This is a genomic window from Microbacterium endophyticum, assembly GCF_011047135.1.
Lineage (GTDB): Bacteria > Actinomycetota > Actinomycetes > Actinomycetales > Microbacteriaceae > Microbacterium > Microbacterium endophyticum.
This window is the reverse complement of record NZ_CP049255.1, coordinates 2,531,100-2,588,335: the sequence shown is the minus strand read 5'-3', so window position 1 is coordinate 2,588,335 and position 57,236 is coordinate 2,531,100. Positions and strand designations below refer to the sequence as shown.

Sequence of the window (57,236 nt, the reverse complement as noted above, 5' to 3'; positions counted from 1 at the left end):
TCTGAGAGAGCGGCACCTGCTCGTTGTCGTGATGTGCGAGGTGCGGGTCACCCGGACCGTAGTTGACGGCAGGCACACCGAGAGCTGAAAAACGTGCGACATCGGTCCAGCCATACTTGGGCCGCGGCTCACCTCCAACAGCTGCGATGAACTCCTTTGCGAGTGGCGCGTCGAGACCGGGCCGCGCCCCGTCAGCGACATCGATCACTTCGAGATCGAAACCTGCGAAGACATCGCGCATGTGGCTCTCTGCCTCGTCGGAATTCTTGTTGGGAGCAAAGCGATAGTTCACTTCGACTTCGCACGCGTCAGGAATGACGTTTCCTGCAATACCGCCGGCGATACGCACCGCATTGAGGCCTTCGCGATATTCGAGGCCGTCGACCGCGACGGTTTTCGGGCGGTACTCCGACAACCGCATCAGAATTGGCGCGACTTTGTGGATGGCGTTTTCCCCGATCCACGCGCGGGCGCTGTGTGCCCGAACGCCAGAGGTACGCACAATAGCGCGAATGTTGCCGTTGCAGCCGCCTTCAATGTCGCCGTTAGACGGCTCACCGAGGATTGCGAAATCTCCGGCGAAAAGGTCGGGACGAGTCTTCGCCAGACGGGTTAGCCCATTGAGGTGCGCAGCGACCTCTTCGTGGTCATACCACATCCAGGTGATGTCCACTCGGGGGTCGACGAGCTCAGCAGCGAGCTTCAGCTGCACAGCAACGCCCGCCTTCATGTCGACAGTGCCTCGACCCCAGAGCATGGGTTCACCGTCAACATCGATGACGCGCGTCGGCAGATTGTTGTTGATCGGCACTGTGTCGATGTGCCCCGCGATGACCACGCGCTGCGCCTTGCCAGTGTCTGTTCGCGCGACGATCGTGTCGCCGTCTCGATAAAGGTCAAGGTGAGCGAGGCTGCTGATCGCGTCAGTGATCGCGTCAGCAAGAGTGCGCTCGTCGTCAGAAACACTCGGAATATCGCAGATGGCTCGAGTGAGCTCGATCGACGACGTGGACAGATCAAGCGAAGGCATGCGCCGATTCTACCGATGCTGATTCGATAGCCTGATGAGATGAGCAACGAACGATGGATCTGGGCGCAAGGCTTATCGACGACGGCAGAGAACGGGACTGTTCTCGATGCCTGGTTTCCTCACGTCCACGAGGGACAAGCCCCGTCCGCGTCGAACCTCCCGGAACTCCCGTCCGAGCTTTCAGCGCTTGCCACTCCCGATCCTCGCAGGTCAGTGACCGTCGAGGTCGTCGTCGTCGAGATCGATTTGGATGCCGCGCCCGCGTCTACTCACGATGCGTACCTGCGCCTTCACGCCCTTTCGCACCGCATCGCGGCGCCGAACACCCTCAACCTCGATGGACTCTTCGGCGTGCTTCCGAACGTAGCGTGGACGACGGCCGGACCGGTACATCCCGACGACCTCACTCGCCTTCGCCCCGCGCTGATGCGCGCGGGAATCCAGGTCCAGAGCATTGACAAATTCCCGCGCCTGCTCGACTACGTCACGCCTGATGGCGTGCGCATCGCAGACGCATCGCGAGTGCGGTTGGGAGCTCATCTTGCTCCCGGCACAACCGTCATGCACGAGGGCTTTGTGAACTTCAACGCCGGGACTCTCGGCGCATCCATGGTTGAGGGCCGCATCTCACAGGGTGTCGTGGTCGGCGACGGCAGCGACATCGGCGGCGGTGCGTCAATCATGGGTACGCTCTCGGGCGGCGGAAACCACAGAGTCTCCATCGGAGCACGCACGCTGCTCGGCGCAAACGCTGGCATCGGCATTTCGCTCGGAGATGACTGCATCGTCGAGGCAGGGCTCTACGTCACAGCGGGCTCCAAAATTGTGCTCGCAGACGAACCTGTGCAAGCGGATGGCGCCCGCCCGGTCGTGAAAGGCGCAGCACTATCGGGGAGCAACGGCATCCTCATCCGGCGAAACTCGCTCACCGGCGCCATCGAAGCGGTCAAGCGCGGCGGTGTCGGGGTCACGCTGAATGCGGCACTCCACGCGTAGAGTTCTCTCACCTCGAGTGAAGGAGCCCTGATGCCTACGCGTGTGCCCAAGAAGCCGTACGAGCGGGAGCTGAAGAAGCTGCAGGCACAGCTCGTAGACATGCAAGCCTGGGTCCAAGAAACCGGCGCTCGAGTAGTCGTCATCTTCGAAGGCCGCGATGCCGCTGGCAAAGGCTCGACGATCAACCGAGTTTCCGCGTATCTCAATCCCCGCGTGACCCGAATAGTTGCACTTCCATCACCGACTCCGCGACAGAAGAGCGAGTGGTACTTCCAGCGCTACATCGCGCATCTACCCGCGGCCGGCGAGATCGTGCTGATGGACCGGTCTTGGTACAACCGCGCTGGCGTTGAGCGCGTCATGGGATATTGCACGCAAGAGGAATACACCAGGTTCTTGCGTCAAGCACCGATTTTTGAGCGGATGCTGGTAGAAGACGGCATCCTGCTCCTGAAGTACTGGTTCAGCGTGTCCGATGTGGAGCAGGAGCGCCGCTTTCGAGATCGCGCGGACGATCCGATGCGCCGTTGGAAGCTCAGCCCGAATGACGTGGCGTCCATCACCGAATGGGAAAGCTATTCGCTTGCCAAAGACGCGATGCTCATCCATACCGACATTCCCGAGGCTCCCTGGTTCGAAGTCGACAATGAAGACAAGCGACGTGGCCGCCTGAATATGATTTCGCATCTGCTCAATCAGGTGCCGTGGACCGTCATCGAGCGGGAAGTCGTCAAAATTCCGTCGCGCCCGCAGTCGCAAGGCTACGAGCGACCGCCGCGCGAGAACATCGTGACGGTCCCCGACTACGCGTCAGAAGTAATAGGGAAGAAAAAGAAAAAAGACTAGACGCCCGGATAGTCCCGCTGCGGCGATCCGGTGTAGAGCTGCTGGGGGCGACCGATCTTGGTCTGCGGATCTGTTTGCATCTCACGCCAGTGCGCGAGCCAGCCGGGAAGTCGACCGATCGCGAACAGCACTGTGAACATGCGGGTGGGAAAGCCCATCGCCTTGTAAATCACGCCGGTGTAGAAATCGACGTTGGGATAAAGCCGACGTTCCTTGAAGTAGTCGTCATTCAGCGCAATATCTTCTAGCTCTTTCGCGAGATCGAGCAGCGGATCCTTGACTCCCAGCTCGCGCAAAACCTCATCAGCGGATTCCTTCACGAGACGTGCGCGCGGATCATAATTCTTGTAGACGCGGTGACCGAAGCCCATCAGCTTTACGCCGTCTTCTTTGTTCTTCACCCGCTCGACAAAACGCTGCACCGATTCTCCCGAGTCTCGAATGCGTCCGAGCATGTCGAGTACAGCCTCGTTCGCACCACCGTGCAGCGGACCGTACAGCGCGTTGATGCCTGCAGAAATCGAGGAGAACTGGTTCGCGCCCGTCGATCCAACCAGACGCACCGTCGATGTCGACGCATTCTGCTCGTGGTCCTCGTGCAAGATAAGCAATCGCTCGAGCGCACGAGACATGACCGGGTTGATTTCATAGAGCTCGCTGAGAACTCCGAAGTTGAGCTTCAAAAAGTTGTCGACGAAGCTCATCGAGTTATCGGGGTACAAAAATGCCTGACCGACACTCTTCTTGTGGGCATACGCAGCAATGACGGGGAGCTTCGCGAGCATCCGAATCGTGTTGAGTTCAACGTGCTCAGGGTTCGATGGATCCGATTCGCCCTCGTAATACGTCGACAGCGCAGCGGTTGCGGCCGAAAGCACCGACATCGGGTGCGCCGTCGGTGGCAGCGAGGAGAAGAAACGCTTGAGATCCTCGTGCAAAAGAGTGTGGCGACGAATCTTGTTATCGAACTCGGCAAGCTCGCTCTCAGAAGGCAGCTCACCGTAAATCAACAACCATGCGACCTCGAGATAGCTGGAGTGGGTCGCGAGCTGCTCGATGGGGTAGCCCCGGTAGCGGAGGATGCCCTCATCACCATCGATGTAGGTGATGGCTGACTTCGTTGCGGACGTGTTGACGAATCCGTAGTCGAGAGCGGTATGGCCGGTTTGACGCGTGAAGGTCGAGATGTCGATGCTGGGGGCACCATCGGTGCCAAGTAAAACCGGGAACTCTGCAGAACGCTCCCCCACATTCAGTGTGGCCTTGTTCTGGTGCGTGTCCGCGTCGCTCACGGCGCCTCCTTGCGATTTCTGGTCGGCGAGGGTCGTTGGGTGAGTCACCGATTGATGACCCCCGGGAGTCTCGAACAGTCCGCCGTGACTTCCGTCCAATACAGCCTAGTGCGCGTCTGAGGCTATGCCGACAACGTCCAAAGGATGACGTAATCCGCGAGAGGTCTGCGACTAAAGACCCGCAAGACGTGTAGCAGCTGCCCTGATTCTTTCGTCTGTCGCCGTCAGCGAAAAACGCACGTGCTGCGAGAAGTCGCCGCCATAGAAGTGGCCTGGTCCGGCCAGGATGCCGAGACGTGAAAGCGTCGCGAGGCTGTCCCAGGCGTCTTTGCCCTCCGTCGCCCACAGATAAAGCCCTGCTTCACTTCTGTCGACGCGGAACCCGGCTGACTCGATCGCGGGCTTCAGCAGCGCGCGTCGCGCGCGATAACGCTCCTTTTGCAGAGCCACATGGTCATCGTCGCCAAGAGCAACAGTCATGGCGGCCTGCACAGGTGCGGGTGGCATCAAGCCGAGGTGTTTGCGTGCGGTTAAAAGCTTGGAGATGAGAACTTCATCCCCGGCGATGAACGCGGCCCGATAACCGGCCAGGTTCGATTGTTTGCTGAGCGAGTACACCGAAAGCAGCCCGGTGAAACTGCCCTGCGCGACTCGCGCATCAAGTACCGATGGGATGGGGTCGACATCCCAAGGAGCATCCCACCCCAACTCGGCATAGCATTCGTCGCTCGCGAGCACGGCGCCAAGAGACTCGGCACGTTCTTTCGCCCCACGAAGCGCAGTAGCATCCCAGACGTAACCGTCAGGATTTCCGGGCGAGTTGATCCAGACGAGTCGAGTAGCTTCCGGCCATTCGGCCGGATCATCCGAAGCGAGCGGTGTAGCTCCTACGAGCCGTGCACCCACCTCATATGTCGGGTAAGCGGCACGCGGATGGACGACGACGTCGCCGGGGCCCAGCCCAAGCAGCAAAGGAAGCAACGCGACGAGCTCTTTGGATCCGACCGTGGGCAGCACGTTATTCCGACTGAGCCCCTCGACAGCACGCCGGCGCGAATACCACTGGGTTATTGCATCGCGCAGATCCGCCGTTCCCATTGTCTGCGGGTACGCGTGCGCATCGGTCGCGGCGGCCAGCGACGTCGCGATGACCTCAGGTGTCGGATCGACCGGGGAACCGATCGACAAATCGACGATGCCGTCCGGGTGGGAGCGGGCTGTCGCTGCGTAGGGAGCGACAGCATCCCAGGGGTATTCCGCGAGGTCTGCAACGCCCATAATCGACGCTCGACTCAGTGCGCTTGGGGCGGGAGCGCGGCGATGAACGGGTGGTCGCTCGCGATCACACCGACCTTCGCGGCACCACCGGGAGAGCCGATGTCGTCGAAGAACTCGACGTTCGCTTTGTAGTAGTCCTGCCACTCGTCGGGAAGATCGTCTTCGTAGTAGATCGCTTCTACCGGACAGGCGGGTTCACACGCACCACAGTCGACGCATTCGTCGGGGTGAATGTATAGCGAACGCTCCCCCTCATAAATGCAGTCGACGGGGCACTCGTCGATGCAGGCACGATCCTTCACATCGACGCACGGAAGGGCGATCACATACGTCATGGTTCCAGTCTAAGCGTCCTCAGCCCTCGGGCTGCGAAGGTCGGGCCATGCGACAACTATCGCGACGATGAGAGGTACCGCGACTGTCCACACAACTCCGAGTGTGGATGCCTCGACAACTACAGAACCACCGGGCCCGCTCCCCGAGAGCACCAGTGTGATCACAACCATCCCCACGCCCGCAGCAAGCGTTGACCAGCGGTCTTCGGAAAGAAGGCGAATCGCGGCAAGAACCGCGGCGCACGCGATCATCGAGATAGCGAGTCCCAACGGAATACCCCACAGCATGTATGCCTGCGATATCGTCCCAGCCGCGCCATAAGCAGCTCCCACGATAAGGCTGATGACCCACGCGCTAATTCGTCCGACATTCACGATCTCATCGTACGGCGTGATGTTTTGAAGAAACCTATGCGGCGAGCCCGATCGCACGCAGCACGGCGGCAACCGATGCCGCAGCAATGACGACCACGACGAACGGTGCGCGCAGCCACAGCAGGATTCCCGCTGCGAAGAGTGCGGGGATCCTGGCATCTACAACCAGTTCTTGGCCCGAGGCAAACGTCTGTACCGCCACAAGGGCCCCGAGAAGGGCCACAGTCAGTAGTTCCGCGATTCGCGCCGGGCGCGGAGCTGAGAGCAACGACGGCGGCACGAGATAACCGAGTGTCTTCAGCAGCACACAGGCGATTGATGCCAGGAGCACCGCTGTCCACGCCGTCACGGGTTCGCCTCGCCTTCGACCGGCTCGGGCTGCTGTGGCTGCAGCCAGTTGAACCAGCCGACCACGATCGCTACGAGTGCTGCCACAATCACCGGAACCCCTGGCATCGATACCGGCGTCATTATGGTCGCAACGACAGCCGCCGCCGCCGCGACAGCGACTGTTTGGCGACTACGGAGCCTTGGCCACAGCAGCGCGAGAAATGCTGCAGCAGCAGCCGCGTCGAGCCCGTACTTGCTGACGTCACCGAGCACATCGCCCGCAAGTGCCCCCGCAAGGGTAGTGATGTTCCAACCCGCATAGATGGCGATGCCTGTCGCCCAGAAGCCGATCGTTCGCCCGCGTGGAGTCGACTGGGCGAGAGCCACGGCCGTTGATTCGTCGATAGTCAGTTGTGCGGCTGCAAGCCTTCGCCAAAAGCCGCCGCCGACGACCGGGGACATGCGGATGCCATATGCCACGTTTCGCACCCCGAGGAGCGCCGCCGAAGCGATCGCGGACGGCGCCGCAGCGAGGCCCCCGGCGCCAATCACGCCGATGAACGCGAACTGCGAACCGCCCGTGAACATCAAGAGGCTCAGCACGCAGGTTTGCCAGACGTCCAGCCCCGAGGCAACCGCGAGCGCACCGAATGAGACGCCGTACGCGCTCGAAGCGAGCGCGACCGACCACGCTTGGCGCCACGGGCGCTGCGACTCATTCGTCTCACTGCGGGTCACACGCACCACCTCGAACGTGAACCGTGGCCATCTTTCGTAACACCCGCATGATGACCATCTTGGGCATCGAGATCTCGGCTGTCAAACTGAACGATTGTTTGCCATACTGAACAGTATGAACAACCTCGGGCAGAAGATAGCGCGCGCCGTGAAGCGTGAGCGCGAGGCCGCTGGCCTTTCGGTCTCGGAACTTGCTCGCCGCTCGGGCGTATCGAAGGCAACCGTCTCGCAGCTGGAGAGTAGCGGCGGAAACCCCAGCGTGGAAACGCTTTGGGCACTCGCCACAGCGCTGGGACTACCGTTTGCCGCCCTGATAGAAGAGCACTCGTCAGCGCCAACTCTCGTTCGACGCGCTGCGTCGTCGGGAATCCACTCCTCGGAGGCTACGTACACAGCAACGCTACTGGCGGTCAGTCCCCCGCAGACACGACGAGATGTCTATGTGATCAATGCTGAGCCGGGCCCGGCACGCCGTTCCGAACCTCACCCGCGGGGCACGACCGAGCATGTCGTGATGATCGCGGGCGAGGCGCGCGTGGGCCCGATAGTCGCTCCATACACCCTTGCGACGGGAGATTACCTCTCCTACCCCGGCGACGAGCCGCACATCTTCGAAGCGCTCAGCCCCGGGACATCTGCGGTCTTGATCTCCGAGATGCGATGACACGAAAAGGATCTCTTCTAGGCTGGCGGCATGCGAACGCGACGTTTGATATTGGCAGCAATACTCACGGGGCTTGCCGTGCTCGTCACCGCCTGCAGCACCGGGCAGGCAAACAACGCACCTGATGCGTCGAGCGAGGAAGGTGTGAGAGAGGAGACTGCCAGCCGCTTCGCAGAGCTCCTCAACGAGAACGGTGTACCAGGAGGCGTGCTGGTCGTGCGCCAAGGTGGGACTGAGCAGGCCTATCCCGTCGGTGTGGCTAATGAATCCGGTGCGGCAGTCACCGATGACACACTCTTCGCATACCGCAGTGTGACCAAATCCTTCGTGGTCACCGCACTGCTGCAACTCGCTGACGAAGGAGTTGTCGATCTCGACGCACCCTCGACGTCGCAATTCGACGGCATGAATCCGGCTGTGACGCCGAGGCAGTTAGCCGTCATGCGTTCCGGAGTGCCGAACTACTCAGCGCAACCCGAGCTTCTCTCTCTCATACAAGAAAACCCCGAACGCCGTTGGGACGACAGCGAACTTCTGAGTCTCGTGGCGGGTGTACCAGAGAGCTTCGCGCCGGGTACTTCGTACCAGTACTCCAACACGAACACGGTTTTGATCGGTCAGATTATTGAGGCCGCAACCGGAAGCGCCTGGAGTCAGGTCGTCAAGGATCGCATTCTGACGCCTCTGGGACTCGACAGCGTCGTCTATCCCGACAACGACACGAGCATTACGAACATAGCCTCGCCCTACGCAGTTGACTCAGATGGCGCAGAGGCCCTGCCGGTCGTGCAAGCGAGTGCATTCAGCGCAGCGGGCGGACTGTACGGAACTGCATCCGATCTCGCGGCCTGGGCCGAGGCCCTCGGAACCGGAAGCGTCCTCAGCGCCGCTGTGCAGCAAGAACGTCTTGAATCTTTTTCATCCACGTCCGCAGACGAAGCCAGCCCGTACTACGAAGAGTACGGGCTGGGTATCGGCAAAATCGGTGACTGGGTGGGGCACACCGGCAACGGTCTCGGCTACCAGTCACTCGCGATGTACAACACCACAACAGGTATGTCGATTGCGATCTGCCTGAACGCGAGCGGTGAGGACGGCGACCTCCCAGCGCACATCCTCGAAGCCCTCGAGGATGACATCACTACGCAATAAGCGTCAGGCGTTTGCGTCCTGGCGCTTGAGACGGGAAGCCGAGCGCCCACGCTCAGTAGCGTCAAGCACTACTTTGCGAATACGCACCATCTCAGGGGTGACCTCGACGCACTCGTCTTCGCGAGCGAATTCGAGGCTCTCCTCGAGCGAAAGCTGGCGTGGTGGCGTCATCGACTCGAAGGTGTCGGAGCTCGCGGCACGCATGTTCGTGAGCTTCTTTTCTTTCGTGATGTTGACGTCCATGTCATCGCTACGCGAGTTCTCGCCGATGACCATGCCCTCATAAACCTCTTGAGTGGGCTGGACGAAGAAGCTCATACGCTCCTGCAGAGCGATGATGGCGAACGGCGTTACCACACCGGTGCGGTCGGCGACGATCGAGCCGTTCTGACGCGTCGAGATGTGACCAGCCCAGGGCTCATAGCCGTGCGAGATGGCGTTCGCGATTCCGGTGCCACGGGTTGTCGTCAGGAACTCGGTGCGGAAACCGATGAGACCGCGTGAAGGAACGATGAACTCCATACGAACCCAGCCGGTGCCGTGGTTCGTCATGTTATCCATGCGGCCCTTACGCACAGCGAGAAGCTGCGTGATGGCGCCCAAATATTCTTCGGGAGCATCGATCGTCAAGTGCTCGAAAGGTTCGTACGTTTTTCCGTCGACCTTCTTGGTCACAACCTGAGGCTTCCCGACAGTGAGCTCGAAGCCTTCGCGACGCATGTTCTCGACGAGGATAGCGAGAGCGAGTTCACCGCGACCCTGAACTTCCCAGGCATCCGGGCGTCCGATGTCGACGACCTTGAGTGAGACGTTACCGATGAGCTCGCGGTCGAGACGCTCCTTCACCATGCGCGCGGTCAGCTTGTGGCCACGGACCTTACCGACCAGCGGTGAAGTGTTGGTGCCGATCGTCATCGAGATCGCGGGGTCGTCAACCGTGATTGCCTTCAGCGGACGAACATCCTCGGGGTCAGCGATCGTTTCACCGATCGTGATTTCTTCAAAGCCTGCGATGGCAACGATGTCGCCGGGGCCCGCACTCTCGGCGGGGTAGCGCTCAAGCGCACGCGTCTTGAAAAGCTCGGTGATGCGTGCATTGCTCACGGTGCCGTCTGCGCGCACCCACGCGACTGTCTGGCCCTTTTTGAGCGTGCCGTTGAAAACGCGCAGAAGAGCAAGGCGGCCAAGGAACGGCGAAGAGTCGAGGTTCGTGACCCATGCCTGGAGCGGAGCCTCGTCGTCGTAGGCCGGCGCGGGAACGTGCTCGAGAATCGCTTCGAAGAGCGGCTCGAGATCTGCATTGTCGGGCAGTGAGCCGTCAGCGGGACGGTTGTGGGATGCAGCCCCCGCACGACCAGACGCGTAGACGACGGGAACGTCGAGAAGTGCGTCGACATCGAGATCGGGAACATCATCCTGAAGGTCAGAGGCAAGACCGAGCAGAAGGTCGTGGCTCTCTTCTTCGACCTCGGCGATACGCGCGTCGGGGCGGTCCGTCTTGTTCACGAGCAGGATGACGGGGAGCTTCGATTCAAGTGCCTTGCGCAGCACGAAGCGCGTCTGAGGCAGCGGGCCTTCAGATGCGTCGACGAGAAGCACAACGCCGTCAACCATCGACAGTCCACGCTCGACTTCGCCACCGAAATCAGCGTGACCGGGAGTGTCAATCACGTTGATCGTGACGGGGCCGTCGGTGGCATGGATGCCGGAGTACGTAATCGCAGTGTTCTTGGCGAGGATCGTGATGCCTTTTTCGCGCTCAAGGTCATTCGAGTCCATTGCGCGGTCATCGACGTGCGCGTGTTCACCGAACGACCCTGTCTGCCGAAGCATGGCATCGACGAGAGTCGTCTTGCCGTGGTCAACGTGCGCAACAATTGCGACGTTACGAAGGTCCGAACGGAGGGCGTGCGCCATGAAAGAAGTCCTTGAAAGCTGAGGTGGGCCGGGATTCCGGCATCTCTATCGTACCGCAGGGTTCCGCGGTGTTCTCAGGTGGGTGTTTTTCGGTTAAGCGGGTGAGCCAGCGACCAGGATTGCGATGGCGGCCCACACCAGAATTACCGCCAGCGCGACAATTGCCGGCACGTCCCAGGAGCGGGATTTTTGTGGAGCGTCAGCCAGGTCGTCGGCTCGGCGCCAGAATTCCCTAACGACCTCGGCGTCTCGCTCTCCGCGGCCACCGCCCCGCGTGCGTGCGATAGCGCCCACGGCGGGGCCACCCATACCCGTGATTTTCGACCCGTCGGTGAGAACGAACTCGAGCTGCCAGCGCAAGACGACGTCGGTCACGTCCCGCCACGGAATCCACGTCCGTCGCAGAAAGTTCTGCACACTCACCCCTGATGTATCCACCCGGATGTGGGATGCAAACGATGCAACGTATGCACCCCACACCATCAGCAGAAGCCATGGGGCAAGCAGCAGGAGATCAGCGATGCCGGCGCGCACTCCCGCATCGATCAGAAGGGCGGCCGCGATAAGCGCGACGACGGCAAGCATCACCGCGCTGGACGCCGGCCGGAGCACCCGTGATCCGCTCAGAGGTTCCCTCCGAGCGGGATCGTGGCACCCGGGATCGCATCGAGCAGCTTGCGAGTGTATTCCTCGGCGGGGTTCGAGAAGATCTCGTCGACGCTCCCCTGCTCGACGATGCGGCCGCGCTCCATAACACTCACGGTGTCGGCCGCCACACGCACAACGGCAAGGTCGTGTGTGATGAAGAGATACGACAGGCCCAGTTCTGATTGCAGCTCTGCGAGCAGTTGCAGAATCTGGTCCTGAACGAGCACGTCAAGGGCCGAAACTGCTTCATCGAGCACAACGATGTCGGGTTTCAACGCGAGCGCACGCGCAATTGCGACGCGCTGACGCTGTCCACCCGAGAGCTCGCTCGGATAACGAGTCGCCAGGTCTTGCGGAAGCGACACCTGGTCGAGCAATTCGCGCACTCGCTCCCGGTGGGACTTCTTGTCGCCGACCTTGTGGATCTCCAACGGCTCAGAAATCGTGTTGCCGATGTTCCGCTGCGGGTCCAACGAGCCGTAAGGATCCTGGAAAACCGGCTGGAGCCTGCGTCGGAGATCGAATACCTCGCGGTTCGGCATCGACGCAATATCGACGCCGTCGATCTCGATGGCACCGCTTGTCGGCTTCTCGAGTCGAAGCACCATCTTGGCAACAGTCGACTTTCCAGAACCGGACTCCCCTACCAGAGCAAGAGTCTTGCCCTTCGGGATTTCGAACGACACCTCGTCGACAGCGCGGAAAGATTCGGACTTGAACGAGCCCATCCGAATCTTGTATTCCTTGGTGAGATCCGAGACGCGGATCGCGGGTGCCGCATCGGTCGCCGCGGCCACTATGTGCTCGCGCGGAGTCGCGACGGCTGCCATCCGCTGAGATGCGATAGATGGCGCAGCGGCGACGAGCTTCTTCGTGTAGGGATGAATCGGGTTCTGCAAGATCTCCCGGCTCGGACCCGACTCCACGATCTCGCCGTGCTGCATCACGATGATCTTCTCGGCACGCTCTGCAGCAAGCCCGAGGTCGTGGGTGATCAGCAGCACCGACGTCGATTTCTCCCGTGTCAGGCTCGCCATATGGTCGAGGATCACGCGCTGCACGGTCACGTCAAGTGCCGAGGTGGGCTCATCCGCAATCAGCAACTTCGGGTCTGCGGCAAGCCCAATACCGATGAGCGCGCGCTGGCGCATACCGCCGGAGAACTGGTGCGGGAACTGATGCAGGCGTTTCGCGGCATCCGCGAGGCCCGCCTGCTGCAGGACTTCGATGGCGCGCGCCTCAACGTCTTTTCGGTTGGTGGCGATTCCGTTAGCCCGAATCGCTTCCTTCACCTGAAACCCGATGCTCCACACCGGGTTGAGGTTCGACATCGGGTCCTGCGGCACGTAGCCGATCTCGCGACCGCGGACATTCTCCATCTGACGCGGTGTCAGCGTGGTGAGTTCGCGACCCGCAAGAGTGATCGAGCCCGAAGTCACGTGGCCCGTTCCGGGGAGAAGTGAAATCACAGCGGATGCCGTTGTCGATTTGCCCGAGCCGGACTCGCCCACGATCGCGACGGTCTCGCCGGGGAAAACATCGAGACTCACGCTGTGGAGAACCTCGCGCGAACCCTCCTGCGTGTCGAATGCGACTCTGAGGTCACGGATGCTCAGCAGAGGTTCCGGCGTTACTTCGCTCATCGGAGGGCCCTCGCTCTCGGGTCGAGGGCGTCTCGTGTGAGCTCACCCAAAAGGATGAAGGCGAGGACCGTGACGGTCAACGCGATCGAAGGATAGATAAGTGCCATCGGAGCGACGCGGAGCGACGTCTGAGCCTGAGCAATGTCATTGCCCCACGACATCGTGCCACTGCCAAGACCGACGCCGAGGAACGAAAGCGTAGCCTCTGCAACGATCGCGGCCGCGAGCGACAGCGTCGAGATCACCAGGAGGGGGGCGATTGCGTTGGGGATGACGTGCGAGACCAAGGTCTGGAATCGGGTCTGACCCAGCGCGAGTGAAGCGGTGATGTAATCCGCCTGCCGCACCCGCAGCACCTCGGCCCGCACAACTCGCGCGGTTGACGCCCAGGCGAAGCCACCGATCGCAAACGCGAGAACAAACACGTTCTTGTAGTCAGCCAGAACACTCATCACGACGATTGCGGCGAGGATATAAGGAATCGAGAAGAAAATATCGCCGATGCGGGACAGCAGTGAATCGAGCCATCCACCGTAAAAACCAGCGAGTGCGCCCATGATCAGACCGATTGTCGAGCCAATCACGGTAGCGATGATGCCGACCGACAACGACGTCCGTGCGCCCCATACGATGCGCGCGTAGATATCGCATCCGAGGAAGGTAAACCCGAGCGGGTGTCCGTCCGTGGGCCCTCCGTTGGAGTTGGCCAGCTGGCAGTTGTCTGTGGGCGACGTTTGCGTGAAAAGCGTCGGCCATACCGACATCAAGAGCACGATCAAAACGATCAGCAGCGATAGCCAGAAGGTCGGGCGTTTTCGGAGATCTCGCCACGCATCGCGCCAAAGGCTGGAAGGCTTCTCATCGACACGAACAACGTCGACTGCAACGCTCTCGTCTTTGATGGGCGCGACGTAGTGCCCATTCAGGTTTTGATTACTTGACATAGCGAATCCTCGGGTCGAGCAGACCGTAGAGCAGGTCAATCACGAGATTGACGAGCACGTAGATGATGACGAAGACGGTAACGAACGAAACGATCGTGGGGCCTTCGTGACGGAGCGTCGCCTGGAAGAGCGTATTTCCGACTCCGGGAACGTTGAAGATGCCCTCCGTCACGGTCGCGCCGACGAGCAGCACTCCGAAGTTTGTCGCGGAGTTCGTGATGACCGGGATGAGCGAGTTGCGAAGCACGTGGGTCGGGATGACCTGACGACGCGACATTCCCTTGCTGTATGCGGTACGGACCCAATCCTGATTGAGCGTGTCGATAACCGACCCGCGCATGAGGCGCATGCTTGTCGCGTACAGGCTGAGACCGAGCACGATTGCGGGGAGCCAGAGATCACCCCAGTCGTTCTGGGCGCCTACCGTTGGGCTGAACCATCCCCATTGAATGGCCAAGAAGTACTGTGCAAGGAATGCCAACACGAAGATCGGCATCGCGACGAAAAGCAGAGAGACGACCAAGGCGGTGTTGTCGAAGATCTTGCCCTTACGCAGAGCCGAGACTGTTCCGATGATGATCGCGAGAACGAACTCGATACCGATCGCCATCACGGCCAGTCGACCGGTTACCGGCAGCGTTCTCGCAAGTACGTCGTTGACTGACTGTCCCGAGAACGTGTCGCCCAGATCTCCTCGGAAGATACCGGTGATGTAGTAGAAGTACTGGACGATGAATGGGTCGTTCAGGTGGTACTGATCTTGAAGCGAAGCCAGCAATGCCGCGTTCGGTGTTTTATCGCCGAAGAGGGCGAGAATCGGGTCGCCAGGCATGGCGAACACCAGGAAATAAATCAGCAGCGTGGACCCGAAAAATACGGGAATCAACTGCAGCACACGTCTGAGGATGTAGCCGAGCATGTGCGCTCCCTCCGGCTAAGGACTTTGGACCATCGCAACCGATCGGGTGCGATCCTCCGCCCGCTAAGGGCTAAACCCGACTGGTGTGGCGCCAGGTAAGCCCATGGAACAGACCGCGAGGCGGTGACGTTGTCGTCACCGCCTCGCGGGTGCGATCATCCGAGATTACTCGGACTTGGTGATCGCGTAGTACAGCGGAACAGAGTTCCAACCGAACTGAACGTTGTCGACAGCTTCGCTGTAGCCACCGTTGACGTTCGAGTACCAGAGCGGGATAGCCGGCAGGTCCTGGAGGAGAATCTCCTGTGCGGCCTGGAAGTTCTCGTTCTGAACCTCGACGTCTTCGCTCGAGATGCCCTCGGCGAGCAGCGCGTCGAACTCAGCGTTCGAGTAGTCACCGTCGTTTGAGCCAGCACCGGTTGCGTAGAGCGGTCCGAGGAAGTTGTACAGACCCGGGTAGTCGGCCTGCCATCCGGTGCGGAACGCTGTGGTGATCGTGCGCTGAGTTACCTCGGTGCGAAGCGACGCGAAGTCGACGTACGGTGCACCCGACGCGTCGATACCGAGCGTGTTCTTGATCGAGTTGGCGGTCGCGTCAACCCACGTTTGGTGCCCACCATCGGAGTTGTACGCAATCTGGAACGTGCCGTCCCAGGGCGAGATGGCGTCAGCCTCAGCCCAGAGCTTTACAGCTTCGTCCGGGTTGTAGTCGAGAACGTCAGCACCCTCAAGGGAGTCCGACCAGCCGGCGATAACCGGTGAGGTGAAGTCCTTGGCGGGGGTGCGAGTGCCCTCGAAGACGGTGTCGGTGATTTCTTCGCGGTTGATTGCCATCGAAAGTGCCGCACGGCGGAGCTGGCCCTCTTCGCCCGAGAAGTGCGCGAGGGTCTCAGGAATCGTGAACGACTGGAAGATGGCTGCGGGCTGGTTGACAGCACGCTCTCCGAGGTCGCTCTCGTAGGTGGCGAGAGACGACGTGGGGATGCCATCGATCACGTCGACGTTGCCGCCGAGAAGGTCGGCATATGCGGCTTCCTGGGTGGCGTAGAAGATGATGTCGAGTCCACCATTTTGGGGGGTACGGCCACCGGTGTAGTCCGGGTTGGTTACGAGGTCGATCTCCACATCGTGCTGCCACGCGTCATCACCGTCGAGCATGTACGGGCCGTTGCCGATGGGGTTCTCACCGAACGCGTCCATGTCGTCGAATGCTGCGTCAGGCAGCGGGTAGAAGGCGGAGTAGCCCAGGCGGAGTGCGAAGTCGGCCGCCGGCTTGTTCAGCGCGATCGTGAAGGTGTAGTCGTCCACCTGCTCGAGACCGGTGAGTTCCGAGTCCTCTTCGTAGCTGAAGCCCTCGATGTCCTCGAAGAAGTAGCTCGAAAGCTGCTCGTTCGAAGCAAGCGCTCCATAGTTCCACGCGTTGATGAAGTTATCGGCGGTCACTTCTTCGCCGTTGGTGAAGTACTGGCCTTCCTTGATCTTCACCGTGAGGTGCTGTGCGTCGTCGACCGTGATCGAATCAGCCACGTCGTTGACGGGGTCGCCATCAGCGTCGTAATAAACCAGACCCGCGAAGATCGAGTCGAGAATCTTTCCGCCACCAGTTTCGTTCGTGTTGGTGGGGATGAGTGGGTTCTGCGGCTCCGAGCCGTTGGTGCGAATGATCGACGACGACGATGAGTCGCCCGAGTCAGACGAACCGCTGCTCGAGCAGCCAGCGAGGGCAAGAGAGCCCGCCGCTGCGACTGCCAGAGAACCGAGAACGCGCTTGCGCCATGCCTTTTCAGACAATGTGTTCCTCCTGTGCAAAGGGATGAGTGCGGGCACGACGAAACTGAATGTTTCATCTGCCGCGGATAAGCAAAACATAAGCATGCGTTTACCCGATGGTCAAAATGCTGAGCGGAAAAGTTACATAGCTTTAACTGAAAAAGTTCCGCGTTGAGCATTATGACAAGTTCGAGGCGCGCGAGCGGCGCTTTTCTTGTCGGAATCGGAAGTTTCGAACCTATGAGAGAGCGATGAGCCGACGCCTTCTCGCCAGATACTTCTGACACGTTGCCGGCGATAGTGTGCGAGCCTTTTGACGTGCACGCAGAGCCGCCTCCGAGAACAGTCATCGAACCTCGCTCAGAGCCATCGAGAGGACGTCTCACCTGGGAGGTGTTACTTGTTCTCGCGGTCACCGTCGGACAATCGGCCCTCTACTCGGTGCTCTCCCTCGTGCGCTCGTATCTGCGTTCTCTCGAAGAACAATCGAGTATCGGATCTCAACAGACTCAGCTGAATCCGACTCGCGACTCCGAGGCACTGTGGGATGCGCTTTACCAACTGCTCGGGATCTTCTTCGCGCTCGCCCTGGTCGCACTCGTCGTCTATCTGATGTGGACGCCAGGGCAGAACGCCCTGCGCCGGATCGGACTCGACTTTCGGCATCCGTTCACAGATGCCGGGCGCGGCATCCTGCTGCTCGCAGTGATTGGAATTCCCGGTCTCGGCGTCTATGCCCTCGGTCGCACTCTCGGAATCACGCTGCAGGTCGACGCGTCTCCGCTCGACTCGGCGTGGTACACGATTCCGCTCCTCATTCTCGCAGCCGTCCGTGCCGGACTCACCGAAGAGATCATCTTCATCGGCTACCTCTTCGACCGGCTTCGGAGGCTCGGCTGGTCGTGGTGGGCGATCATTCTCTCGACTGCAGCGCTCCGTGGTGCCTACCACGCCTATCAGGGCATCGGTTCGATCATCGGAAACTTCGCGATGGGTGTGGTCTTCGGCTGGTGCTACCGCCGATGGGGGCGCGTGATGCCGCTCGTCATCGCGCACACCCTCATAGACATCATCGCGTTCGTGGGCTATCCGCTCGCGGTTTCGCTCTTTCCCGGGATCTTTGGACCGACACCGTGAGCTGTTAGGCGAAGGCCTCGATCGGCGGGCAGGCGCATACCAGGTTGCGGTCCCCGAATGCGTTATCGATTCGTCGCACAGGTGGCCAGTACTTGTTCCGCACAAGCGATCGCACCGGGTACACAGCGACTTCACGCGAATACGGATGCCGCCATTCGTCGTCGATCACGGCTTCGGCAGTGTGAGGCGCATTCACCAACGGGTTATCTTCCACCGGCCACTCGCCTGCGGCCACAGCATCAGCTTCGGCTTTGATGGCGATCATCGCGGCCACGAACCTATCGAGCTCGGCGAGATCTTCGGACTCGGTGGGCTCGACCATCAGTGTGCCCGCGACCGGGAACGACATCGTCGGAGCGTGAAAACCATAGTCGATGAGGCGCTTCGCGACATCGTCGACGGTGATGCCGGTCGCTTCGCGAAGCGGCCGGAGATCGAGGATGCACTCGTGAGCGACGAGTCCGTCCTCTCCCGTATACAGCACCGGGAAGTGCTCGCGAAGCCGTACTGCGATGTAGTTGGCCGCGAGGACCGCAGCAGCCGTGGCATCCTGCAGTCCTTCCGAGCCCATCATGCGCATGTAGGCCCATGAGATCGGCAAAATCGATGCCGATCCATAGGGAGCCGCTGACACCGGGCCGCCCTCGAAAACGAATCCTGAGGCATGGTCAGCGCGCTGAGCCAGCGGGTGCGATGGCAAAAACAGCGCGAGGTGAGCTTTTGCCGCAACCGGGCCAACGCCCGGGCCGCCGCCACCGTGCGGGATCGCGAACGTTTTGTGAAGGTTGAGGTGAGAGACATCGCCACCCAGATCGCCGAAGCGCGCGAAGCCCAGCAGCGCGTTGAGGTTCGCACCATCGACATACACCTGACCACCCGCGTCGTGAACCGCCTGCGTGATGTCGAGAACATCGTGTTCGTACACACCGTGGGTCGACGGGTAGGTGATCATGAGAGCGGCCAATGACTCCGCGTGTGCAGCGATTTTTGCCCGGAGGTCGTCGAGGTCGACGTTTCCGGCCACGTCACAGGCCACGACAACGACCTTCATGCCCGCGAGCACAGCGGATGCAGCATTCGTGCCGTGCGCCGACGAGGGGATCAGGCACACAGTGCGCTGATTGTCGCCGTTGGCCGCGTGATAGCCGCGGATCGCGAGAAGACCCGCGAGCTCCCCCTGCGAGCCGGCGTTCGGCTGCAACGACACGGCGTCGTACCCGGTTGCCTCAGCGAGCCAGGTTTCGAGCTGCTCGACGAGAGCCAGGTATCCGCGTACGTCGGCTTCGGGCGCAAACGGGTGCACGCGCGAGAACTCTGGCCACGAAACCGCTGCCATTTCGGTCGCGGCATTCAACTTCATGGTGCAGGAACCCAGCGGGATCATTCCGCGATCGAGCGCATAGTCGCGGTCAGCCAAGGTTTTGAGATACCGCATCATCGCCGTTTCGGAGTGATGAGCCGAAAACACCGGATGCTGCAGGTACGCCTCCGTACGGTGCAGGTGCTGTGGCACGCCAGCAAGCGCGGTGGCATCAGTGAGATCGAGCACAGGCTCAGCGTCTGACTCATTCGGAAGCCCGAATGCCCATACGACATCGGCGAGCTCAGCCGGTGTCGTGGTTTCGTCGACCGATATACCGACCGTGGCATCGTCGATGTCAGCGAGTTGGATGCCGCGGCTACGAGCGCGCTCAATCACACGCGCGGAAGGCCCGGGGGTGGTGACCCTGATCGTGTCGAAGAACGAGTCGGTCGCAAGCGAAAGTCCGTAGGAGCGGAGGCGTTCCGCGAGAGCATCTGTCTTCGTTGCGACGTCTGTTGCGATTGCCCGGAGACCCTCAGCACCGTGGTAGACCGCATACATCGATGCCATGACAGCCAGCAACACCTGTGCTGTGCAGATGTTCGACGTGGCCTTTTCGCGGCGAATGTGCTGTTCGCGAGTCTGCAGCGACAGCCGATAGGCGGGGTGGCCAACGGCATCCTGTGACACGCCGACGAGGCGACCGGGCAACTGGCGCTCAAGGCCCAGGCGCACGGCCATGTATCCGGCGTGGGGGCCACCGAAACCCATCGGTACGCCGAAACGCTGGGTCGTTCCCACGGCGACATCGGCGCCGAGCGTGCCAGGCGAGCGGAGCAGAGTGAGTGCCAAAAGGTCGGCAGCGACAACGGCGAGGCCGCCAGCGAGGTGAGTGGCTTCAATCACGCCGGATGGATCCCACACGCCTCCAGATGCGCCGGGGTACTGCACGAACGAACCGAACACATCGCCCGAGAGGGTCTGGCCCGCGGCAAAATCTACTTCGACGATGTCGATACCGACGGCTGCCGCACGGTGCTGCAAGAGCGCACGGGTCTGCGGCAGCGCATCAGTGTCGACAGCAAACACCGGTGACGCGCTCTTCGATGCGCGTCGTGCGAGCAGCATCCCCTCGACGACGGCCGTCGACTCGTCGAGCATCGAGGCGTTCGCGGTCGTCAGCCCCGTGAGATCGGTGACCATCGTCTGAAAGTTGATGAGAGCTTCGAGGCGACCCTGCGAAATTTCTGGCTGGTAGGGCGTGTACGCCGTGTACCAAGACGGGTTCTCGAAGACATTTCGTGCGATGACGGCGGGCGTGAAGGTGTCGTAGTACCCGAGCCCGATCATGCTGCGAGCGCCGCGGTTTTGCGATGCCAGCGCACGCAGTTCGGAAAGCGCCTCAGCTTCTGTTGCCGCAACTGGCAGTTCGGTCGTCGCTCGTGCCGTGACATGGATGGATGCCGGAACTGCCGCTGCCATCATCGCCTCGACGCTCTCGTAGCCGATGGCCGCCAGCATCTGCGCCTGGGCTGACCCGTCGATGCCGATGTGTCGTGCTGCGAACTCCCCGCTCACGCGTCAGCGCCGGTGAGTTCGACGTACGCGTCACGGTCGAGCAAGTCGGGGACCGGCTCGGCAATGCGCACAGTCACAAGCCACCCGCCCTCAAACGGCTCAGCGTTCACGACGGAGGGGTCATCGACGACGGCATCGTTGACTGCGACGACTTCGCCCGTGACAGGCGCGAAGAGCTCACCCACCGACTTCGTCGACTCGATCTCGCCGCAGACATCGCCAGCGACAATCGAACTGCCGACAGCAGGGAGTTCGACAAAGACCACGTCGCCCAGCTTGTCGGCGGCGAAGTCAGTCACACCGAAGCGGGCGAGATCCCCCTCGACCGAGACCCATTCGTGCTCGGGAGTGTACGAGAGTGCGGTGAGATCAGTCATTTCTTCCTCCGGTAAAAGGGCAGTGCGGTTACGGTGGCCGGGATGCGGGTGCCGCGCACATCGAGCGCGAGTTCAGTGCCGGGCGCTGCTACCGCCGGTGCGACGTACGCCATCGCGATGGGATGGCCAAGGGTCGGGCTCAACGCGCCGCTCGTGACCTCGCCGACGAGGTCGTCGCCTGAGTACACGGCATAGCCCGCGCGACCGGCGCGTCTTCCTGTCGAGGTGAGACCCACCAAGACCGGCGCTGCATCGTCGCTCGAAGCATCGTCGCTCGAAGCGGCGAGCGCCGTGCGCCCGACGAACTTCGGCTTATCGAGCACGACGACGCGGGCAAGTCCCGCCTGCGCCGGGCGAATATCGCGTGAAAGTTCATGTCCGTAAAGCGGCATTCCCGCCTCGAGCCGAAGCGTGTCACGTGCGGCGAGACCCGCCGGAACGATGCCGTGCTCGCTGCCCACGCTCAGCAGCGTGTGCCAGAGCGAAACAGCGGATGCCGCCGGCACGTAGATCTCGAAGCCATCTTCTCCGGTGTAGCCGGTGCGGGCGATCTGCACCGCCACTGGCGCGCCGCCCTCGGCGTGGAATTCCCCGTGTCCGAGCCGGTAGTACTTCAGCTGCTCAAGATCGCCGCTCGTCACGGTGAGCTGCGCGGTCGCTGCGAGAATCGCTTGTGAGGCGGGCCCCTGCACTGCGATGAGAGCTAGGTCGTCGGATGCATCGACCAGGCGCACGTCGAACCCGCCAACGCGCTCGTGGAGAGCCGTCGCGACCGCATCACGGTTACCGGCGTTTGCAACGACCATGATTTTCTCGGCGCTGAACCGGTACACGATGACGTCATCGACGATGCCACCGTTCTCGTCGAGCACGAGGCTGTACTTCGCCTGGTCATCAACGAGCGCTGAGATTCTTCCGGCCAGGGCGACGTCGAGGAAGCGACCGGCTTCGGGCCCTTCGACGAAGAACTCCCCCATGTGCGAGATGTCGAATATTCCGGCAGCCGAGCGAACAGCATGATGTTCAGCGAGGTCGGAGGTGTAGCGCACCGGCATCAACCAGCCGCCGAAGTCGGTGAAAGATGCGCCGAGGGCTTCGTGCGCAGCGTGAAGGGGGCTACGGCGAACCTCGGGTGAGGGCGACTCAGTAGGTACGGCACTCGTCATGAAGGAACTCCAGATACGGCATCCGATGAGGATGCGGTGGGTTCCTCCCGCTCTGTCATAAGCCTGAGAGTTTCCGCGTGACCGAAGTCACGCTTGCCCCGTCGGCGGATGCGCGAAGCACCACTTTCCAGAGTGACCTGCCGCCACGGTACGTGAGCCTGAGAGATTCCGGGAGGAGTTGCTCCTACGGCAGCCGCGGTGAAGCGACGTTCTCCCGTGGCGGGTGTGCGGTCATGTAGTTGTGATCTGAAGTCTAGTAGAACTAGCGGCGCCCGCGTGGCATCCGCGCTAGCCGATGAATGCTTCATTTCCGACACGCAACGGTGGCGGCACAATCCCATCCGGAATCGGGCAGTCGTAGGGAGTGCGGGCGAGAACGGCCTCGAATTCGGCTGTGGCTTCGGAGAGGAGCTTCGGATCGATCGCGATGTCGACAGTTGTTGCCGCCATCGCCGCGGCCGCGTGGAGCATGCCTTTGTGCGCCGCCGGAAGAGTGCCCTGCGCAACCATCTGCCAGGAATGCATTGGCGTGCCCACAGCGTGGGTGCCACCCGAAATTTGCACTGTCGGCGCTATCCAGCTCACGTCGCCGACGTCGGTTGAGCCAGTCATTTGGTAGCGCGCATACGGACTGCCAAGGGGTGCGACCCCGCTAAACAACGGTTCTTCTCCCGTCACTCCGAGAAGACGGCGGATGCCGACGACCTCTGCAGCAGGGTAGGCATCGGTGTAGAGCGCTGCCTTGTCCTGGTCGAGATCGTCGAAGGGAACTCCCCCAATCTTCTCGACGTTCGCATGGAGTGCCTGCTCAAGCGCGTTGTTCGGCAGCAGCTCGGCGCATGCTCCGTCGAAATCCACCTCGAGCGTGGTTTCGGTCATGAGCGCTGCACCCTCGGCGATCTTGACGACGCGGTCGTAGAGGCTGCGCATCTGAGCGACATCGACGGCGCGAACGATGTAATACACCGAGGCATTGGCCTGTACGACGTTCGGGGACGTACCGCCGGCATCTGTGATGGCGTAGTGCACGCGAGCGCTGTCGGGCATGTGCTCGCGCAAAAAGTTCGTGCCGATATTCAACAGTTCAACGGCGTCGAGTGCGCTCCGACCAAGGTGCGGTGCTGAGCCCGCGTGAGCGGCAACCCCCGTGAAGCGAAAGTGGACCTGGGTATATGCCAGCGACAGCACCTGACGGGTACTCATGACAGAACCGGGGTGCCACGACACCGCGGCGTCGATACCCTCGAAGGCACCGCCCTTCACCATGAACGTCTTGCCTGCGGCGGCTTCTTCTGCGGGACAACCGTAGTAACGCACACGCCCCGGTAGCGCGTTCACTTCTAGGTATCGAGCGGCCGCGACCGCTGCGAGAAGCGAACCACTCCCGAGCAGGTTGTGACCGCATCCGTGGCCGTTCGGGTTGTCGGTGTCGGAGTTGGGTAGCGGCTCGGTGGCACCGGCCTCTTGACTCAGACCCGCGAGAGCATCAAACTCCCCGAGTATTGCGATGAGCGGGCCGGATTCCCCTTTCTCAGCCGAAAACGCCGTGGGGATGCCGGCGACGTTCCGTTCGATGTGGAAACCAAACTCAACGGCGACCTCTATCTGCTTTTCGACTGACGCATGCTCTTGCCACCGAAGCTGCGGGTTGGCCCAGATCTCATCGCTGAGTTGGATGAAGCGAGACCCGACCTGGGCGACGATCTCGGAGATGGGCGTGGTGTCTTTCATCGGTCCTCATTTCTCCGCGGTGCGTAATCGATCAGAATCAGATATTCGCTAAGACACGTCTTCGATCGACTCCGCGGCCACCTTTTTCGAGCGTGTCAGCCAAGCGACTGTTGCTGTCAAAACGACGGCAAGCACTGTCGCAAGCGATGAAAGCGCGGGCACAAGCAGCGAAAGGCCGAAAAGAACCACGCTCACCAGGGCAGCGACGATAAGCACGCGCGGCTGCGATCGATTGGTCATGATGATCTGCACGACGAAGCCGCCGAGTACCGCCGGAAAAATGTACGTGCTCACCGCCGTCAGGAAGGCCTCGGGCAACACGTGCAGCAAGACGGTTCCGAGAAGACCCACGAAGACGACGAGCGAGACGACATGCACGAGGGCCGCGCCACAGATTGCCAGGATGGCAGCAAGATCGGCGCGTTTCGTCCCAGTCTTCGCCCCGATGCTCGCTTGCCCTGCCACGGCCGACGGCAGCAGCTTGTTCGAGATATTCCCGATCATGAACGCTTGATACATCGCGGCTGGTCCGAGGATCGGAAAGTAGGCGAACGGCTCCAGCACCCAAATGACGCCAACGACTGCGGCGATGGCAAGAAAGGCGACCCAGACTTTGCCGGCGTCGACCTGAAGACCCGAGAAATACACGAGCCAAATCGGCCCTGCCAGTGAAAAGACCAAGCCGAAGAGCATGGTGATGCGGCCCCAGCGGGCCGTGGTCTTGTCGAAAGCTGCCCACGCTGGAGTGTCTCGTGCTTCAGTTGCGGCGTCGAGTGGCGTGTTTGTCATGTCAATGCTCCGTGTCTCGGCGTCGATTAAGCGGTGGCGGTGGTGAGTGCGTAGGCGACGAGGACGCTGCCGATGATGCCAAAGCCCAACGCCCACTCCTGCAGCCACCCAGCACGCAGTCGCGTCGAGAGCAAAACCGCAAGCGCGACGATGCCGGCAGAAACGAGCACGACAACGGCGTTGATCCATCCCTTCGCACCCTCGATCAGCAGGTTCGTGAAGAACGCGCCGGCGAGCGCAGCTGCAGGAATGATCGTCATCACCAGCGGATTCGCTTTAGAGAGTTTCACCGATCCACGAGTAAGAAACGGGGTTGCGATCAAGGTGACGATCATCCACATCGAACCCGCGATGGCCATCGCGAGGAGGGCGACCGCGAACACTCCCTGCGTGTAGCCCTCTCCCCCGAGAGTTGCACCCTGCACGCCGGTGGCGATGCTCGCGGAGAGCGTCTCGTAAGGCGCAGATCCGATCAGCCCGATGCGCACGAGTGTCGCCGGCGTGCCGAAGAGCGAGATCAGCGCGATCGCGATCATCGAAACAGCCAGCGACGGACCAATTGCAGCGAAGGCACCCGTTCGCATCGCTTTCGCGCTGTCGGCCGGAGTGAGCCCGGCGTCGGGCGACACTCGACGCACGGCAAGAAAGTAAATGACCGATTGGATGACGATCACCGCAAGAACGGCGAGGGCACAAACCCAAAGAACAGGAGAATTCGCGATAGCGAGGATATCCGTCGAATCGGCATCGACAGACTGATACAGCAGGGTCATTTACGGTCTCCAATGCCGGGGAGTACACAGCACCCAGGTCGTGACTGATGCTCCGACACCGAAGTCAACTCGGGATATGTTTCCCGACAGTAACGACGAAACACACCGCACGTAAAGCACGCGCGTTCATGGCGTGTTGACGACAAGTCAGGTCGTACATGCCCCGGTGTCGACCCGCTCGGTGCTGGTAGCCGACTCTGCGATCACCGGAAGAAACTCCGCCGGCGTCATGGCGTAGCCGATGCTTTCGCCGTTGTCGGCTCGCGCGAAAATCACGCCCACGACATCACCGTCGAGCGACAACAGGGGTCCGCCCGAGTTGCCGGGATACACGTCGGCTGTCAACGCGTAAATCTCTCGTGGCGACGTCGATGTGCCGTATATGTCGGGGACCGACGCGGAACCTCTTGAGATGACACGAGCACCCACCATGCTGAATGGGCCGCCGTATGGGTATCCCTGCACTACTGCTTCCGCGTCGGCATCCAGGCTAGGTGCAACTGTCAATGGCGCAACACCCAGATCATCGACGGCGATCACTGCGAGGTCATCGACGGCATCGAAGTACACGACGCGCCCTTCTTTGGCACTCTCACCGGGAAACTCGACCATCGGCGCGTCCACTCCAGCTACGACGTGTGCGTTCGTGAGCACACGCTCGGGAGAAATCACAAAGCCGGTGCCGCTTGATGTGGTCCCGCACAGATAGGCGGCACCCGACACGCGGGCGACAGACTGCGCGGCCTCGGTGAGGGCGGGGTCATCGAGCGATATTTCCGGTGCAGGTTCAGATGTTCCGAGTGCGAGGCCGAGGTCGAGCACGTCGCCGAGTTGCGGCAGAGCCTCATCCCGCAAAAGAGCCTGCACTTTCGCGAGCCCGACCTCGACCGGCTCGGGCGTCAGTGAATCGATCACGCCAAGTACCCGTGACGATGACACTGCCGCCGGAACCACCGGCACGCCGGCAACCGCGATGGACTGTCCCACCAGCGAGAGCGTGAGAGCTGCAACGATCACACCGAGGGCACCACCAAAAATCCGCTCGATTCCACGCAGTGGGGTGCGGTCAACTCCGCGACGCAGGAATCCTCCGATCGCAGACCCGACACTCGCGCACACGACGACGATCAGTACCGGCAGAACGATGGATGCCACGCCCCGCCATCCCGCGTCTGGAATGAGTTCAGGCAGGTGAGGCGTGAGAAGGGGTACGAGCCAGAAGACGGCGACACATCCAAGGACGAGCCCGCCTAACACCCCGAGCGAGGACAACAGTCCGCGGCGGAAGCCGATGAGAAGCGCAAGCACGAGCACCACGATCGCTATGACGTCAACAACCAGCACTGCCACACTCCCCTACGTTTGCGACGCCAAGCGTAGGTGTCCAAGCTGTGGCGATCATGAAATTGACCTTCTAGTCAAAGAGACATTAAGATCGTATCGAGGTTAAGGTCACCATGACACGAACAGCATCCGTTGCTTCTTCTCCCACTGTGGGCACCGACGTCACTCGCGTCGCGGTGTCGACCGTGATCTTCAGCCTGCGCCGCGAACCCGGTGAAGTACGACCAACGCTTGTGCTTCCGCTCGTGAAGCGCACCCGCGACCCGTATGAAGGAGCATGGGCTCTACCAGGCGGTTGGCTCGACATCGCTGAGAATCTAGAGAGCGCCGCATCTCGCACCCTGGCGGAAACAACGGGTCTGTCGCCGAGTTATCTCGAGCAGTTGTACGCATTCGGCGCCGTCGATCGCTCCCCCAGCCGCGTCGTGTCGATCGTCTACTGGGCGCTGGTTCGTGAAGACATTTCGCGCACCGAGTCGTTCGAGAATGTGGCCTGGTTCGACGCGGCATCGCTCCCCCCACTCGCGTTCGATCACAATCAGATCGTCGGCTACGCCCTCTGGCGGCTGCGAAACAAGGTCGGCTACAGCCAGATCGCACACGGATTACTCGCGGACGAGTTCACTCTCGCCGAGCTTCGTGAAGTGTACGAGGCGATTCTTGACCGGCGCCTCGATCCGGCGAACTTCCGTCGCCAGGTTGAAAGTTCCGACACGCTACTTCCCACCGAATCTTTCCGTACCGGTAGCCACCGGCCGGCTCGCCTCTATCGCTATAACCAGGATGTCGAGCTCGCCGACCGCGGCCCGCTCGCCCACTGAAGGACATCGCTATGACCGCCACCCCTTTGACGTTGCAGGACCGCCCCGGAGCGGCACCCATCGACCCGAGCGTCGACCATGAAATTCAGGCAATCGTCTCGGGCGACGCACGCACTGAGACCTGTAACACCGATCTTGCCGCGGGGCCGTGGAATTTCGATGTGCGCCCCGGCTACGGGCCGGGCGCATCTATGGGAGATGTGATTCCGACCGGATCGCCCCGCCAGGGCGAGCTACCCTCGGAATACCGCGAGGCATCCGAGATCGACCTGCGCGCGCGAATTGTTGCTGCAAAGCAGACGCTGGGCGATCGAGTCATGGTCTTGGGGCACTTTTATCAGCGCGAAGAAGTTATCGAGCATGCCGACTACGTGGGCGATTCGTTCCAGCTCGCGGGCGCTGCGAAGGAGCATCCCGAGGCTGAAGCGATCGTGTTTTGCGGCGTGCACTTCATGGCGGAAACCGCCGACCTTCTCTCGACCCCCGACCAGGCCGTCATCTTGCCGAACCTGGCCGCGGGATGCTCGATGGCCGATATGGCGAACATCGACCAGGTCGAAGAGTGCTGGGAAGACCTTGAAGACATCTACGGCCCGATGGATCAGCAGGATGCCGACGGACTTCTTCCTGTCATTCCCGTGACCTATATGAACTCGTCCGCGGCGATCAAGGGATTTGTGGGGCGTCATGGCGGCATCGTCTGCACCTCGTCGAACGCGCGCACCGTACTTGAGTGGGCGTTCGAGCGAGGCCGTCGCGTGCTGTTCTTTCCGGATCAGCACCTCGGTCGCAACACAGCGAAGGCGATGGGTGTCCCACTCGAGCAGATGCCGATGTGGAACCCGAATCGTGCCCTCGGCGGCAACGACGATTCGACTCTCGAAGATGCTCGCGTCATCCTGTGGCACGGTTTTTGCTCAGTGCACCGCCGCTTCACTGTGGCCCAGATAGATAAGGCCCGCGTCGACTTTCCGGGCGTGCGCGTCATCGTGCACCCGGAATGCCCGATGGACGTTGTCGATGCGGCGGATGAAGCCGGTTCGACCGACTACATCCGCAAGGCCATCGCTGCAGCAACCGAGCCGACAGTGTTTGCCGTGGGCACCGAGATCAACCTCGTACAGCGCCTCGCGGCGGAATACCCGCAGCACACGATCTTCTGCCTCGACCCGGTGGTGTGCCCGTGCTCGACGATGTACCGCATCCACCCGGGCTACCTGGCGTGGGTGCTCGAGGGATTAGTCGCCGGAGAGGTCATCAACCAGATCACCGTCCCCGCCGACGTAGCCGACCCCGCACGTGTTGCCCTGGAGCGGATGCTGGCGGCAAGGCCGATTGCAGATGGCCGGAACAAATCATGACCTCCGTGATCGTTGTGGGCAGCGGCATCGCTGGGCTCGTGACTGCGCTGCACGCAGCTGACCGCGGGCTTGAGGTTACTGTCGTCACAAAAGACGAGCTCTCTCAAGCCAACACGCGCTACGCACAGGGCGGCATCGCCGCTGTGAGTTTTGCCGACGACAGCACCGAGTCGCATATCGCCGACACGTTGACCGCGGGCGCGGGTATTGCGGACCCAGAGGCGGTGCGGGTCCTCGTTTCGGAGGGGCCCGAACGCATCCGGGAGCTCGTGCAGTGGGGCGTCGAATTTGACCGCGATACTTCCGGCGAGTTCGTCAAGGGGCTCGAGGCCGCCCATTCGTATCCGCGTGTTCTCCACGCCGGTGGCGATGCGACGGGCACCGCAATCGAGCAAGCGCTTGTCGCTCGAATTGCCGCTCGTGGAGTGCGGGTCATCGAACACGCTTTCCTCGAAGACCTCATGCTTGAACACGGCGCCGTCGTTGGAGTGACGCTCATTACCGACGACGCAACGCTGTCGCTCAGAGCGGATGCCGTTGTTCTCGCCACCGGCGGGGCCGGACGTCTTTACGCGCACACCACTAACCCGTCCGTCGCTACCGGTGACGGCATCGCGGCGGCTCTTCGCGCCGGTGCCGCCGTGACAGACATGGAGTTCGTGCAGTTTCACCCCACCGTCCTCGGTGTCGGCGAGGCATTCCTCGTGTCAGAGGCCGTGCGAGGCGAAGGTGCAACTCTCATCGATGACAACGGTTATCGCTTCTGCTTCGATTCGCACCCAGACGGCGAACTTGCTCCCCGCGACGTGGTTGCGCGCGCAATTGCCCGAAAGATGTCGGAGCAGGATGGCCGCCCGGTGCGCCTTGATGCCACCGCTCTCGGCGGTGAGTTTCTCGCCACCCGGTTTCCCACAATCGATGCGGCGGTGCACGACCGCGGACTCGACTGGGGAAAAAATCCCATTCCCGTGACACCCGCGGCGCACTACCTGATGGGCGGAATTTCCACCGACCTAGATGGGCGCACAAGCCTTGCCGGTCTCTTCGCCGTGGGCGAAGCAGCTCGCACCGGCGTACACGGCGCCAATCGCCTCGCATCCAACTCGCTACTCGAGGGTGCCGTCTTTGCGGCGCGCACGGCCGCCGCTCTCCCGCCTTCGGTTATGCCCACTTCGGGTCAGCTTCCGCACGCTCCGCGAACAGCTGATGCCGCGCCGTCTGCAGACGTTGCTGCGTCATTTCCGACATTCAGCCGTGCCGCGCTCCAGGAACTCATGTGGAATGACGCTGGATTGGTGCGCTCTGCCGCAGGACTTGAGCACGCGGCATCCGTGTTGGCGTGGTGGAGTTCGCTCGATCGCACACCCACATCCGTCGCAGCGCACGAGGACGAGAACCTGCTCCTCGTCGCACGTGCAGTTGTTGATGCCGCCCGCCGGCGCCCCGTTTCGGTCGGCGCGCATTTTCGCGTCGACTCCGCCACGGCTCAAGCGGCGCCATCATCTCGAGAGGCAGTGACATGCTGACCCGTGCTCAGATTCACACCACAGTTGCCGCGGCTCTCGCCGAGGATGCGCCCTGGGGAGACATCACGAGCGAAGCCCTCATTCCGTCATCGGCCACCGCCCGGGCCGACCTCGTGGCACGCGAACACGGCGTCTTTTCGGGAGGTGAGGTCTTCACCGCGGCTTTCATACAAACTGATCCGCGCATCGAAGTCGAGCTGCTCGTCGCAGACGGCGATACTTTCGAGCCGGGCGACATCCTCGCTCGCGTGAACGGTCCCGCTCAGGGCGTTCTCACCGGCGAGCGCATCGGCTTGAATTTTGCCCAGCGCATGTCGGGTATCGCCACATTGACGGCGACGTATGTCGCGAAGGTTTCTGGCACCAAGGCTCGGATCGTCGACACGAGAAAAACGACACCCGGGCTCCGCGCATTCGAACGCCACGCAGTGCAATCGGGTGGTGGGCACAATCATCGGTTCTCGCTGTCGGACGCCGTGATGGCAAAAGACAACCATCTTGCGGTCCTCACCGCCGGCGGTCTCGACGTCACATCCGCGTTGCGCCAGGCGATTGCACAACTCCCCCACACGACCCACGTCGAGGTCGAGGTAGACCGGCTCGATCAGATCGAAGCTGTGCTCGAAGCGGGAATCGGCACGATAATGCTCGACAACTTCTCACTCGATGACCTGCGAACCGGGATCGCCCAGGTGGCCGGTCGCGCAACCATCGAGGCATCTGGCGGCGTCTCGCTCGAAACCGTCGGCGACATTGCGGGGACGGGTGTCGATGTCATCTCGGTCGGCGCCCTTACCCACTCGGCGCGAGCGCTTGATCTCGGGCTCGACATCTCCATCAGCACCGCATCGAACGCGTAGCCATGCTTTACCTCGACAACGCGGCGACAACGCCCGTGCGCCCAGAGGTGAGAGACGCTATCTGGCCATACCTCGCGGAGTGGTTCGGTAACCCTTCCAGCCATCACACGGTCGGCGAGGCTGCGGCATCCGCTCTCGCCGATGCTCGTGCACGGGTCGCCAAGGTCGTCGGTATGCGGACGGGCGACATCGTGTTCACCTCGGGTGGCACCGAAGCGAACAACCTCGCCATCAAGGGAATCGCTGTGGCCGCGGCGTCCGCTCGTGGCGCATCGCACGTCGTGACGACAGCCATCGAGCACGAGTCGATTCTGCAGTCGGTCGACTATCTACAACGCGTTCACGGGTTCACCGCCACTCTGCTCGAGGTCGACAGTGCCGGTCGGCTCGAGGCGGCGGCACTCGCCAACGCACTCAGCGACCGCACCGCGCTTGCCGCCATCGGCTACGCCAACAATGAAGTCGGCACGGTGCAAGACACCGCGTCTCTCAGTGCGATCGCCAAGGCACACCGAATTCCCCTCCATGTCGATGCCGTGCAAGCCGCAGGTTGGCTGCCGTTGGCCGGGCTCGGCGCGGATTCGATGGCCATTGCAGGTCATAAAATTGGTGCTCCTCCTGGGACCGGCGTGCTGGCTGTTCGCGGCAGAATCCCGCTGGAGCCACTCCTCCACGGCGGCGGACAAGAGCGTGATCGCCGCTCCGGCACCGAAAATGTTGCCGGAGCCGTTGGCTTTGCACTCGCCCTAGAACTGGCGGAAGCCGAAAGAATCGAGTCAGTTCATCGTGTGGGGCACCTCCGCGATGAATTCGTGACACGGGTACTGCAGCTTGTGCCGAGCGCCCGTCTGACAGGTTCGGTCGAGCATCGCCTCGCCAACAGTGCGAGCTTTACGTTCGAAGGCACGAGCGGCGAGGCTGTGCTGCTCGAACTCGAACGCCGCGGCGTCGTGTCGTCGAGCGGATCGGCGTGTGCCGCCGGCAGTGACGAGCCCTCGCACGTGCTGTTGGCACTCGGGGTCGAGCCCGCAACAGCGCAGACTGCTGTGCGATTCACCTTCGCTCACACTCAGCACGACCCGCTCGCTCCCGTCGCCGACGCGGTCGCCGCCTCTGTTGCGCAGCTCTCAGCATGAGTCGCGCGCTCGTCACGGTCATCGTTCCCGGCTTCAACGTCGCACCCTACGCCTCCGAAGCGATCGATTCTCTCCGCGCCCAAACGATGACGGCGTGGCGGGCGATTCTCGTCGATGACGGATCAACGGATGCCACTGGCACCCGGTTCGACGAGGCCACAGCGATCGATCCCCGGTTCCGCGTCGTGCACCACCCATTCCGCCGCGGACTCGGCGCCGCACGCAATACCGGTCTCGACCTGGTCGACACCGAGTTCGTCGCGTTCCTCGACGCCGATGACGTGCTCACCGAGACGGCCTTGGAACGAATGGTTGCCACCCTCCAGCGCACGGGAAGTGATCTTGTCACCGGAGCATACGTACGGCTGCGACCGCAGCCCGACGGCACCTACCTCAGCGGCGATGTGCAGCCTTGGGTGGCAGCTGCGACATCACCCGCTCGCGACGCGGCAACACTCGTGACCCACCCCGAGGTGACGGCGAACGTTGTGGCGTGGTCAAAAGTCACTCGCGCAGCTTTGTGGGAGCGACTTTCGCTGCGCTTTCCCAACGATCAGCTCTATGAAGACCAGGCAATCGCCCAGCAGCTCTACGTGGGCGCCCGGGGGTTCGATGTCATTCCCGATGTGGTGGCGCTGTGGCGAGTCCGCGCTGATGGGTCATCGATCACGCAGGCAGAGGCGAACCTCACAGTACTGACCGCCTGCATCACCGCAATGCGTGACGGTATCGCTGTGCTCGATGCTGCCGGAAGTGTCGCAGCGGCATCCGCTCGGGTCGGTCAAATTCTGCGCATGGATGTGCCCCGCCTCGTTGAGATCGCCGGTTCTCACCCCGACCCGGTCTATCGGGCAACTCTGGGCGCATTTACTCGAGAACTCATCGCCCGAGCGCCCACTGGCGAGTCGCTCGAGAAACCGATCATCACCGCGAGCGCCTGGTAGCGGCTTAGCGTTCTTGCTCGGCGAGGGTCTCTTCATCGGCGAGCACGCGTGATGAGGCGAGCTGCTCCGCCACGAGATCGGCGTAAAGACCGCCCTCGGCAAGAAGCTGCGCGTGAGTGCCGCTCTCGACGATATGCCCGTGATCGACCACGTGAATGAGGTCGGCTCCGATGACGGTCGAAAGCCGGTGAGCGATTGTGATCGTGGTGCGGCCGTTCGCTGCGGCATCCAATGCTTCTTGCACGATGCGTTCCGACACCGTGTCGAGGGCCGATGTCGCCTCGTCAAGCAGCAGCACTGGTGGGTCTTTCAGCAGAACGCGGGCGATGGCGATGCGCTGCTTTTCGCCACCAGAGAGGCGATAGCCGCGCTCGCCGACAATGGTGTCGTAACCCTGCTCGAATGTTTCGATGACGTGATGGATGCTGGCGGCACGGCACGCCTCGATGAGCTCTTCATCGGTGGCATCGGGCTTCGCATACCGCAGGTTGTCGGCGATGCTGGCGTGAAAAAGGTACGTCTCTTGAGACACGATGCCGACGTGCTCGATGATCGAGTGCTGTTTGACGCGACGTACATCGCTGCCCGCAAACAGCACAGTGCCGCTCGTGGCCTCGTAGAGCCGCGACGCAAGCGAGAGGACTGTCGATTTTCCCGCTCCCGACGGGCCGACAAGAGCGACATGGGCTCCCGGTTCGGCGATGAAAGACACACCGTTGAGTGTCGCCGTCGACTCGTTTGACGCGTCACTGTAGCGAAACTCGACGTCGCGAAACTCCACTCGACCCATGGGCCCCGGCCCATCGGCGACATCCGTTGCATCCGGCGCATCGACGATCGACGGCTTCAGGTCGAGATACTCGAAAATACGCGCGAAAAGCGCTGTCGATGTCTGCACATCAAGGCTCACTCGCATGAGGCCCATCAGCGGCTGCAGCAAACGCGCTTGCACCGTCGTGAACGCGACGATCGTGCCCGCGGTGAGACCGCTAGATCCCCCATCGAGAAGCAAACCCGCCACCAGATAGATGACGGCCGGAACACTCGACATCACCACCATGACGATCGCGAAGAACCCCTGGCCACTCATGGCGCGGCGCACCTGCAGTCGAATCTGGTTGGAATTCTCTGACGAATAACGTGTTGATTCTGCCTGCTGACGGTTGAAAGACTTCGACAGCAGAATGCCGGAAACGCTCAGTGTCTCTTGAGTGATCGCCGTGAGCTCAGAAAGCGACTCTTGCGTCTGGGTCGCAATCCGCGCCCGCACCTGCCCGACCCGCCGCTGGATCACCGCGAGTATCGGCATGAGCACGACAGCGACGATCGTCAAGCGCCAGTCGATCAGAATCATTGCGACAAGCGAAGCGATGACAGTCACGGTGTTGCCGAGGATGCTCGTCACCGCGTTCGTGAGTACGTCAGAGACACCGCCCACATCGTTTTGCAGACGTGACTGGATGACACCCGTCTTGGTGCGAGTGAAAAAGCTCAGTTCCATCTCTTGCAGCCGGTCGAAAAGACGCTGACGAAGATCGCCGGTGACCTGGTTACCGACCGTTGAGGTCAGCCACGTCTGGCCCACACCGAGCACGGCTGACAAAAAGAAGAGTCCCACCATGATGCTGACCAGGCGCACGAGTAGTGGCACGTCAGGTCCACCCGTGGTCGGAAAAAGCGCGTCATCGAACACGCGCTCAACCAGAAGCGGAGGGATGACGGCGACACCGGCGCCGACCAGCACGAGAACGACGGTGAATGACAACTTTGCGCGGTATGCACTGAAGAGGGCGATGACTCGTCGACCAAGATTGGGGATGCGAGGCGCCGAAGCATTGAGTTCCTTTTGCGCAGAGACGTATACGCCTCTGAATCCTCCGCCGTGACCGCCTGGTCCACTCATAAAATCTCCTCGCGTACCCGCATGTCCGCTTTACATGTCACACTACATGCGTTTTAGAGCGCGGGGCTCGAGGATGGTTGCTTTAGAGTTGTGGGATGACAACGACGCCCGAGCATCCCGCCCATGACGGATCCGATCTTGCCGAACTTCGCAAGGTCATCGATGAACTCGCGAGCAAGTCAACAGAGTCTTTGATCGATCCGGAACCTGCGGCGCTGCGAGAAGCCGAGGGTGAGCCACACCCAACCGAAGCAATCGGCTCCACGAATTGGAATCGCGCTGACCCGCACCCCGACACGGAATCAGACGAAAACTAGATTTCACTGAAGTTTTGTCCCCTCGACGGAATGCCGTCGGGGGGACAATTGTTTGACCAGATGTTGCGCACACGCAGCAGTACTCGATGCGCCACGCCGCATCTTTGACGAGGAGACCCATGGCTTCCCCCGCCACCGCCACCACCCCAACTGCCCCGCCGGAGGTTGTGACGCCCGAGGCAACACGCCTCATCTGGCTACTTCTGACCGCCGCGTTCGTCGCTATCTTGAACGAAACGACGATGAGCATCGCGATCCCGCACCTCATTGATGACTTCGGGATCACGGCTGTCGCCGCGCAGTGGCTCACGACGGCATTCATGCTCACGATGGCAGTGGTTATCCCGATCACAGGGTTCCTGCTGCAGCGTTTCACGACGCGCGCCGTCTTCATCGCGGCCATGAGCCTCTTCTCAGCGGGCACGACGATTGCGCTTTTTGCGCCAACCTTCGAGTTCTTGCTGGCAGCACGCGTGGTGCAAGCGTCCGGTACCGCGATCATGATGCCACTACTCATGACGACACTGATGACGGTCATTCCGGCACACGCACGCGGGCGGATGATGGGTCGCGTCAGCATCGTGATTGCTTTCGCACCGGCGATTGGGCCGACACTGTCCGGTCTTATCCTCGACACACTTTCGTGGCGCTGGATCTTCGGCATCATTTTGCCTATTGCCCTCGCATCTCTTTTTGTCGGCTCGCGCTGGATTCGCAACATTGGCGAGACGCGTCGCGCCCCCATCGACGTTCCCTCGGTCATCCTCTCGGCGTTCGGTTTCGGTGGGCTCGTGTTCGGACTCAGCCAGATCGGCGGCGCCGAAGCTCACGGTGGCGATTCGGCGGCAGCATCCGCCAGCACAGCTTCACTGGTCATCTCGCTCGCGATCGGCGTGATCTCGCTCGGCATCTTCGTGTGGCGACAGTTGCGACTGCAGCGCACCGATAACGCACTTATGGACATGCGCGTCTTTCGCGTCTCCAACTTCACGCTGTGCGTGATCTATCTCGCCGTAATGTCAATGGCGTTCTTCGGAGCAATCACCATCCTTCCCCTCTATGCGCAGGGCCCTCTCGGCATGAGTGCTCTCGATTCGGGCCTGATTGTGCTTCCCGGCGCGATCGCCATGGGGCTCGCGGCACCCGTCGTCGGACGTCTCTACGACCGCTGGGGAACCAAGCCGCTGTTGATCCCCGGGGCGATACTCATCGTCGGAACACTGTGGACGTTCACAACCCTCACCGACTCGACGCCGGTATGGTTCCTCGTTCTCGCCCAGGGTCTTCTTTCGGTCGGGCTCGCCCTGTCGTTCACGCCGCTGTTCACTGCGTCGCTCGGTTCATTGAATCCGAAGATGTACTCGTACGGCAGTGCGGTAGTGAATACCATTCAGCAGGTAGCCGGCGCCGCCGGTATCGCAGTGATGATCACCGTCATGTCGTCGGTGTCAGCATCCGAAATTGCCGCGGGAGCGACCGAATCTGCAGCGGGTGCCGCAGGCACGCGGGCCGCGTTCTTCATCTCAGCCGCGATCGCGACTTTGCTGCTGGTCGGAGCGCCTCTTATCAAGAAGCCCGCCGACAACGATTCAGCGCCCGTCGTCGGTCACTGAATCAGGCTCCGGGGATGCCGCAGGTATCCCCGGAGCAACAGGTGCCCTCAGATTCGAGGAGTTCGAGTAGCGGCTTCTGGCCTTCAGGAGAGGTCGATACGAGCGGCTGAAGAGGCGTCACGTTTTCGGACATCCATCCAGCTTAGACACTTCTCCCAGATAAGGGCCAGTTTCGCGTTCAGCTGTCTGCGAGCGAAATCGCATCACACATCATCCCCTATTATGGGAAGTCCAAGGGGAGTACTCCGAGACAGTCGGCTCGTCAATACGGATGCGTTCGCATCCCGGGCCACCGGTTCTTGATTTCAAGAATGGAAGAGACCTTGGCGCTGATAACCTCACGCCACGCTTGGAGTACCTCTTGAACATCACCCCGCTTGTCTGGATCATTACGATCGCCGTGACGATCGCGTTCTTCGTCTACGAATTCTTCGTTCATGTGCGAAAGCCCCACGAGCCGACGATCGGTGAGTCGGCGCGCTGGTCGGCCTTCTACATCGGACTCGCGCTACTCTTCGGCGTCGGCATCGGCGTCTTTTCAGGGTGGACTTTTGGCGGCGAATATTTCGCCGGATATCTCACTGAGAAGGCGTTGTCGATCGACAACCTTTTCGTCTTCCTCATCATCATGACGGGCTTTGCCGTACCGAAGATCTATCAGCAGAAGGTGCTGATGATCGGCATCATCATCGCGCTGATCCTCCGTGGCATCTTCATTGCTGCCGGTGCAGCACTCATCGAGAACTACTCCTGGGTCTTTTACATCTTCGGCGGTTTCCTGCTCTACCTCGCGGTACAACAGGCGCGAGGTAGCCACGAAAGCGACCCGGCGAACGGCATCTTCATGCGCTTTGTTCGCCGAATCCTGCCCGTCACCGACGAATATCACGGCGACAGGCTGACAGTTCGTAAAAACGGACGCCGCTGGGTGACACCGCTTTTTCTCACGATCATTGCCATCGGTTTCATCGACCTCGTCTTCGCGCTGGATTCGATTCCCGCGATCTACGGCCTCACATCAGAGGCCTACATCGTCTTTACCGCAAACGCGTTCGCGCTCATGGGGCTGCGCCAGCTCTACTTCCTGATCGGTGGCCTCCTTGAGCGTCTGGTGTATCTCGCGCAGGGACTCGCCGTCATCCTCGCGTTCATCGGTGTGAAGCTCGTACTGCACGCCCTGCACGTCAATGAGCTGCCATTCATCAACGGTGGGCAACACGTGGAATGGGCGCCCGAAATCCCGATCTGGTTCTCGCTGCTGTTCATCGGCGCAACGATCACCGTGGCAACCGTCGCGAGTCTCCTCAAGACGCGCGGCGATCGCCGCGCGGAGACAGCACATCTCGGCGCTCCCGACGCCGAGTAGGGCCGCGTGAGCTGTGGCGCCTATCCTGGAATGATGGGTAGGCGCCATCCCCGCTGCTCGATCCGCGCGCACTGACGAAAGGCATCCGTGAACATCACCCAGCTTCAGCGTTTTGTCGCGGTAGCCGAAGAACTGCACTTTCCGCGCACAGCTCAGGCGCTGAACATTCCGCTCCCCTCGCTCTACACCTCGATTGAGAAGCTCGAGGCTGAGATCGGGCATCCGCTCTTCACCACTGAGCAGGGCAAGACTGCACTAACTCAGGCAGGAATTTTGCTGCTCGCCGACGCGAAAGAAGAGATTGCAGCGGCCCCCGCTCCTGCTGAGAAACCGAAGGTGCCCGCAGGCGGTAAAGCGAAAGCTTCGAAGGGTAAAGGACGCGCGCCCGTAGTCAAGGGCCAGCCCAAGCCCTACAAGAAGCGCCAGGGCCGCTAAAAAGCCTGCTTAAAGCTCAGAAACGCGGCCTGCCTCGACACGCCAGCGGCGGTCGATACGCACAGTGTCGAGCATCCGCCGGTCGTGTGTGACGAGTAGCAGTGTGCCTTCGTAGGACTCAAGCGCCTGCTCAAGCTGCTCGATAGCGACGAGGTCGAGGTGGTTTGTGGGCTCATCGAGCACGAGCAGGTTGATGCCTTCTGCCTGCAATAGTGCAAGGCCCGCCCGCGTGCGCTCACCCGGTGAGAGCTCGTTGGCAGGCCGATTCACGTGATCGGCTTTGAGGCCGAACTTGGCAAGGAGCGTGCGCACTTCGCCAGATGCCATCGACGGCACAAGATCTTCGAAGGCCGCCGCGAGTGGCTGTGTGCCCGAAAGCTTCGAGCGCGCCTGGTCGATCTCTCCAATTTGCACGCTCGAGCCGAGGCTCGCCGTTCCCTCGGTCGGCGCTTGCCGACCGAGCAAAGCGCGAAGCAGCGTCGATTTACCGGCGCCGTTCGGCCCCGTGATACCGATGCGCTCCCCCGAGTTGACTTGAAGAGAAACTGGACCCAGCGTGAAATCGCCCTGCGTGAGGACTGCCGAGCTGAGCGTCGACACGACGGAGCCCGAACGCGGAGCCGCACCGATCGTGAATTCGAGATGCCACTCCTTGCGCGGCTCTTCGACCTCGTCGAGCCGAGCGATGCGGCTTTCCATCTGGCGCACCTTCTGGGCTTGCTTTTCGCTCGATTCCACCGACGCTTTGCGCCGGATCTTGTCGTTGTCGGGCGACTTCTTCATCGCGTTGCGAACGCCCTGGCTCGACCACTCGCGCTGAGTTCGGGCGCGAGAAACAAGATCAGCCTTTTTGTCAGCGAACTCGTCGTACTTCTCGCGGGCATGACGGCGCACGGTTGCGCGCTCTTCGAGATACGCGTCGTATCCGCCGCCGAAAACGCGGTTCGAATTCTGCGCCAGGTCGAGTTCCAGTACCCGCGTGACACAGCGTGCGAGAAACTCACGGTCGTGGCTGACCAGCACCACGCCGCCGCGCAGTTGCCGCACAAAGGTTTCGAGGCGTTCGAGCCCATCGAGGTCGAGGTCATTGGTGGGTTCATCGAGCAGCACGATGTCGAAGCGGGAGAGCAGCAGCGCCGCAAGTCCCACCCGAGCAGCTTGGCCACCCGAAAGTGACGTCATCTCCGCATGTTCAAAACCTGCGGCGGCGAGCCCGAGGTCCGCGAGCACAACAGGGAGGCGCTCATCGAGGTCGGCGGCGCCGCTTGCAAGCCAACGCTCAAGAGCCGCTGAGTACACATCGGCCGGGTCGGGGCCGCTGCCCGCCGAGAGTGATGTGTCGCCGAGGGCTGTGGCTGCGGCATCCATCTCTGTCGTCGCCTCTGCGCACCCCGTGCGGCGTGCGATGTATTCCGAGACCGTCTCGCCGACCATGCGCTCATGCTCTTGCGGCAACCAACCCACGAACGCGTCGGCCGGCTGCAGCGTCACGGTTCCGGCCTGCGGCGCGTCGATGCCAGCGAGCAACCGGAGCAGCGTCGACTTGCCTGCGCCGTTCGCGCCGACGACCCCCACAACGTCGCCCGGAGCAACTGTGAGTTCAAGCGAGTCGAAGAGCGTGCGATGGCCGTACCCGCCAGCGATTCCATGGGCGACGAGTGTTGCGGTCATCCCTCAATCTTCGCATCCACTCCTTCGCCCAAGCACCTACTCACGCGGGGCTGTTGAGCTGGATGAGGTTGCCGCACGTGTCATCGAGAATTGCAGTGGTCACTGGCCCCATCGCCGTCGGCGGCTGCACGAACGTTACCCCGGCCGCTTCGAGTTCACCGTGGGTCGCATACACGTCGTCGACGGCGAAGGACGTATACGGGATGCCGTCGTCCAGCAGCGCTTTTTTGAACACCTGCGCCGCGGGGTGAGCATCGGGCTCAAGGAGAAGCTCGACACCGTCTGGCTCGTTCGCACCGACGACAGTGAGCCAGCGGAACTCCCCCAGGTCAATGTCGGTTTTCACGACGAATCCGAGCTTCTCCGTATAGAACGCGAGCGCCTTGGCTTGATCATCGACCATGACGCTCGTGACATTGATCTTCGGCATGACTTCTTCTTCCTCTAGATCTTGGTCGCCATCATCTCGCGTGCTGTTGCAGATTGTCGATAGCGTTCTGCGACCGCACACACTACCCGCCTCCGCAACCCTCGGGGCCGTTTTCTATTCACGCGTATCGTGGGGCGCTGTGTTCGAAACGAGCGCACCCGAAGCAACGAGAACGGTGACTGGATGAACCCCGACGACCACGACGGCTGGGTGCGCGTTCGCGGCGCCCGCGAGCACAATCTGCAGAACATCGACATTGATGTTCCCCGCGATTGCATGGTCGTCTTCACCGGGGTCTCCGGCTCCGGCAAGTCGTCGCTGGCGTTCGGCACGCTCTATGCCGAGGCGCAGCGCCGCTACTTCGAGTCCGTCGCGCCCTATGCTCGTCGCCTCCTTAACCAGGTCGGTGCCCCTGAGGTCGATGAGATCACGGGTCTTCCCCCGGCGGTCGCTCTGCAGCAGCGCCGCGGCGCCCCGAGCTCTCGCTCGACGGTCGGCACGATTACCACCCTCTCCAACCTGCTGCGCATGCTTTACTCCCGCGCGGGCACGTACCCCGAGGGCGCGGGGCACCTTTCGGCAGAGGCCTTCTCCCCCAACACCGCGGCCGGTGCATGCCCGCGCTGCCAGGGACTTGGCACCGTGCACGACGTCACCGAAGAACTCCTCGTTCCCGATACGTCGCTCAGCATCCGCGAAGGCGCAATCGCTGCGTGGCCCGGCGCGTGGCAGGGCGCCAATCTCCGCAGCATTGTGCGGGGCCTCGACATCGACATCGAGAAGCCCTGGCGCGCGCTCCCCCGCAAAAACCGTGACTGGCTGCTCTACACCGACGAGCAGCCCTCCGTGCTCATCAAACCCGAAGAGGGCCGCGTCGACCACGGGTACTACGGCAAGTTCTGGAGCGCTCGCAAGCACGTCATGCATGTGCTCTCGTCGTCTCAAAGCGACCGGATGCGGGAGCGCGCTCTCCGCTTCGTGCAAAGCATGTCGTGCCCCGAGTGCGGCGGTAGTGGCCTGCGTGCCGAGGCACGTGCGGTGACGTACGCCGACCGCACGATCGCCGAGATGAACGCTGTACCGCTTGCCGAGCTCGCGGGTGAACTGAAGCGCGGCGTCGGCGCGGGCGCCGGGGCATCCGCTGGAGACAACAGCGAGGCTGCCGAACGGATCGCTGCCGACGTCATTTCGCGCGTCGATGTTTTGCTCAACCTGGGCCTCGGATACCTCAGCCTCGGCCGCAACTCCACCACGCTGTCGCCCGGCGAAGCGCAGCGCCTACGCATCGCAACTCAGTTGCGCTCCGGACTTTTCGGGGTGGTTTATGTGCTCGACGAACCGTCTGCGGGGCTGCATCCGGCCGACGCCAAGCCGCTGCTCGAAGTGCTCGACCGGCTCAAAGCGTCGGGCAACTCGCTCTTTGTCGTCGAGCACGACCTCGATGTGATCCGTCGTGCCGACTGGGTTGTCGACATCGGACCCGCAGCGGGTGAAGGCGGCGGCCACGTGGTCTACTCAGGGCCGGTCGACGGGATGCGTGAAGCCACAAACTCCGTCACCGCGCGCTACCTCTTCCCCACGGCTTCGGCACCAGAGCATGAGCCTCGCACACCGACCGGGTGGCTGCGACTCGATGGCATCACGCGGCACAACCTGCGAGAGACGTCGGTCGAAGTGCCGCTCGGTGTGATGACGGCTGTCACCGGTGTTTCGGGCTCGGGCAAGTCGACGCTCGTCACCCAGGTGCTCGCCCATGTCGTTCGCGATCGTTTGGGCACAACACCCGAAGACCCGGATGAAGCGGTGCTCGATCTCGATGTGCACAACGTCTCGGGCGCTGAAGCTTTCGATCGGCTCGTCGTGGTGGATCAGCGCCCGATCGGCCGCACCCCACGCTCGAACCTTGCCACCTACACCGGCATGTTCGACACAGTGCGAAAGCTCTTCGCGGCTACCGATGAAGCAAAATCTCGCGGCTACAACGCTGGTCGCTTCTCGTTTAACGTTGCGGGTGGACGATGCGAGACCTGCCAGGGCGAGGGATTCGTCTCGGTCGAACTCATGTTCTTACCCGGCACGTATGCCGCATGCCACACCTGCCACGGAGCCCGCTACAACGCGGAGACCCTCGAGGTGACGTACCGCGACAAATCGATTGCGGATGTCTTGGGCATGACAGTGAAGGATGCCGCAGTGTTCTTCGCCGATGTGCCCGCGGCCTCCCGCAGCCTCGAAACGCTGAGTGATGTCGGCCTCGGATACCTGCGGCTTGGCCAGCCCGCGACCGAGCTGAGCGGCGGCGAAGCCCAGCGCATCAAACTCGCCACCGAGCTACAGCGTGCGCACCGCGGCCACACGCTCTACCTGCTTGACGAGCCGACCTCCGGCCTGCACCCGGCCGATGTTGAGCTGCTGCTCGACCAACTGCAACAGCTCGTGGATGCCGGCAACACCGTCGTTCTCGTCGAGCACGACCAGTCAGCAATCACCGCGAGCGACTGGATGATCGACATGGGTCCCGGTGGCGGCGATGTGGGCGGCCAAGTGGTCACCACAGGTACACCTCGGGACGTTGCGCGCGGCGAGGGTGCGACGGCGGAGCACCTTGCGATGTGGCTCGGGCGCTAGACCCTCAAAGAACCTTCTTCACCACGCTCGATTTCAGTTGCATCTGACCGAAGCCGGGAACCTTCGCATCGATGTCGTGGTCTCCGACGCCATCCGAGATGAGACGAATGCCGCGCACCTTCGTGCCGACTTTCACAGTGCCGCCGCCGGCACCCTTGACCTTCAGGTCTTTCACGATCGACACCGTGTCGCCGTCCGCGAGCACGTTGCCGACGGCATCCTTCACGACGCGCGCTGTCTCAGGCGAATCGGTGCTGTCTTCGACTGCTGGCGTCCACTCATGTCCGCACATCGGGCAAACGAGCATTGCACCTGACTCGTACGCGTATTCGCTGGCACACGCAGGGCACGGCGGCAAAACAGTAGACATCTATCCCCAAAACTTCACGGCGCTGCGAGTTGCAGCGACAAACTCGTCACCCTCGAGACTAACTTCACTCGGCGATCGCACCTGGCCTACGGCGCTTGAACAGCCGCCACGATCTCGGCAACGGGTGTGTCCAAAACGTCGGTTGTTTGTCGCTCGCTTCGGGTGGCGCCGCCGACTTTCGTCGTGAAAATCAGGACCTCATCAGCCTTCGGGCCCACCGTGTCGGCTCGCACCGTCGTTGCTCGTCGATCCCACCGCAGCTCTGGGCGCGTGCGGCTCAACAGCGTGGTCTTCTCGCGCCGAGAAAAGACCACTGAGTCGGAAGAAATCGTGAACGCGATATCAGGAAGCGTGGGGCGCAAGCGGAGCCGCCGAACGCCTAACACGATCAGGACGATCGGGATCAGACTGAGTATGCCCAAGCCGATAACTACACGGAGAGGTTCAGCCGTGCCGTCCATAGATAACGCGATCGCCGGAACGACCACCGCCATGAAAGCAAACAGGCACCCCACGACGATGAGCAGAACCGATTGCTTCCGCACCAACGGGGCGAGCGTTTCCTCGTACCTTCCACGCGCTTCCAGCGAATAACGCACGATCAGTGCTTCTTGGCTTTCGCTCATGAGTCGGCCCTTCCAGACATATGGAAAGCGCGCAGCATACGAGCTGCTGTGTGTGCTGAGTGGCCCATGCGTTCAGTCTCGCGCAAAAACGCTAGTCCCAGTCGAGGTAGTCCTCGATGGCCCAGGATGCCTCACCAATATGCGTCACAGGGAACATATGCGCAGCGCCCTCCACACGCACAACGCTCACCCGGTCGGGCGCGGCAGCCTGCAGCGCATCGCCATTCGCGGCGGGCGTGATGGGGTCTTCCGTTGCCTGAATGACGAGCACCGGGATGCCTTCGGCCAACGGTGCAAGATCGGATGCCTCGCGCGCGGCGCCCTGGAGCTCTGCAACATCTGCGTCGCGCAGGTGCTCGGGAATCTGCGCGACTTCAAGCCCACCGGCCTGATCCGCAGACTCGACACCGAGGAGCAGCAGACCATTGACGCGGTCCGCGTAGTCAACGGCAACTTCGCGCGCGACAGAGCCGCCGAAGCCGTGGCCACCGACCCAGGCATCTGCAACCTCGAGGTGGTCCATAACGTCGATCACGTCTTGTGCGATGTCTCGCATTGAGACTGCGGCATCCGCTGGTCGGCGCGAGCCGATCCGCACGAGCGTGAAGTCTTCGGCCGCAACCGAGTGCGCGAGCGTACCGAGCGAATCGATGTTGAGCCCCTGCCCCGCGATCAGCACGACCGCAGCCCCGTTCCCTTCAATGGCATAGGGAATGGCCCGGCCATCGGGTTCGAAAATCTGAGTATCGGCCATGGTCTCGAGTCCTCTCGGGGTGTGGTCGTTTCACGTAAATGTGCACGCGGAGAACCGCGTGCACACCGACCGGACGGGGGTCCGTTGTTAAACCGGAACTCCACAACGTTCCGTAGCCGAATAAAGTCTAAGTGACCAGCAGCCGCACCCTGTCAGCGGCCAGAGGTCAGAGGTTGAAGCAGATCTCCGGCGTGAGCCTCACGACCAACCGCGAGTCGAGAGAACCAGCCGATACCCGTCAGGATCCTCGACCGTGACGCCATGTTCGTTCCAGTACGGGTTGCGCGCATCGACAGCAACACCACCAGCGGCCTCGATGCGAACAACCAGCGCGTCATCGATGGGTTCCGCCAGGTAAAGCACCAGGAGATCTTCTTCCGTGGGGTTCGGCGTAACCATCGCGTCCTTGACGAGTTCAAGATGCCAAGCAGCTTCCGGCCATCCCACGAACGCCAGCTCCTCATACGGCGCGCCGTCCTCAAGCTTGCGGCCCTCGAGCGTCATGCCCAAGCCATCCACCCAGAACCGAACTGCGGCATCCATGTCTCGCGTCGGGCGTGCCACCCGCATGTGAGCACCGTCGAGATTGCGCATTTTGCCTCCACTGAATCTTCGCGGCCGCAACGCTAGCACGCTGGCGGAGCAGCGAATGTCAAGCGAGAAGGAAGCCGACCGAAGCGCTGATACTCGCCACGGATGAGCGTGGAGTGGATGCGGAAGGAGACCTGACGAGGAGAACTTTCAGTTGTTAAACCGGAACTCGACCACTACTCGTCCCAGCTACCGAGCGGCCATGGTTCATATTTCACATCGGCGAAGTCAGCGACTTCAGCGCGGAGACGTGTCACGATGCTCAAGCCTTCTTCGCGCCACTGCTCGCGTGCCTCGTCACTCTTCCAACCTTCGAACGGGTCGAAGTTCGCTTCCCAGAGTGCATTCCACTTGGCCATGTCTCGTGTCAGAGCCTCTGACAGTCCGTACATCTTTGGCGTGGTTGTGTAGCCCACGTCCCACGTAGGTGTCGAGTTCTCCCACAGTGGCCAGTCCCGGCTGTATTCGGGGAAGAGACGGATCACACGCCGCTCGGGAACCAAACCGCTCATCGGCTCCACCCTTCCGTGCACCCCGACAGATACCTAGTTGTTGAACCGGAACGCCACCCGGTTACGTCACGGAAGACATCACGCTGACAGCAGGAAGCGCTACGTGCCGACGAAAGGAAAAAGAGGACCCCGGAGGCTTCACCGCTCAAGTCGGGAGAGGCCAGATCCGGGGACTACACCGTTAGCATATGCCCCATGCGCTTGTTGTTCAAGGAGGCCCATTCGATCGATCGGGCGATTTCGTCAGACCGCATGGCGACGTATCTGAGCGAGTCCGGGGGAAACCGTCGACTCGCCCGGGAACTCTACGTTTGGGACCGGGACCTCTCGGTCGCACTGTTCGCCGACATAGCGATCCTCGAGGTGGCACTGAGGAACGCTATTCATCGAGAGGCGAGCTCCGAGCACGGGGTTCGCTGGTTCGAAACAGGCGGGATGCCGCTCGATGGACGATCGCTAAACGCGCTCGGCCGAGCTTGGGAAGATCTACCCGGCCACATCAGGCAAAACGTGCAAGCGCCGGAGTTCTCCGGTCGTCTCATCGCGCGACTTATGTTCGGGTTCTGGAAGGATTTGTTCGACGCTGGAGGCTATGCAGGGAAGGAACCCCGCCGGCTACACGTCGATTACGAAGACAATTGGCGACGGACGCTACATCGAGTCTTTCCCGGCGGCAGGGCTGTCGCGCGGAACCTCAGCGCCCAGTATTCTCGCGTGTGGGCGCTACGCCAAGTCACGGAAGTTCATGCTCTGCGAAACCGCGTCGGACACCACGAGCCACTCGTGCGAGGCTTCCCGCTCCCGGGTCAACAACAGCAACGTTTGACCGCGAAACAGGGACACGAAGCTTGTCTAAGACTCGCCCGCATGCTCGACAGAGACCTCGCCACATGGCTGGAACGCTCGTCGAATGTACCAATGCTCCTAGAGTCGCGTCCGGACGGCAGACGCGAGAAGCTCCGCTCTCCTCGAATCCGAATTTCGCGATCCATGAGATAGCGACCTGCGGCTCGCCGCAGGCTCAGTTGTTAAACCGGAACTCCACGACGTTCCGTAACCGAGTAGCGTCATAGGATCGCCGGATTCGCGGCACACCGGCCCGCACTCGTATGAAGGTTGGGCAGTCGTTCTCGGACTGGATACGCGGACCTCTAACCTGTGATCATGAGCTTCGCCTACTCGGTCGCCCCGATACTCACACGCGTCGATTGGGAGCGTACAGTCGGTAACGTTGCCGACTGGGTGACCCTCGGGGCGTTCACGATCACGCTGATCGGATTACTTTCCGCGTTCCTCACTCGCGGACGCCTACGCAGCTCCATATTCACTGCGCCGCCTTCCCGATCGTTCACGTGGACGCTGTCAAATATGGGGTCGAGCCCCGTGCGGCAGATTGCCTACCATCCAGCATGGATTACACGAACTGGGCGCCCAGTCGCGGGGGATGGAACGATACCGCTGGTGCAGGCGCTGTACCCGGGTGAGAGCTTTCGCATTGAAATATTCGACTCCGAGGATATCTCGTGGTCCGGTGACGAGCGAGCCAATGAGCTTCGAATGGCCTCCTCTTCGAGCGCCGACGGCGCAGTCATAGTCTTGACCTGGCGCAATGCCGTGATCCCGTGGAGACGCCGACGTCGAGCACTAATTTTCATGTTCGGGCAACCACAAATCGAGCTTCGTGGCCGTCGAGCACGCCGTGTCAGCCAGGACCTCTTGTCCATGGATCCGGAAAACTTGCCTGCCGCGATTCAATTGGAACTTTCTCGGGCGAACGGCGGCGTTCCTCCATCGGAGCAGAGAATTCAGGATCGATACCCTCGCGAAGTTGATGAAATTTCCCCACATGTTCTTGCCCAAGGTATCCCTTCACAACGGGTTCAATTGTGGCTCGGGACAGAGTTGCTCGCCGACGGTCGCCTCGAGGGGCACATGTACGCGAGCGCACCGGATGCCCGGGGCGTCGGCACCGGCACCGGCACCGGCAGTTGGCCACAGGGGAACATCACGATCGACGGTCAAAAATTTGACTTGAACGAGTCTCATCGGATCCGTACTTTCGCCCGATAGAAATCCGTCGTCCACCACGATCAATCAGACGCTTTGGACCACGCCCTTCGTCGACTGCGGCGGAGTTGACGGTTGCTCAGTGCTACGTCAAAGTAGGTCCGTCGGTCACGCGCAGGCGTGTTGACGTACGTCTGCGCGTGTGACAACACAACCGATTCCCCCGCGCTGGGACGTTCTCTAGCTGCCAAAACCGAACTCCACCCGGGTTACTTTACAGACAGCCATTTGTCAGAGAGACAGCGGCCGATGGCGCTCTGAAAAGGTGCGCGCAGTCACGCCGCCATGTGCGCGCACATTCTCCAGGACGCAGCTTGGGGCGCCGCAAGGCTTACTCCATCTGACGGAACCAGTCCCTCACCGACAGGCGCAGTCGAACGACTTCGTCTTCAGCAAGGAGCGTACAGTGAGCTATTGGGCCGCGGAGCGTGTTCAGATTCGCCATGATTCGGATAACAGCTTTCTCGCTCTTGAAAAAGGCGCCGAATACATCCCAATTGCTCGTAATTATCTGGCCAAGTTCGCCAAATGTGGAAAAGTCTAAGGGGTCCTCCGAGCGAAGGGTGACACCGGTGTCCTCTTCTTTCTTCAGACGAGACTCACAATCGTCCTTGATCTTCGAAGGGACGCGGTCCGGATTAAGCCACCACCCTGCGCCGTCCGATGCCTCAAGCGAATCTGCAACTAGGGTTCGTATAGTTCGTTCGAGGGAGTAAAAAACCTCATAGTGGGGGGCCATCTCCTTCGCCTCGGCCCGAAACGCATGCTCGATCTGCGGATAATAATCGGCTGCTTCACCCGCCCCAGCCTTGCGCTTCCGTCCGAGATCGAGGGCAAGAGTCTGTTCGACCTCATCAAGATCTTCTTCGATGAGTTGAGCCGTCATCAGGAAGATTTTGAGAGAATCATCCATGGACGTCACAGCAAGTTTTCCTTCAGGCTTTTGAAGATCGCATTGAAGACTGCAATATCGCTGGTCGCGGGCAGATTTAGGTGGATCGTATAGCCCAACTGGATTTCATTCCCGTGGCCAGACTCCGCTCCATTTCCAAGATGGAGTGGAATTTCAGCATTGGGGCCTTCCCCCTCGGTGCTGCTTTGGCTCGGGGCCCCATTGCCCCCATTAAAGTCAGCATATTCCCTCAGAGTCTTGAAAGAAGCAACCATCGACGGGATCAACTTGGAGTCGGCATTCAGACCTGTGACCTGCACGATGAGGCCCTTCAGATCCTTGTCGTTAGCGTCATGGACGTACTCGTTGGCCGTGTAAAGGTCGGCGTACGCGTTCCTTAGACCCTGCGCCGCCGCGCCACCACGCAATGACGGATTCCTGAACTGCTTGTACACTTCCGTCGGAGTGCCATCAGAGCCTAGGAATCCGGCTCGCTTGAGGAACGGAATGACCGGCCGTGCACCTCCGCCTGGCAAGTCGAGAGTCGTCGCGAGAAAGTCCTGTGTGAACTTCGGCGGCACAGTCGCATTGATGATTTTCTCCAGCGCCTTTTTCAGGTTGCCATGCGCCTGCAGGTACGGAACTTTGCTGCTCGCATCATCAGCCATCAGAGATCTCCTTCGATCCACTCTCGATCACGACATGGATACTCTACTGATCGATGTGGTGAGCAGATGAGAAACGAGCCCCGCAGGCCCCTATCAAGCGTGCGAGTTCAGTTGCTCAGAACCGTCGGCCGAGCGACCCTCAGTTGTTGAAGCGGAACTCCACGACGTCGCCGTCTTGCATCACATATTCTTTGCCTTCGAGGCGCGCTTTGCCCTTCGAGCGAGCTTCGAGCACGGAGCCGGTCTCGACCAGGTCATCGAACGAGATGACCTCGGCCTTGATGAAGCCCTTTTCAAAGTCGGTGTGAATCACACCGGCTGCCTGCGGAGCCTTCCAGCCCTTGCCGATCGTCCACGCGCGGGCTTCTTTGGGGCCAGCGGTGAGATAGGTCTGGAGGCCGAGGGTGTCGAAGCCGATACGAGCGAGCTGGTCAAGGCCCGACTCTTCCTGACCTGTCGAGGCGAGAAGCTCAGCGGCATCTTCGGGGTCAAGCTCGATGAGTTCTGACTCGATCTTCGCGTCGAGGAAAACAGCCTTGGCCGGAGCAACAAGGGCCGCGAGCTCGGCAGTGCGAGCAGCATCCGTCAGCACGGCTTCGTCGACGTTGAAGACGAAGATGAAGGGCTTTGCCGTCAGCAGGCCCAGTTCGCGAATCGGTGCCAGGTCGATGCCCGAGCCCGACAGCACGATGCCACGCTCAAGAGCGTCTTTGGCGGCAACGGCCGCTTCAAGAACCGAAGGGTCAAGCTTCTTGCCCTTGATCTCCTTTTCGAAGCGCGGGATCGCCTTTTCGAGGGTCTGAAGATCAGCGAGCTGCAGCTCAGCGTTGATCGTCTCCATGTCGTTTTGCGGATTGACCGCACCTTCGACGTGAACGACGTCCGAATCAGCGAACCCTCGCACGACCTGGGCGATCGCATCCGCTTCACGAATGTTCGCGAGGAACTGGTTACCCAAGCCCTCGCCTTCACTCGCGCCACGAACGATGCCGGCGATGTCGACGAACGAGACGACTGCGGGCAAGATGCGCTCGCTACCGAAGATTTCGGCGAGCTTGTTCAGCCGAGAATCTGGCAGGTTGACGACACCCACGTTGGGTTCGATCGTGGCGAAGGGGTAGTTCGCCGCGAGAACCTGATTCTTGGTGAGCGCGTTAAAGAGAGTTGACTTGCCAACGTTGGGCAGTCCGACGATTCCAATGCTGAGAGCCACGGGAGTCCAGTCTACGTTGCCGACGCACATCCCCCGCTCCAGCGGCGAGTGCGGCCGCCGCCGACAATCACGCGTGAGAAGGTGGAAGGGTGCCACTGGACTTCACCGCAATCGACTTCGAGACTGCCAACTCCAGTAGTGCGTCGGCGTGCAGTGTGGGTCTTGCCCGCGTTCGCGACGGCCAAATCGTCGAAACGACCGGATGGCTCATCAAGCCGCCGCCCGGTCACGACGCGTTCTTCGAGCTCAATATCGGCATCCACGGCATTCGTGCCGACGACGTGCTCGACGCTAAGACCTGGGTCGCGCAGCTCGAAGATCTCGCCGCCTTTGCCGGCACTGACGTGCTCGTGGCACACAATGCTGGCTTCGACATGGCAGTACTCCGACGCGCTTGCGAAGCGACGGATGCCGTCTGCCCCTCGTTCGAATACGCATGCAGCCTGCAGGTGGCACGCAAGGCCTACGACATTCCGTCGTATCGTCTGCCGTTTGCCGCAGCTGAAGCCGGGTTCCACGACTTCGCGCACCACGACGCGACCGCCGATGCGCTCGCGTGCGCCCACATCATGATCGATGCCGCGCGTCGCTACAGCGTCACTTCGATTGCTGACCTCACCCGCGCCGTCGGAGTGAATATGTCGCGCGTGGGGCAACCGGTCGCCGCCACGGCGTAGCGACTCCCGAACAATGTCCGATGCTCGCAGCAGACTAAGGGCATGGATCTAGTCCCGGCGCTTCTGATAGCAGTTCTGTTTCTCGCGATCGGTGTCGTCGTTGGCATCTACGTCGGCTCCGCGCGCTCTCGAGCCGCGCACTCTGAAGCGCAGAACTCCTTGACTGCCCGCCTCGCTTCGGCGGAGGCCTCGGCGATGGCGGCAAATACCGAGCTCGAACGCCAACGAGACCTGCAGCGTGAGCTCGCGGCATCCGCGCGGCACGATCTCGCCCAGAGGGAAGAGCGTGAGAGGCGCGATCAGGCGGTACTCCGAGCATTAGACCCGGTGCGCGATGCGCTCGAAAAGATGCAGATCAAGGTCACCGATCTTGAGCGCGACCGACACAACCAGTACGGTTCGCTCGCCGAGCAGCTGCGCCGCGCACAAGAGTCCGACGAAGCGTTGCGCGCCACGACAGAGTCTCTCGCTGGCGCCCTTCGCTCCGGAACGACGCGCGGGGTCTGGGGAGAGACGCAACTTCGCCGGGTTGTTGAGGCAGCAGGCCTCACGCGCTACGTCGACTTCGACACGCAATCATCCATCACATCGGATGCGGGAGCTGGCCGCCCCGACATGGTCATTCGCCTTCCGGGCAACAAGACGCTGGCGGTCGATGCGAAGGCACCACTTGACGCCTATCTCGAGGCGAGTGCGATCCCCGTCACAGCCCAGGGAGAAGAAGGCGCGCGCCGCGCCGCGCTTCTCACGCGACACGTGAAGGCTGTGCGCTCACACATCGACGCGCTCGCGAAAAAGACCTACTGGAGCGGGCTCGACTCGAGTCCCGAATTCGTCATCTGTTTTCTGCCCAGCGAATCGCTATTCTCTTCCGCGCTCGAAGAAGACGCTTCGCTCCTCGACTACGCCTTCGGAAAACGTGTGGCGTTGGCTTCCCCGGTCAACCTCTGGGCGGTACTGAAAACAGTGGCGTACACCTGGACACAGCAAGAGGTCTCGCAAGAAGCACGCCGGCTGTTCGAACTCGGAACTGAGTTGTACAACCGGCTCGGTGCCCTCGCGGGCCATGCCGACGACCTTCGTCGCGCCATCGAGCGCACGGTTGACAGCTACAACAAGTTCGCCGGCTCTCTTGAGAGCCGCGTACTCGTGACAGCGCGACGTTTCCCCGGCATCGATCAGACCAAACTCGATGCGCTCGGCGAAGCCGCCGTTGTCGAGTCATCGCCGCGGCGATGGACAGCGCCAGAACTTCTCGAATCGTCCGAGACAGAAACCGACGACGCTACCGACTCTGACTCACGCGCCGCCGGGAACGAAGCTCAATAGCGCAATCACTGCGCCAGAGACGAACACAAAAGCGCCGATAAGCCACCATGCGCTCACTTCGTGACCATCTTCACGACGCTTTCGCAACAGCACATCGGGGCGCCGAGCGGGATCGACAGCGTTCGCCACAACAGCCTCTGCGCCGGTGCGTGGACTCGGTCCAGTCGCAGGTGCGTTCATTGAGATGCCTCCGCAGGTAGCTTTCGATCGCGCGCGAATGCGGCTGATCGCTACCGATTCTGCCAGACGGCTCCTGAACGTCTGCGATCAACCCACCATTGCGGATCGACCCCTCAGTTCACAGCCACTTCGACGCGAGGTGCTCCGACGTAATGCGGCGAAGCGTTCCCGAAGAACCGCGCAGCACAACACTCTCGGTATAGATGAAGTTCCCTTCGCGACGCACGCCGGCGACCAGCTGGCCATCGGTCACGCCCGTGGCGACGAAGAACGTGTTGCTGCCCTTGACGAGCCCATCAGCTTCGTAAACCTCACCGTCAACCTTGAGCCCGGCGTCACGGCCCCGCTGCATCTCGTCATCGTTGCCGGGAACAAGACGCCCCTGAATGTGCCCGCCGAGCGCCTTGATTGCGCACGCTGTCACGATGCCTTCAGGGCTGCCACCGATGCCGACACACATGTCGGTGCGCGCGTTGTGGCGGGCCGCGTTGATGCCGCCTGCGACGTCGCCATCGCTCATGAGGCGTGTGCCGGCGCCTGCATCCCGAATCTCTTGGATGAGCTGTTCATGGCGGGGCCGGTGAAGCACCGAGACAACAATCTCGTCGACCGGCTTACCCAGCGCCTTGGCCAGCAACCTGATGTTTTCGCCAATGGGCAGGCGGATATCGACGACTCCCACGCCGGCAGGGCCGGTAACGAGTTTGTCCATGTAGAACACCGTGGAGGCATCCAGCATCGCGCCGTGATCGGCAACCGCGATCACCGACAACGCGTTGTTTCGGCCTGCTGCGGTGAGCGACGTACCGTCAATCGGGTCGACGGCGATGTCGCACTTCGGTCCACGGCCCGTGCCGACGTGCTCACCGTTGAAGAGCATGGGCGCGTTGTCTTTTTCGCCTTCACCGATAACGATGACGCCATCAAAGTTCACTGTCGTCAAGAAGGCACGCATCGCGTCGACGGCGGCACCGTCGGCGACTTCTTTTTGTCCGCGCCCGATGAACGGCACAGAGCGGATCGATGCCGCTTCCGTCGCGCGCACCAGTTCAAGAGCGAGGTTTCGGTCGGGATGCAGAGGGCTCATGTCCCCCGTAATACTCACCATGGCGCCAGCCTAGGCAGGAAGATTGCCGAATCTTGCCGATCAGGCGCGCTCAGAGACGAAGGTTTCGCGGTATTTATCACCAGCGAAACCTTGAGTGCGCAGCGATCCCGACATCGGCGCAATGGCGCGACGGGCCCGGTCGGTACAATCGAATAAGACATCCGTCATCATCGAAGGAGCCCGCGAATGCCAATCGCAACCCCCGAACAGTACGCCGAAATGCTGGACCGTGCGAAGTCCGGTGGCTTTGCCTACCCGGCGTTCAACGCCTCCAGCTCGCAGAGCATCAACGCCATCCTGCAGGGACTCACCGAAGCCGGCTCAGACGGCATCATCCAGGTCACGACCGGTGGCGCAGACTACTTCGCCGGCCACACTGTCAAGGGCCGCGCAACCGGTGCTTTGGCGTTCGCGAAGTTTGCCCACGAGGTTGCGAAGAGCTACCCCATCACGGTCGCGCTCCACACCGATCACTGCCCGAAGCCGGCTCTCGACGACTTCCTCCTCCCCCTCATCTCAGAGAGCGAAAAGGTCGTCGCAGACGGCGGCCAACCGATCTTCCAGTCGCACATGTGGGACGGCTCGGCCGTTCCCCTCGACGAGAACATCGAGATCGCAAAGAGCCTCCTCCCCCGCATGAAGGCGATCAACTCGATCCTCGAGGTCGAGATCGGCGTCGTCGGCGGCGAAGAAGACGGAGTTCAGCACGAGGGTTCAAACGAAGCCCTCTACACGACCACCGCTGACGTCGCGAAGGCTGTCGAAGCTCTCGGACTCGGCGATCAGGGCCGCTGGATCGCTGCCCTCACCTTCGGCAACGTGCACGGCGTGTACAAGCCCGGTGGCGTCAAGCTTCGCCCCGAGCTGCTCGGTGAGATCCAGGCTGGTATCTCCGAGAAGTTCGGCACCGCAGCCAAGCCCCTCGACCTGGTCTTCCACGGCGGTAGCGGCTCGACCGCAGACGAAATCGCGCTGGCAGTCGCCAACGGTGTCGTCAAGATGAACATCGACACCGACACGCAGTACGCATTCACGCGCGCAGTCGCTGGCTACATGTTCAGCAAGTACGACGGCGTCCTCAAGGTCGACGGTGAAGTGGGCAACAAGAAGGCCTATGACCCCCGCGCCTGGGGCAAGGTTGCCGAATCGGCCATGGCGGCCCGCGTTGTCGAGGCAACGCAGCAGCTGGGTTCCGCGGGCAAGTCGCAGAGCTAGTCTCCACGCACGATCACGAAAACGCCCAGTCAGCGCGACTGGGCGTTTTCGTATTTTCGGATGCCGGAGCTCACGACATCCGAAAGATCTCCCTCACCGTCGGGGCACCTGCCGCAGCCGGAACGATGTCGAGCGCGTCTCCGGCCGCGACACTGCCCGAGCGCACGACCCTCAAGTAGGTACCAAGCCTGCGTTCCTCGGCAAAGCGCTTCACCCAGCCGCGCGCCGTGGTTCCGCCCATCCGACGCGCGAAGGTCTGACAGGGCTCGCGAGGCATGGTGACTTCCAGCACGAGCCGTTCCCCGATCTGCCAGCGTTCACCAATGCGGGCATCGTTGACGTCGTACCCTTCGATGCGCAGATTCTCACCAAAGAGTCCGGGAACGATGTCGCGGTCAAGTTCCGTGGACCAGAAGTCCGCGTCATCCTGACTGTAGGCGTAGACGGCTTTATCGAGCCCGCCGTGGTGCTTTCGGTTCGCCTGCACATCGCCGTAAACGCCATATGGTCCGATTTTGATCTCTCCCGAGACCGGACGCTTATCGATCGCTGTTACCCCGTTGGTGCCAGAGTCGGGTCTCAGTTCAAAAACGCGGCATACCGCGAGCACACTTGCCATAGACAGAGTGTGCCAGAGACACAGCTTGGTTATCCGGCTGTTGCCATCAGCGCGTCAAGCACGCTCGGGTCATTCATGATCGGGATGATGATCAGAATGCCGGTGATGAAGTTAAAGACGATGCCTCCGACGAGCGGAATCCACCAGGAGTAGCGTCCAGCGCGAAGATTCGCCCACGACAGTGTTGCCGTCGCCAACCACCCGAGACCCAGAAAAATGGCGGCGGCGAGCGCCCATCCGTTGCCTGCAGCAGGATCGCTGAGCGTGGCATCCACGCCCATCACGGAGAAGAGGTTCGACGCGAACGTCGAGTAGTCGGTCATGGTCGG

The 57,236-nt window shown here is 61.5% G+C and carries 55 protein-coding genes and 2 riboswitches (2 of these 57 cut by a window edge); of the genes, 20 read left to right on the top strand and 35 right to left on the bottom strand.

Going from position 1 to position 57,236, the window contains the following annotated elements; genetic code table 11:
• On the bottom strand, window positions 1-1,030 hold the 5' portion of the coding sequence (gene dapE / locus G6N83_RS12075; RefSeq protein WP_165142385.1) for a succinyl-diaminopimelate desuccinylase. It extends 47 nt beyond the left edge of the window; 1,030 of the gene's 1,077 nt are visible here — the first part of the coding sequence; the start codon lies at window positions 1,028-1,030; its stop codon lies beyond the left edge, outside the window.
• A 39-nt stretch (window positions 1,031-1,069) separates the two neighbouring features.
• On the opposite strand from dapE, the gene dapD reads away from it, so the two are divergent.
• Together dapD and ppk2 are read left to right on the top strand one after the other, a co-directional pair.
• Window positions 1,070-2,026, top strand: coding sequence for a 2,3,4,5-tetrahydropyridine-2,6-dicarboxylate N-succinyltransferase (dapD, locus tag G6N83_RS12070; RefSeq protein WP_165142383.1), 957 nt, complete (start codon window positions 1,070-1,072; stop codon window positions 2,024-2,026).
• A gap of 30 nt (window positions 2,027-2,056) precedes the next feature.
• Complete coding sequence (gene ppk2, locus G6N83_RS12065) at window positions 2,057-2,872, top strand: polyphosphate kinase 2 (protein ID WP_183408397.1); 816 nt, start codon at window positions 2,057-2,059, stop codon at window positions 2,870-2,872.
• On the opposite strand, the gene G6N83_RS12060 is transcribed toward ppk2, so the two are convergent.
• The 6 genes from G6N83_RS12060 to G6N83_RS12035 all read right to left on the bottom strand — a co-directional run bounded on the left by G6N83_RS12060 (window position 2,869) and on the right by G6N83_RS12035 (window position 7,220).
• Window positions 2,869-4,164, bottom strand: a complete 1,296-nt coding sequence (locus tag G6N83_RS12060) for a citrate synthase (protein ID WP_165142381.1) — start codon at window positions 4,162-4,164, stop codon at window positions 2,869-2,871. The genes ppk2 and G6N83_RS12060 overlap by 4 nt on opposite strands.
• Before the next feature lie 171 nt (window positions 4,165-4,335).
• Window positions 4,336-5,442, bottom strand: coding sequence for a succinyldiaminopimelate transaminase (dapC, locus tag G6N83_RS12055; RefSeq protein ID WP_165142379.1), 1,107 nt, complete (start codon window positions 5,440-5,442; stop codon window positions 4,336-4,338).
• Between the two features lie 14 nt (window positions 5,443-5,456).
• Complete coding sequence (fdxA, locus tag G6N83_RS12050) at window positions 5,457-5,777, bottom strand: ferredoxin (RefSeq protein WP_165142377.1); 321 nt, start codon at window positions 5,775-5,777, stop codon at window positions 5,457-5,459.
• A gap of 9 nt (window positions 5,778-5,786) precedes the next feature.
• Window positions 5,787-6,152: a histidinol dehydrogenase gene (locus tag G6N83_RS12045; protein ID WP_165142375.1), complete on the bottom strand. Its 366-nt coding sequence runs from the start codon at window positions 6,150-6,152 to the stop codon at window positions 5,787-5,789.
• A gap of 34 nt (window positions 6,153-6,186) precedes the next feature.
• On the bottom strand, window positions 6,187-6,501 hold the full coding sequence (locus G6N83_RS12040; RefSeq protein WP_165142373.1) for an AzlD domain-containing protein: 315 nt from the start codon (window positions 6,499-6,501) through the stop codon (window positions 6,187-6,189).
• The gene (locus G6N83_RS12035) at window positions 6,498-7,220 is read right to left on the bottom strand and encodes an AzlC family ABC transporter permease (RefSeq protein ID WP_165142371.1); all 723 of its coding nucleotides are present in this window, start codon (window positions 7,218-7,220) and stop codon (window positions 6,498-6,500) included. Before G6N83_RS12035 ends, G6N83_RS12040 begins: the two co-directional genes overlap by 4 nt.
• A gap of 115 nt (window positions 7,221-7,335) precedes the next feature.
• Here G6N83_RS12035 and G6N83_RS12030 point away from each other — a divergent pair, with 115 nt between their 5' ends.
• A complete protein-coding gene (locus tag G6N83_RS12030; protein ID WP_206535814.1) occupies window positions 7,336-7,884 on the top strand; it encodes a helix-turn-helix domain-containing protein in 549 nt (182 codons plus the stop codon).
• 30 nt (window positions 7,885-7,914) lie between these two features.
• Window positions 7,915-9,036, top strand: coding sequence for a serine hydrolase domain-containing protein (locus G6N83_RS12025; protein WP_165142369.1), 1,122 nt, complete (start codon window positions 7,915-7,917; stop codon window positions 9,034-9,036).
• A 3-nt stretch (window positions 9,037-9,039) separates the two neighbouring features.
• Here the strand turns inward: G6N83_RS12025 and typA are convergent, their stop codons facing one another.
• The 6 genes from typA to G6N83_RS11995 form a co-directional block, all read right to left on the bottom strand.
• Window positions 9,040-10,953: a translational GTPase TypA gene (typA, locus tag G6N83_RS12020; RefSeq protein ID WP_165142367.1), complete on the bottom strand. Its 1,914-nt coding sequence runs from the start codon at window positions 10,951-10,953 to the stop codon at window positions 9,040-9,042.
• A gap of 93 nt (window positions 10,954-11,046) precedes the next feature.
• Entirely contained in the window at window positions 11,047-11,565 is a 519-nt protein-coding gene (locus G6N83_RS12015) for a PH domain-containing protein (protein WP_241246205.1), read from the bottom strand.
• Between the two features lie 11 nt (window positions 11,566-11,576).
• The gene (locus tag G6N83_RS12010; protein WP_165142365.1) at window positions 11,577-13,244 is read right to left on the bottom strand and encodes a dipeptide ABC transporter ATP-binding protein; all 1,668 of its coding nucleotides are present in this window, start codon (window positions 13,242-13,244) and stop codon (window positions 11,577-11,579) included.
• Window positions 13,241-14,188 (bottom strand): ABC transporter permease, encoded by a 948-nt coding sequence (locus G6N83_RS12005; protein WP_165142363.1) that lies wholly within the window; start codon window positions 14,186-14,188, stop codon window positions 13,241-13,243. Before G6N83_RS12005 ends, G6N83_RS12010 begins: the two co-directional genes overlap by 4 nt.
• Window positions 14,178-15,107, bottom strand: coding sequence for an ABC transporter permease (locus tag G6N83_RS12000; protein WP_165142361.1), 930 nt, complete (start codon window positions 15,105-15,107; stop codon window positions 14,178-14,180). The genes G6N83_RS12005 and G6N83_RS12000 overlap by 11 nt, the downstream gene beginning before the upstream one ends.
• Window positions 15,108-15,272: 165 nt before the next feature.
• Window positions 15,273-16,898 carry a peptide ABC transporter substrate-binding protein gene (locus G6N83_RS11995; protein WP_241246204.1) on the bottom strand — a complete coding sequence of 542 codons (1,626 nt, stop codon included), beginning with the start codon at window positions 16,896-16,898 and terminating at the stop codon, window positions 15,273-15,275.
• 297 nt (window positions 16,899-17,195) lie between these two features.
• On the opposite strand from G6N83_RS11995, the gene G6N83_RS11990 reads away from it, so the two are divergent.
• Window positions 17,196-18,014 (top strand): CPBP family intramembrane glutamic endopeptidase, encoded by an 819-nt coding sequence (locus G6N83_RS11990; RefSeq protein WP_183408398.1) that lies wholly within the window; start codon window positions 17,196-17,198, stop codon window positions 18,012-18,014.
• A 4-nt stretch (window positions 18,015-18,018) separates the two neighbouring features.
• On the opposite strand, the gene gcvP is transcribed toward G6N83_RS11990, so the two are convergent.
• From gcvP to G6N83_RS11955, 7 genes are all read right to left on the bottom strand, one after another.
• A complete protein-coding gene (gcvP, locus tag G6N83_RS11985; protein WP_221188173.1) occupies window positions 18,019-20,838 on the bottom strand; it encodes an aminomethyl-transferring glycine dehydrogenase in 2,820 nt (939 codons plus the stop codon).
• A 53-nt stretch (window positions 20,839-20,891) separates the two neighbouring features.
• Entirely contained in the window at window positions 20,892-21,272 is a 381-nt protein-coding gene (gcvH, locus tag G6N83_RS11980; protein WP_165142357.1) for a glycine cleavage system protein GcvH, read from the bottom strand.
• The gene (gcvT, locus tag G6N83_RS11975) at window positions 21,269-22,438 is read right to left on the bottom strand and encodes a glycine cleavage system aminomethyltransferase GcvT (protein WP_165142355.1); all 1,170 of its coding nucleotides are present in this window, start codon (window positions 22,436-22,438) and stop codon (window positions 21,269-21,271) included. Before gcvT ends, gcvH begins: the two co-directional genes overlap by 4 nt.
• 42 nt (window positions 22,439-22,480) lie before the next feature.
• Window positions 22,481-22,574: riboswitch (glycine riboswitch) on the bottom strand.
• Window positions 22,575-22,665, bottom strand: a riboswitch (glycine riboswitch).
• A 61-nt stretch (window positions 22,666-22,726) separates the two neighbouring features.
• Window positions 22,727-24,169 carry an amidohydrolase gene (locus G6N83_RS11970; RefSeq protein ID WP_165142353.1) on the bottom strand — a complete coding sequence of 481 codons (1,443 nt, stop codon included), beginning with the start codon at window positions 24,167-24,169 and terminating at the stop codon, window positions 22,727-22,729.
• Between the two features lie 48 nt (window positions 24,170-24,217).
• Entirely contained in the window at window positions 24,218-24,958 is a 741-nt protein-coding gene (locus tag G6N83_RS11965; protein ID WP_165142351.1) for a hypothetical protein, read from the bottom strand.
• 26 nt (window positions 24,959-24,984) lie between these two features.
• Entirely contained in the window at window positions 24,985-25,731 is a 747-nt protein-coding gene (locus G6N83_RS11960) for a DUF5058 family protein (protein WP_165142349.1), read from the bottom strand.
• A gap of 147 nt (window positions 25,732-25,878) precedes the next feature.
• Window positions 25,879-27,075, bottom strand: a complete 1,197-nt coding sequence (locus tag G6N83_RS11955) for a MarP family serine protease (protein WP_165142347.1) — start codon at window positions 27,073-27,075, stop codon at window positions 25,879-25,881.
• Window positions 27,076-27,188: 113 nt separating this feature from the next.
• Between G6N83_RS11955 and G6N83_RS11950 the strand changes: the two genes are divergently transcribed.
• From G6N83_RS11950 to G6N83_RS11925, 6 genes are read left to right on the top strand one after another with little or no spacing between them, the layout of a single operon-like run.
• On the top strand, window positions 27,189-27,896 hold the full coding sequence (locus tag G6N83_RS11950; protein ID WP_165142345.1) for an NUDIX hydrolase: 708 nt from the start codon (window positions 27,189-27,191) through the stop codon (window positions 27,894-27,896).
• Between the two features lie 11 nt (window positions 27,897-27,907).
• On the top strand, window positions 27,908-29,257 hold the full coding sequence (gene nadA / locus G6N83_RS11945) for a quinolinate synthase NadA (protein ID WP_165142343.1): 1,350 nt from the start codon (window positions 27,908-27,910) through the stop codon (window positions 29,255-29,257).
• A complete protein-coding gene (gene nadB / locus G6N83_RS11940) occupies window positions 29,254-30,783 on the top strand; it encodes an L-aspartate oxidase (RefSeq protein ID WP_165142341.1) in 1,530 nt (509 codons plus the stop codon). Before nadA ends, nadB begins: the two co-directional genes overlap by 4 nt.
• Entirely contained in the window at window positions 30,777-31,643 is an 867-nt protein-coding gene (gene nadC, locus G6N83_RS11935; RefSeq protein WP_165142339.1) for a carboxylating nicotinate-nucleotide diphosphorylase, read from the top strand. The genes nadB and nadC overlap by 7 nt, the downstream gene beginning before the upstream one ends.
• Before the next feature lie 2 nt (window positions 31,644-31,645).
• The gene (locus G6N83_RS11930) at window positions 31,646-32,779 is read left to right on the top strand and encodes a cysteine desulfurase family protein (protein WP_165142337.1); all 1,134 of its coding nucleotides are present in this window, start codon (window positions 31,646-31,648) and stop codon (window positions 32,777-32,779) included.
• On the top strand, window positions 32,776-33,723 hold the full coding sequence (locus tag G6N83_RS11925; RefSeq protein WP_165142335.1) for a glycosyltransferase family 2 protein: 948 nt from the start codon (window positions 32,776-32,778) through the stop codon (window positions 33,721-33,723). The genes G6N83_RS11930 and G6N83_RS11925 overlap by 4 nt, the downstream gene beginning before the upstream one ends.
• A 4-nt stretch (window positions 33,724-33,727) precedes the next feature.
• Here G6N83_RS11925 and G6N83_RS11920 read toward each other — a convergent pair whose 3' ends face one another.
• Window positions 33,728-35,626: an ABC transporter ATP-binding protein gene (locus G6N83_RS11920; RefSeq protein WP_165142333.1), complete on the bottom strand. Its 1,899-nt coding sequence runs from the start codon at window positions 35,624-35,626 to the stop codon at window positions 33,728-33,730.
• A 95-nt stretch (window positions 35,627-35,721) separates the two neighbouring features.
• Between G6N83_RS11920 and G6N83_RS11915 the strand changes: the two genes are divergently transcribed.
• The 4 genes from G6N83_RS11915 to G6N83_RS11900 all read left to right on the top strand — a co-directional run bounded on the left by G6N83_RS11915 (window position 35,722) and on the right by G6N83_RS11900 (window position 39,357).
• The gene (locus tag G6N83_RS11915; protein ID WP_165142331.1) at window positions 35,722-35,943 is read left to right on the top strand and encodes a hypothetical protein; all 222 of its coding nucleotides are present in this window, start codon (window positions 35,722-35,724) and stop codon (window positions 35,941-35,943) included.
• A 119-nt stretch (window positions 35,944-36,062) separates the two neighbouring features.
• Complete coding sequence (locus G6N83_RS11910; protein ID WP_165142329.1) at window positions 36,063-37,556, top strand: MDR family MFS transporter; 1,494 nt, start codon at window positions 36,063-36,065, stop codon at window positions 37,554-37,556.
• Between the two features lie 361 nt (window positions 37,557-37,917).
• Window positions 37,918-38,922 carry a TerC family protein gene (locus G6N83_RS11905; protein ID WP_165143437.1) on the top strand — a complete coding sequence of 335 codons (1,005 nt, stop codon included), beginning with the start codon at window positions 37,918-37,920 and terminating at the stop codon, window positions 38,920-38,922.
• 87 nt (window positions 38,923-39,009) lie between these two features.
• Window positions 39,010-39,357: a LysR family transcriptional regulator gene (locus G6N83_RS11900; protein ID WP_165142327.1), complete on the top strand. Its 348-nt coding sequence runs from the start codon at window positions 39,010-39,012 to the stop codon at window positions 39,355-39,357.
• A 9-nt stretch (window positions 39,358-39,366) separates the two neighbouring features.
• Here the strand turns inward: G6N83_RS11900 and abc-f are convergent, their stop codons facing one another.
• A complete protein-coding gene (gene abc-f, locus G6N83_RS11895; RefSeq protein WP_165142325.1) occupies window positions 39,367-41,028 on the bottom strand; it encodes a ribosomal protection-like ABC-F family protein in 1,662 nt (553 codons plus the stop codon).
• Between the two features lie 40 nt (window positions 41,029-41,068).
• Entirely contained in the window at window positions 41,069-41,458 is a 390-nt protein-coding gene (locus G6N83_RS11890; RefSeq protein ID WP_165142323.1) for a VOC family protein, read from the bottom strand.
• Between the two features lie 183 nt (window positions 41,459-41,641).
• Here G6N83_RS11890 and uvrA point away from each other — a divergent pair, with 183 nt between their 5' ends.
• Window positions 41,642-44,086 (top strand): excinuclease ABC subunit UvrA, encoded by a 2,445-nt coding sequence (uvrA, locus tag G6N83_RS11885; RefSeq protein WP_165142321.1) that lies wholly within the window; start codon window positions 41,642-41,644, stop codon window positions 44,084-44,086.
• Between the two features lie 4 nt (window positions 44,087-44,090).
• On the opposite strand, the gene G6N83_RS11880 is transcribed toward uvrA, so the two are convergent.
• The 5 genes from G6N83_RS11880 to G6N83_RS11860 form a co-directional block, all read right to left on the bottom strand.
• On the bottom strand, window positions 44,091-44,456 hold the full coding sequence (locus G6N83_RS11880) for a zinc ribbon domain-containing protein YjdM (RefSeq protein WP_165142319.1): 366 nt from the start codon (window positions 44,454-44,456) through the stop codon (window positions 44,091-44,093).
• An 86-nt stretch (window positions 44,457-44,542) separates the two neighbouring features.
• Window positions 44,543-45,082, bottom strand: coding sequence for a hypothetical protein (locus G6N83_RS11875; RefSeq protein ID WP_165142317.1), 540 nt, complete (start codon window positions 45,080-45,082; stop codon window positions 44,543-44,545).
• Window positions 45,083-45,173: 91 nt separating this feature from the next.
• Window positions 45,174-45,836 (bottom strand): alpha/beta fold hydrolase, encoded by a 663-nt coding sequence (locus G6N83_RS11870; RefSeq protein ID WP_165142315.1) that lies wholly within the window; start codon window positions 45,834-45,836, stop codon window positions 45,174-45,176.
• A gap of 198 nt (window positions 45,837-46,034) precedes the next feature.
• Complete coding sequence (locus tag G6N83_RS11865) at window positions 46,035-46,430, bottom strand: VOC family protein (protein WP_165142313.1); 396 nt, start codon at window positions 46,428-46,430, stop codon at window positions 46,035-46,037.
• A 173-nt stretch (window positions 46,431-46,603) separates the two neighbouring features.
• Entirely contained in the window at window positions 46,604-46,939 is a 336-nt protein-coding gene (locus tag G6N83_RS11860) for a hypothetical protein (RefSeq protein ID WP_165142311.1), read from the bottom strand.
• 1,164 nt (window positions 46,940-48,103) lie between these two features.
• Here G6N83_RS11860 and G6N83_RS11855 point away from each other — a divergent pair.
• The gene (locus G6N83_RS11855; protein ID WP_165142309.1) at window positions 48,104-49,009 is read left to right on the top strand and encodes a hypothetical protein; all 906 of its coding nucleotides are present in this window, start codon (window positions 48,104-48,106) and stop codon (window positions 49,007-49,009) included.
• Between the two features lie 328 nt (window positions 49,010-49,337).
• On the opposite strand, the gene G6N83_RS11850 is transcribed toward G6N83_RS11855, so the two are convergent.
• From G6N83_RS11850 to ychF, 3 genes are all read right to left on the bottom strand, one after another.
• Complete coding sequence (locus tag G6N83_RS11850) at window positions 49,338-49,919, bottom strand: Swt1 family HEPN domain-containing protein (RefSeq protein ID WP_165142307.1); 582 nt, start codon at window positions 49,917-49,919, stop codon at window positions 49,338-49,340.
• A 5-nt stretch (window positions 49,920-49,924) separates the two neighbouring features.
• Window positions 49,925-50,566 carry a DUF5343 domain-containing protein gene (locus G6N83_RS11845; protein ID WP_165142305.1) on the bottom strand — a complete coding sequence of 214 codons (642 nt, stop codon included), beginning with the start codon at window positions 50,564-50,566 and terminating at the stop codon, window positions 49,925-49,927.
• 139 nt (window positions 50,567-50,705) lie between these two features.
• On the bottom strand, window positions 50,706-51,779 hold the full coding sequence (gene ychF / locus G6N83_RS11840) for a redox-regulated ATPase YchF (RefSeq protein ID WP_165142303.1): 1,074 nt from the start codon (window positions 51,777-51,779) through the stop codon (window positions 50,706-50,708).
• Window positions 51,780-51,868: 89 nt separating this feature from the next.
• Between ychF and G6N83_RS11835 the strand changes: the two genes are divergently transcribed.
• Window positions 51,869-52,456 carry an exonuclease domain-containing protein gene (locus G6N83_RS11835; RefSeq protein WP_165142301.1) on the top strand — a complete coding sequence of 196 codons (588 nt, stop codon included), beginning with the start codon at window positions 51,869-51,871 and terminating at the stop codon, window positions 52,454-52,456.
• 42 nt (window positions 52,457-52,498) lie between these two features.
• Complete coding sequence (locus G6N83_RS11830; RefSeq protein WP_165142299.1) at window positions 52,499-53,785, top strand: DNA recombination protein RmuC; 1,287 nt, start codon at window positions 52,499-52,501, stop codon at window positions 53,783-53,785.
• On the opposite strand, the gene G6N83_RS11825 is transcribed toward G6N83_RS11830, so the two are convergent.
• Both G6N83_RS11825 and glpX read right to left on the bottom strand, forming a co-directional pair.
• Complete coding sequence (locus tag G6N83_RS11825; protein ID WP_165142297.1) at window positions 53,756-53,965, bottom strand: UDP-N-acetylmuramyl pentapeptide phosphotransferase; 210 nt, start codon at window positions 53,963-53,965, stop codon at window positions 53,756-53,758. The genes G6N83_RS11830 and G6N83_RS11825 overlap by 30 nt on opposite strands.
• Window positions 53,966-54,083: 118 nt before the next feature.
• The gene (glpX, locus tag G6N83_RS11820; RefSeq protein WP_165142295.1) at window positions 54,084-55,073 is read right to left on the bottom strand and encodes a class II fructose-bisphosphatase; all 990 of its coding nucleotides are present in this window, start codon (window positions 55,071-55,073) and stop codon (window positions 54,084-54,086) included.
• A 186-nt stretch (window positions 55,074-55,259) separates the two neighbouring features.
• On the opposite strand from glpX, the gene fbaA reads away from it, so the two are divergent.
• The gene (gene fbaA / locus G6N83_RS11815) at window positions 55,260-56,288 is read left to right on the top strand and encodes a class II fructose-bisphosphate aldolase (protein WP_165142293.1); all 1,029 of its coding nucleotides are present in this window, start codon (window positions 55,260-55,262) and stop codon (window positions 56,286-56,288) included.
• A 70-nt stretch (window positions 56,289-56,358) separates the two neighbouring features.
• On the opposite strand, the gene G6N83_RS11810 is transcribed toward fbaA, so the two are convergent.
• Window positions 56,359-56,907: an MOSC domain-containing protein gene (locus G6N83_RS11810; protein WP_165142291.1), complete on the bottom strand. Its 549-nt coding sequence runs from the start codon at window positions 56,905-56,907 to the stop codon at window positions 56,359-56,361.
• Between the two features lie 29 nt (window positions 56,908-56,936).
• Window positions 56,937-57,236 carry the 3' portion of a DUF6264 family protein gene (locus G6N83_RS11805; protein WP_165142289.1) on the bottom strand. Its footprint extends 279 nt past the window's final position, so the window shows 300 of its 579 coding nt (coding positions 280-579); its start codon lies beyond the right edge, outside the window; the stop codon is at window positions 56,937-56,939.

Coding starts and splice junctions, on each gene's coding strand:
- G6N83_RS12000 (WP_165142361.1), bottom strand. CDS start 15,107: ATGCTCGGCTACATCCTCAGACGTGTGCTGCAGTTGATTCCCGTATTT.
- G6N83_RS12030 (WP_206535814.1), top strand. CDS start 7,336: ATGAACAACCTCGGGCAGAAGATAGCGCGCGCCGTGAAGCGTGAGCGC.
- G6N83_RS11855 (WP_165142309.1), top strand. CDS start 48,104: ATGAGCTTCGCCTACTCGGTCGCCCCGATACTCACACGCGTCGATTGG.
- G6N83_RS12025 (WP_165142369.1), top strand. CDS start 7,915: ATGCGAACGCGACGTTTGATATTGGCAGCAATACTCACGGGGCTTGCC.
- G6N83_RS11850 (WP_165142307.1), bottom strand. CDS start 49,919: ATGGATGATTCTCTCAAAATCTTCCTGATGACGGCTCAACTCATCGAA.
- ppk2 (WP_183408397.1), top strand. CDS start 2,057: ATGCCTACGCGTGTGCCCAAGAAGCCGTACGAGCGGGAGCTGAAGAAG.
- G6N83_RS11910 (WP_165142329.1), top strand. CDS start 36,063: ATGGCTTCCCCCGCCACCGCCACCACCCCAACTGCCCCGCCGGAGGTT.
- abc-f (WP_165142325.1), bottom strand. CDS start 41,028: ATGACCGCAACACTCGTCGCCCATGGAATCGCTGGCGGGTACGGCCAT.
- uvrA (WP_165142321.1), top strand. CDS start 41,642: ATGAACCCCGACGACCACGACGGCTGGGTGCGCGTTCGCGGCGCCCGC.
- nadA (WP_165142343.1), top strand. CDS start 27,908: ATGACCGCCACCCCTTTGACGTTGCAGGACCGCCCCGGAGCGGCACCC.
- G6N83_RS11965 (WP_165142351.1), bottom strand. CDS start 24,958: ATGACAAACACGCCACTCGACGCCGCAACTGAAGCACGAGACACTCCA.
- gcvH (WP_165142357.1), bottom strand. CDS start 21,272: ATGACTGATCTCACCGCACTCTCGTACACTCCCGAGCACGAATGGGTC.
- G6N83_RS11845 (WP_165142305.1), bottom strand. CDS start 50,566: ATGGCTGATGATGCGAGCAGCAAAGTTCCGTACCTGCAGGCGCATGGC.
- nadB (WP_165142341.1), top strand. CDS start 29,254: ATGACCTCCGTGATCGTTGTGGGCAGCGGCATCGCTGGGCTCGTGACT.
- G6N83_RS11810 (WP_165142291.1), bottom strand. CDS start 56,907: ATGGCAAGTGTGCTCGCGGTATGCCGCGTTTTTGAACTGAGACCCGAC.
- G6N83_RS11880 (WP_165142319.1), bottom strand. CDS start 44,456: ATGTCTACTGTTTTGCCGCCGTGCCCTGCGTGTGCCAGCGAATACGCG.
- G6N83_RS11870 (WP_165142315.1), bottom strand. CDS start 45,836: ATGGCCGATACTCAGATTTTCGAACCCGATGGCCGGGCCATTCCCTAT.
- G6N83_RS11890 (WP_165142323.1), bottom strand. CDS start 41,458: ATGCCGAAGATCAATGTCACGAGCGTCATGGTCGATGATCAAGCCAAG.
- G6N83_RS11925 (WP_165142335.1), top strand. CDS start 32,776: ATGAGTCGCGCGCTCGTCACGGTCATCGTTCCCGGCTTCAACGTCGCA.
- gcvT (WP_165142355.1), bottom strand. CDS start 22,438: ATGACGAGTGCCGTACCTACTGAGTCGCCCTCACCCGAGGTTCGCCGT.
- G6N83_RS11920 (WP_165142333.1), bottom strand. CDS start 35,626: ATGAGTGGACCAGGCGGTCACGGCGGAGGATTCAGAGGCGTATACGTC.
- nadC (WP_165142339.1), top strand. CDS start 30,777: ATGCTGACCCGTGCTCAGATTCACACCACAGTTGCCGCGGCTCTCGCC.
- G6N83_RS12005 (WP_165142363.1), bottom strand. CDS start 14,188: ATGTCAAGTAATCAAAACCTGAATGGGCACTACGTCGCGCCCATCAAA.
- G6N83_RS11830 (WP_165142299.1), top strand. CDS start 52,499: ATGGATCTAGTCCCGGCGCTTCTGATAGCAGTTCTGTTTCTCGCGATC.
- typA (WP_165142367.1), bottom strand. CDS start 10,953: ATGGCGCACGCCCTCCGTTCGGACCTTCGTAACGTCGCAATTGTTGCG.
- G6N83_RS11860 (WP_165142311.1), bottom strand. CDS start 46,939: ATGAGCGGTTTGGTTCCCGAGCGGCGTGTGATCCGTCTCTTCCCCGAA.
- fbaA (WP_165142293.1), top strand. CDS start 55,260: ATGCCAATCGCAACCCCCGAACAGTACGCCGAAATGCTGGACCGTGCG.
- G6N83_RS11875 (WP_165142317.1), bottom strand. CDS start 45,082: ATGAGCGAAAGCCAAGAAGCACTGATCGTGCGTTATTCGCTGGAAGCG.
- glpX (WP_165142295.1), bottom strand. CDS start 55,073: ATGGTGAGTATTACGGGGGACATGAGCCCTCTGCATCCCGACCGAAAC.
- G6N83_RS11915 (WP_165142331.1), top strand. CDS start 35,722: ATGACAACGACGCCCGAGCATCCCGCCCATGACGGATCCGATCTTGCC.
- G6N83_RS12010 (WP_165142365.1), bottom strand. CDS start 13,244: ATGAGCGAAGTAACGCCGGAACCTCTGCTGAGCATCCGTGACCTCAGA.
- fdxA (WP_165142377.1), bottom strand. CDS start 5,777: ATGACGTATGTGATCGCCCTTCCGTGCGTCGATGTGAAGGATCGTGCC.
- dapC (WP_165142379.1), bottom strand. CDS start 5,442: ATGGGCGTTGCAGACCTCGCGGAATACCCCTGGGATGCTGTCGCTCCC.
- gcvP (WP_221188173.1), bottom strand. CDS start 20,838: ATGCTGGCGGCCATCGGCTACGAGAGCGTCGAGGCGATGATGGCAGCG.
- G6N83_RS11930 (WP_165142337.1), top strand. CDS start 31,646: ATGCTTTACCTCGACAACGCGGCGACAACGCCCGTGCGCCCAGAGGTG.
- G6N83_RS11970 (WP_165142353.1), bottom strand. CDS start 24,169: ATGAAAGACACCACGCCCATCTCCGAGATCGTCGCCCAGGTCGGGTCT.
- G6N83_RS11865 (WP_165142313.1), bottom strand. CDS start 46,430: ATGCGCAATCTCGACGGTGCTCACATGCGGGTGGCACGCCCGACGCGA.
- G6N83_RS11950 (WP_165142345.1), top strand. CDS start 27,189: ATGACACGAACAGCATCCGTTGCTTCTTCTCCCACTGTGGGCACCGAC.
- G6N83_RS11825 (WP_165142297.1), bottom strand. CDS start 53,965: ATGAACGCACCTGCGACTGGACCGAGTCCACGCACCGGCGCAGAGGCT.
- dapD (WP_165142383.1), top strand. CDS start 1,070: ATGAGCAACGAACGATGGATCTGGGCGCAAGGCTTATCGACGACGGCA.
- G6N83_RS11960 (WP_165142349.1), bottom strand. CDS start 25,731: ATGACCCTGCTGTATCAGTCTGTCGATGCCGATTCGACGGATATCCTC.